This is a genomic window from Streptomyces sp. NPDC037273, from assembly GCF_055603625.1.
Map to the genome: position 1 here is coordinate 227,327 of NZ_JBVJVO010000006.1, position 51,984 is coordinate 279,310.

Below are 51,984 nucleotides of genomic sequence, written 5' to 3' on the forward strand. Positions count from 1 at the left end.
ATCATGAAGACCGGGATGAGCGGCAGGGTGACGACGATGATGGCGGCCGAGACCCAGTCCTCGGTGACGATCCGGGCCAGCACGGCCACCGGCACCACCACCGCGAGCCCCAGCTGCGGCAGATAGCGGGCGAAGTAGTCGTCGAGCGCGTCCACTCCGCGCGTCGCGAGCGCGATCAGCGAGCCGGTCTTCTGTCCGCTCAGCCATCCGGGGCCGAGCGCGGCGGCGCGGTCGAGGAGCCGGCCGCGGAGTTCGGACTTGACCGCCGCGCTCGCCCGGTGGGCGGCGAGCTCGGTCAGCCAGGAGACCAGCCCCCGTGCCACCGCGATGCCCGCGAGCAGCAGCAGAGGGGTGGTCAGGTCGGAAACCGAGAGGCCCTTCTGGAAGGCCCCCACCACGATCTCGGCGATGAACATCGCCTGGGCGACGACCAGCGCCGCCCCGATGAGGCCGAGGACGACCACCGCGATCAGGAAGAAGCGGGTGGCCCGGGCGTACCGGAGCAGGCGCGGATCGATCGGTTTCACGTGAAACATGCCCCTCTAGTGAGCGTCGGCGATGTGCTGCGTCCCAATGCGCTTACGGAACACCCAGTAGGTCCAGCTCTGGTAGAGCAGCACCAGCGGGGTCGCGATCGCCGCGCACCAGGTCATGATCTTGAGCGTGTAGGGGCTCGACGACGCGTTCGTCACGGTAAGGCTCCACTCGGGGTTGAGCGAAGACGGCATGACGTTCGGGAAGAGCGCCAGGAAGAGCATCGCCACGGCGGCGGCGATCGTCACGCCCGAGAGCGCGAAGGACCAGCCCTCCCGGCCCACCTTGATCGCGCCGATCGCGCCGACGAGCGCCACCACGGCCACCAGCATCGCCGCGAGGCTCCAGCCGTCGCCCGTGTCGACCTGGGTCCAGATCAGGAAGGCGAGCGCGAGCGCCGCCGTCACGAGACCCAGCTTGAGCGCGAGCGCCCTCGCCCGGACCCGGATGTCGCCCACCGTCTTCAGCGAGGCGAAGACCGCGCCGTGGAAGGTGAACAGGGTGAGCGTGACCAGGCCACCGAGGAGCGCGTACGGGTTGAGCAGGTCCCAGAAGTTGCCGACGTACTCCATGTCCGCGTCGATCTTCACGCCCCGGACGATGTTGCCGAAGGCCACGCCCCACAGGAGCGCCGGGATCAGCGAGGTCCAGAAGATGGCCTGCTCCCAGTTGCGCTGCCAGTTCTCCTCGGGCCGCTTCGCCCGGTACTCGAAGGCGACACCCCGGACGATCAGGCAGACCAGGATGATCAGCAGCGGCAGGTAGAAGCCGGAGAACAGCGTCGCGTACCACTCGGGGAACGCGGCGAAGGTCGCGCCGCCGGCGGTGAGCAGCCACACCTCGTTGCCGTCCCAGACGGGTCCGATGGTGTTGATGAGGACCCGCTTCTCGGCCCGGTCACGGGCGAGCAGCTTGGTCAGGATGCCGACCCCGAAGTCGAAGCCTTCGAGGAAGAAGTAGCCGATCCAGAGGACGGCGATGAGTACGAACCAGACGTCGTGGAGTTCCATGCCTCGATCTCCTCAGCCTCAGTACGAGAAGGCCATGGGGCGGTCGGGGTCACGAGAGTCCCCCCCGATCCTGGTGGGCGGGTTGAGGTCGTCCTCGGTGAGCTCGGGCGGTCCCGCCTTCACGTACTTGACGAGGAGCTTGACCTCGATGACGGCGAGAATCGCGTAGAGGGTGGTGAAGACGATCATCGAGGTGAGCACCTCGCCCTGGGAGACCCCGGGGGAGACCGCGTCCTTGGTGCGCAGCACGCCGTAGACGACCCAGGGCTGGCGGCCCATCTCGGTGAAGATCCAGCCCCAGGAGTTGGCGATCAGCGGGAACGCCATGGTCCAGAGGGCGATGAGCCAGTACCACTTGACCAGGCGGGGGCTCAGCGCCTTCCGCTTGAACAGGACCAGATTCGGCACTTCGTCCTCACCGGTCCGCATCCCGGGTGCCAGCATGAACTTCTTGCGGGTCAGCCAGAGGCCGAGCATTCCGATGCCCAGCGAGGCCATGCCGAAGCCGATCATCCAGCGGAAGCCCCAGTAGGCGACCGGGATGTTGGGCCGGTAGTCGCCGGGGCCGAACTTCTCCTGCTCGGACTTGTTGACGTCGTTGATGCCGGGGACGTACGAGCTGAAGTCGTCGTTCGCGAGGAAGGACAGCAGGCCGGGGATCTCGATGGCCACCGTGTTGTGGCCCTTCTCGACGTCGCCGTAGGCGAAGACCGAGAAGGGTGCGGGGGCCTCGCCGTCCCAGAGCGCCTCGGCGGCGGCCATCTTCATCGGCTGCTGCTTGAACATGACCTTGCCGAGCAGGTCGCCGCTGATGGCGGTGCCGAGGCCGGCGATGATCAGGGTGATCAGGCCGAGCCGCAGCGAGGTCCGCATCACCGGGATGTGCTTCTTGCGCGCCAGGTGGAAGGCGGAGATGCCGACCATGAACGCGCCGCCGACCAGGAAGGCCGCCGTCATGGTGTGGAAGAACTGGGTGAGGGCCGTGTTCTGGGTGAGCACGTGCCAGAAGTCGGTGAGCTCCGCCCGGCCGCGCTCGGCGTTGATGCGGTAGCCGACGGGGTGCTGCATCCAGGAGTTCGCCGCGAGGATGAAGTACGCGGAGAGGATCGTGCCGATCGACACCATCCAGATGCAGGCGAGGTGGATCTTCTTCGGCAGCTTGTCCCAGCCGAAGATCCACAGACCGATGAAGGTCGACTCGAAGAAGAACGCGATGAGCGCCTCGAAGGCGAGCGGGGCGCCGAAGATGTCGCCGACGAAGCGCGAGTAGTCGGACCAGTTCATGCCGAACTGGAACTCCTGCACGATGCCGGTGACGACGCCCATGGCGATGTTGATCAGGAAGAGCTTGCCCCAGAACTTCGTCGCCCTGAGGTACTTCTCCTTGCCCGACCGCACCCAGGCGGTCTGCAGGCCGGCGGTGAGCGCGGCGAGAGAGATCGTCAGGGGTACGAAGAGGAAGTGGTAGACGGTGGTGATGCCGAACTGCCAGCGCGCCAGCGTCTCTGGCGCAAGAGCGAGGTCCACGTCGTTTTCTCCTTACATCGCCGTGGTCACATCGGCAGTTTGCCCTGGTAATACCACTTATTACGGGATGAACCAGGACACGCTTGTGAACGCGTTCACATTCACAAGCATTATTGCTCATACGAAATCCGTACCTTCAGTCGGGGTCCCCCTACCGAAGGTCACCTCTTCCCAGGACCTTCAACATATTGTTGAATCCGGGGCATGACCCTTCGGATACGCATCGTCTGGCCGGCCGGACACACCACGGCCACCCTTCAGGAGACCCCCACGAGCACGGCGCTCGCGGGAGCCCTCCCGATCTCCTCCACCGCCCGGACCTGGGGCGAGGAGGTCTACTTCGACACCCCGGTCTCCGTCCCCGTCGAGGACGGCGCGCGCCAGGTCGTCGAGCCCGGCACCGTGGCCTTCTGGACGGACGGCGACGCGCTCGCCCTCCCCTACGGCCCGACCCCGATCTCCCGGGGCGAGGAATGCCGCCTCGCGAGCCCCTGCAACCTGCTGGGCTCGCTCGACGGCGACCCGCGGATCCTGGCCACCGTCAGGGACGGCGACCCGATCCGCGTGGAGCGCGCCGACGGCTGATCAGCTGATCAGCTCTCCTTGCGGAAGCTCTCCGCCACCTTCAGGAACAGGTCGTTCGCCTCGGTCTCGCCGATCGTGACGCGCACGCCCTCGCCCGCGAACGGCCGGACCACCACACCGTGCCGCTCGCACTCCGCCGCGAAGTCCATCGTGCGCTCGCCGAGACGCAGCCAGACGAAGTTCGCCTGGGTGTCCGCCACGGTCCAGCCCTGGGCCACAAGCCCCGCGTGGACCCGCTCGCGCTCGGCCACCAGGGAACCGACCCGGCCGAGCAGTTCGTCCTCGGCCCGCAGCGAGGCCACCGCCGCGTCCTGCGCCAGCTGGCTCACGCCGAACGGCACCGCCGTCTTGCGCAGCGCCGCCGCCACCGGCTCGTGGGCGACCGCGAAGCCGACCCGCAGCCCCGCCAGGCCGTACGCCTTGGAGAAGGTCCGCAGCACGGCGACGTTGGGCCGGTCACGGTAGAGCTCGATGCCGTCCGGGACGTCGGCGTCGCGGACGAACTCCCGGTACGCCTCGTCGATCACGACCAGGACGTCGGAGGGCACCCGGTCGAGGAAGCGCTCCAGCTCCGCCCGGCGGACCGCGGTGCCGGTGGGGTTGTTGGGGTTGCAGACGAAGATCAGCCGGGTCCGGTCGGTGATCGCCTCCGCCATCGCGTCGAGGTCGTGCACCTCGCCCTCGGTCAGCGGCACCTGCACCGAGGTGGCCCCGCTGATCTGCGTGATGATCGGGTACGCCTCGAAGGAGCGCCAGGCGTAGATGACCTCGTCGCCGGGGCCCGAGGTGGCCTGGAGCAGCGACTGCGCGACGCCGACCGAGCCGGTGCCGGTGGCCAGGTGGGAGACGGGCACGCCGAAGCGGTCGGCCAGCTCCTCCATCAGCGCCGTGCAGGCCATGTCCGGGTAGCGGTTGAAGTTCGCGGCGGCCGCCAGCGTGCTCTCCATGACCCCCGGCAGCGGCGGGTAGGGGTTCTCGTTGGAGGACAGCTTGAAGGCCACCGGACCGCCCGCGGCGGCCGGCTTGCCCGGCTTGTAGGTGGGGACGCCGTCCAGCTCGGCGCGCAGCTTCGGGCTGCCCGTACTCGTCCCGCTGGTCTCGCTCACTGTGTGGCCTCCTCGACCGTCCGTACCGCCAATACTCCTCACCTTAAGAGGATTCCCCTCCGCTGCGAATGGGCTGTGGACAACAGGAGGGACACGCTGTGGAAACGCGAGGGCCCAGGGGGGAGCGCACGCCCGGGTGGCGTGCGCCGGTGGCGGGCGCCGTGGCGCGCATCCCCCGTAGAGGTGAGTTGAGACCTCTTCGAGACCTCACCCCCTCACCAGGCGTACGCCGTTCGACAACCCCAGGTCTCATGGCGAACCCATGAACTGCCTTGGATTCCAAGCCTCTTGGTGGTTTTCGATCATGCAGAAACGTGCCTGTCAACGCTTGCATATGCGGCCGTCCCAACCGACCCTCATCGCCCTACTATCGGCTCGCCATGACAGCAGCAGGGAAGCACCAGGTGAGCCGGGCACAGACCCGGGGAAGCCGGCAGGGCCGGGCGGGCATCCGGGACGTCGCCGCCGCCGCCGGGGTCTCCATCACGACTGTCTCCGACGCGCTCAACGGCAAGGGACGGCTCCCGGACGCCACCCGCCGCCACGTGCGCGAGGTCGCCGACCGGCTGGGCTACCGCCCATCCGCGGCGGCCCGCACGCTCCGTACGGGCAAGTCGGGACTCATCGGCCTGACCGTGACGACGTACGGGGATGAACCTTTCACCTTCACCGAATTCGCGTACTTCGCGGAGATGGCCAGAGCCGCCACATCGGCAGCACTCGCCCGGGGCTACGCCCTGGTCATCCTCCCCGCCACCTCCCGCCATGACGTCTGGTCGAACGTCGCCCTCGACGGCACCGTCGTCATCGACCCCTCCGACCACGACCCGGTCGTCACCGAACTGGTCCGCCAGGGCCTGCCCGTCGTCTCCGACGGACGCCCCGCCGGCACCCTTCCGGTCACCGCCTGGGTCGACAACGACCACGAAGCCGCCGTCCTCGACCTCCTCGACCACCTCGCCGACGCCGGCGCCCGCCGCATCGGCCTCCTCACCGGAACCACCACCGACACGTACACCCGCCTGTCCACCACCGCGTACCTGAACTGGTGCGAGCGGGTCGGCCAGGACCCCGTCTACGAGGCCTATCCGGCGCACGACCCGTGCGCGGGCGCCGTCGCGGCCGACCGGCTGCTCGCCCGCCCGGACCGGCCCGACGCCGTGTACGGCCTCTTCGACCCCAACGGAACCGACCTCCTGGCGGCCGCCCGCCGCTACGGACTGCGCGTCCCCGACGACCTGCTGCTGGTCTGCTGCAGCGAGTCGACCGTCTACGCCACCACCGAACCGCCCATCACGACGCTCTCGCTCAAACCGCGCCGCATCGGCACGGCCGTCGTCCAGCTCCTCATCGACGCCATCGAGGGGATCGACACCGACGGACCGGTCGAGCAGGTGATACCGACCGAGCTCATCATCCGCACCTCGTCGCAGCGCCGTTCCCCGCGCACGACGGTCAGCCCGCCACGCTCACCCGCCAAGGACTGACCCCGCCAGGACCGGCCGACCCGGCTCCTCGCCGACGACGCCGTCCCCGCCCCTGCCCGTGGGCAGGGGCGGCGAAACCGGCCACCACACCGGCCCCAACCCTGGACTGGACCTTCCCAATTCGGGCGAAACAACCGGTGAACCCGGAGTGGACCCGGATTCATCACCCCTGGTGCGTCACACAGGAGGACCCTCATTCCTATGATGGGCGCACGACATCGCGGACCACCCCGACCAGGCAGGGACGCGATGTACAGGGCATCGCGACGGTGGTGGAGGGGTCGATGACTCAGGGGGCCGGGCAGGATCCCGTGGTGCGCACGGCGACATTGCGTGACTTCCGCGTACCGCCGTACGCCCAGGTGCCCGTACAGGGCCATGCCGTCGAACCACCGGCAACGGACCCGCCGCAGGCGCCCGCACCGGCCGAAGCGCCGCCCGTCGCACCCCCGCCCGTCGCCGCCGCGCCGGTCCGCGTCGTGCCGATCGAAGCCGTACCGCTCACCGCCGTACCGCTTCCCCCCACGGCCCCGGCCGCAGCGCCGCCCGCCGCTCCCAGCGCCCCCATGCCCGCCGCGCCGACGCTCCAGCTGGGCCGTCGCCTCGCGCCCGCGTACCCCGAGGCGAGCGGCTCCTCGATCGTCTCCGTCGCCACCGGCCACCCGGGCAACGCCTTCCCCGACGACGAACTGCCCGAGGGGTACACGCCGACCGAGCGCGACCTCCCGGTCATCCAGCGCGGCGACACCCTCCAGGTCCCGGTCGTCCCCGACACCGCACCCGCGGCCGACCCCGCCGCCGGCGAGGGACCGGGCCCGCTCTTCGTGGTGGGCGACGTCCACGGCTACCTCGACGAACTCGTCGCCGCCCTGCGCGCGCAGGGCCTCATCGACGAGAACGGCAGCTGGTCCGCGGGCAACGCCCGCCTCTGGTTCCTCGGCGACTTCACCGACCGCGGGCCCGACGGCATCGGCGTCATCGACCTCGTCATGCGGCTCTCCGCCGAGGCCGCCGCCGCCGGCGGCTACTGCAAGGCCCTCATGGGCAACCACGAGCTGCTCCTCATCGGCGCCAAGCGCTTCGGCGACACCCCCGTCAACTCCGGCGCGGGCACCGCCACCTTCCAGGCCGCCTGGCTGCTCAACGGCGGCCAGAAGCACGACATGGACCGCCTCCAGGACGTCCACCTCCAGTGGATGTCCCGCCTCGACGCCGTGGTGCGGCAGGACGACCACCTCCTGCTGCACTCCGACACCACCGCGTACCTCGAATACGGCGAGACCATCGAGGACGTCAACGACACGGTCCACGAGATCCTCACCCGGAACGACGCCGACGAGGTCTGGGACCTGTTCCGGAAGTTCACCAAGCGCTTCGCCTTCCGCGACGAAGGCGGTCCGCAGGCCGTCGAGGAGCTGCTCTCCACCTACGGCGGCCGCCGGATCGTGCACGGCCACAGCCCCATCCCGTACCTCCTCGGCCAGGTCGGCACGGAAGAGGGCGAGGGGAGCGGAGGCCCGATCGTCGACGGACCGCACGTGTACGCCGACGGCCTCGCGATCGCCATGGACGGCGGAGTGACCATGGCCGGAAAGCTACTGGTCGTCCAACTCCCCCTGAACGGCTGACGCATAACCCCGCGTATCCGGGGAAGTCGAATTCCGGAAACACCCTGTCAGGCCGTGGCGTCACCGCAATACCATCGGGTCCATCCGTAGCAGGCTCTCCTCCGTTTCCGTCCAGCCGACCGTTCCACCACGGCTGATCCGGGCCTACGGAGCATCGGGGGATGCACATGAACGTGGCTCCGCACCTGCTGACCGAGGATCGCGCCGAGTACGAGCGGGTCCTCGACGACGCACTGAGCACCGCCCACACACGTCCGGATCTCGCCGGAGTCGGCAGCCGGCTCACGGTCGCCCAGCTGCGCTCCATGACACTGAACGCGACAGCGCTGGTCACCACCGCGGCGGCCGGCGAGTACGACCACTTCGTCAAGGTCCGCGAACAGCAGCGCACGGCCGTCGGGACCCGCGTCCCCGGCGCCGACCCCGGCACCGGCCCGGGAGCGGGAGGCGGCGCGGTCGCCATCGTCACCGTGATGCTGCCCGTCCTCGCGGGCAGCACCGCCGCGATACTCCTGCTGGTCGGGGCGGCCCTGCACGCCCTCGCCCCCACCGTGCCGTTCGGCGAGACCCTGCTGACCGCCGGCCTCGTCTTCGCCATCCTGGCCGCCGCCGGCCTCCTCTGCGCGGGCGTCGGCCTCCTCCTGACCGCCCTGCGCAACAGACCGGCGGCGGACGGCGGCGACGCGGCCGACGACGAACTCGCCCTCGCCAGGGACGCCTGGCGCCACGCCCTCCTGGAGCGCGGTGTCCTCCCCTTCCTCCGCGACGCCCTCGCCGCCACCGACCCACCCGACCCGGCCGGGCCCTGAGACGACGGAACCGGCCCGCGACTCCCCCGGTGGGTCGCGGGCCGGTTCCGTACGGGCCTGAGGCCTCAGTCCGCCAGCGGCAGGTAGACGCGGTTGCCGCTCGCCGCGAACTCCTTCGACTTCTCCGCCATGCCGGCCTCGATCTCCTGCTGGGTGCCGCCGTGCTCACGACGGATGTCCTGGGAGATCTTCATCGAGCAGAACTTCGGACCGCACATCGAGCAGAAGTGCGCGGTCTTCGCGGGCTCCGCCGGCAGGGTCTCGTCGTGGAACTCACGAGCGGTGTCCGGGTCCATCGCCAGGTTGAACTGGTCCTCCCAGCGGAACTCGAACCGCGCGTCCGAGAGCGCGTCGTCCCACTCCTGCGCGCCCGGGTGCCCCTTGGCGAGGTCCGCCGCGTGCGCCGCGATCTTGTACGTGATGACGCCCGTCTTCACGTCGTCGCGGTTGGGCAGGCCCAGGTGCTCCTTGGGCGTGACGTAGCAGAGCATCGCGGTGCCCCACCAGGCGATCATGGCGGCGCCGATGCCCGAGGTGATGTGGTCGTAGGCGGGCGCGACGTCCGTGGTCAGCGGGCCGAGCGTGTAGAAGGGCGCCTCCTCGCAGATCTCCTGCTGGAGGTCGATGTTCTCCTTGATCTTGTGCATCGGGACGTGCCCGGGGCCCTCGATCATCGTCTGGACGTTGTGCCGCTTGGCGATCGTGTTGAGCTCGCCGAGCGTCTTCAGCTCCGCGAACTGCGCCTCGTCGTTGGCGTCCGCGATCGAGCCGGGGCGCAGGCCGTCGCCGAGCGAGTACGTGACGTCGTACGCCGCCAGGATCTCGCAGAGCTCCTCGAAGTTCGTGTAGAGGAAGTTCTCCCTGTGGTGCGCGAGGCACCAGGCGGCCATGATCGAGCCGCCGCGCGAGACGATGCCGGTCTTGCGGCGCGCGGTGAGCGGCACGTAGGGCAGGAGCACGCCGGCGTGGACCGTCATGTAGTCGACGCCCTGCTCGGCCTGCTCGATGACCGTGTCCTTGTAGATCTCCCAGGTCAGCTCCTCGGCCTTGCCGTCGACCTTCTCCAGGGCCTGGTAGAGCGGCACGGTGCCGATCGGCACGGGGGAGTTGCGCAGCACCCACTCGCGGGTGGTGTGGATGTTGCGGCCGGTGGAGAGGTCCATGACCGTGTCGGCGCCCCACTTGGTCGCCCAGGTCATCTTCTCCACCTCCTCCTCGATGGAGGAGGTGACGGCGGAGTTGCCGATGTTGGCGTTGACCTTCACCAGGAACCGCTTGCCGATGATCATCGGCTCGATCTCCGGGTGGTTCACGTTCGCCGGGAGCACCGCGCGGCCCGCGGCGATCTCCTCCCGGACGACCTCGGGGGAGACGTTCTCGCGGATCGCGACGTACTCCATCTCCGGGGTGATCTCGCCCCGGCGGGCGTACGCGAGCTGGGTCACCGCCTGGCCGTCGCGGCCGCGGCGCGGCAGGCGCGGGCGGCCGGGGAAGACGGCGTCGAGGTTCTTCAGCCCGCCGCCGCGCGGCGAGGTGTGCTTGATGCCGTCGTCCTCGGGGCGGACCGGGCGGCCCGCGTACTCCTCGGTGTCGCCGCGCGCGATGATCCAGTTCTCGCGCAGCGGCGGGAGGCCGCGGCGGACGTCGGTGTCGATGGTGGGGTCGGTGTACGGGCCCGACGTGTCGTACAGCGTCACGTCCTTGCCGTTGGTGAGGTGCACCTGACGGACCGGCACCCGGAGGTCGGGGCGAGAGCCCTGGACGTACCCCTTGTGCCAGCCCGGGGTGCGCTCCTGCGCCTCGGACGCGTTCTGGTCGGAGGCAGGCGTGCGTGCATCCTGAATGGTCATGAGACCGATCTCCCTACGCCGGCATTACCCGGTAACAGGTTCGGCGGTCGGCGCAGCCTCCTCCCGTACGTGTGTACGGTGATCAGCGCCCTCTCAGCCCGGTGCTCCGAGCTCCCGCGTGTGCAAAGGTGCCACCACGCTAGCGCCATCCCGGGCGTGCTGAACAGTGGGCCCCCGCCGTTCTTGCGATGATCGGCCGGTGACTTCCCCCCAGCAGACCCCCGAACCGCACGGACACGACCATGGTCCCGGGCACGGCCCCACCGCCTCCCACGGGCACGGACACAGCCACAGCCACGGCCCCGCCGCCCCCGTCTCACGGCATCTGCGCAAGGTCATCGCCGCCGTCCTGATCCCCTTCGCCACCGCCGTCGTGGTCGGTCTCGCGGTCCTGTGGCCCGGCGGCACACCGGCGCACGAGCGGACCGGCGTCGGTTTCGACCGGCAGACCGAGCAGGGCAAGGTCGTCGCCGTCGAACAGGTCGACTGCAAGTCCGTGAACGCCGGGCAGGTCCCGCCGACCGGGGACACCTCCACGCCGGAGGGCCGGGAGGCGGTCAACGCCCAGCAGGGGGAGTGCGAGAAGGCGACGATCGAGGTCACCAGCGGCCCGGAGAAGGGGCGCACCTTCGTCGAGATCGTGCAGCCCGACGCCCCTCGCCAACTGCACGAGGGGCAGGGCGTGGTGGTGGCGTACGCCCCCGACGCCCCGCGCGATCTCCAGTACTCGGTGACGGACGTGAACCGGAAGCTGCCCCTGGCGGTACTGGCCGGCATCTTCGCCCTCGCGGTCGTGCTGGTCGGCCGGATGCGGGGGCTGATGGCGCTGATCTCGCTGGCGGTGAGCTTCCTCGTGCTGACGTTCTTCATCCTGCCGGCGATCCTGCAGGGCTCGAACCCGCTGGTCGTGGCGGTGGTCGGGTCGAGCGCGATCATGCTGATCGCCCTCTACATGTGCCACGGCCTGTCGGCCCGCACCTCGGTCGCGGTCCTCGGCACGCTGATCTCACTACTGCTGATCGGACTGCTCGGGTCGCTCTTCATCGGCTGGGCCGCGCTGAGCGGCAACACCGACGACAACACCGGTCTGATCCACGGGCTGTACCCGGAGATCGACATGTCCGGCCTGCTGCTCGCCGGCGTCATCATCGGTTCGCTGGGTGTGCTCGACGACGTGACGGTGACCCAGACCTCGGCGGTCTGGGAGCTGCACCAGGCCGATCCGGGCATGGGGCCGCGCGCGCTGTACCGAGCCGGGATCCGGATCGGCCGCGACCACATCGCCTCGGTCGTGAACACACTGGTGCTCGCCTACGCGGGTGCCGCGCTCCCGCTGCTGCTGCTCTTCTCGATCGCGCAGAGCAGCATGGGTACGGTGGCCAACAGCGAGCTGGTCGCCGAGGAGATCGTCCGGACGCTGGTCGGGTCGATCGGACTGGTCGCCTCGGTGCCGGTCACCACCGCGCTGGCGGCGCTGGTGGTCTCCGCCGACCGCACGGACGCCGGTGACCGTAAGGCCACCGCGGTACGGGGCGGGCGACGACGTCGCGCCAAGTGAGCTCTAGGGCCTGTTCGACCCTGATCGGCAAGACACCCCCCTAGGCGGGGCCGGCGTTCTCCTCGGCCAGGATGCGGCCGAGGGCGGCCTCCAGGTTGTCCTCGAAGTCACCGAGCGTCCGTTCCTGACCGAGCGGGACGAGCTTGTCCGTACGGTCGAGGAAGGCGACCAGCGGCGGCGCGCTGGCCCGGAACAGGGCGCGGTCGCCGCCCACCTGGAGACGGATGGAGACGTCCGAGAGCCCCTCGGGCTCGGTCGGCGCGATGTGCACGTCGCCGTCCCCGCTCGGGCGGTTGATCCCGTCCAGCAGCAGCTCCCGGCCGAACGCCCAGGTCACGGGCGCGTCTCCGGGAAGGTGGAAGGTCATGCGCACCGCGTAAGGATCCCGAGCCTCGTATCGCAGCTCGACCGGGATCTTGAAGGAGAGCTCCTCGGAGACGAGGAAGCTCATCAGGACCTCGGCCTGAACCGACTCTCGCATCATGTACCCCGCAGTAGATGAAGCAGTTGTGTAAACACAGCTGCTGAAAGCTGTGACCGAAACGGCCAGGAATGATCCCCCATGGCCCTCTTGACGCAATCGTGCTGTAAGCGCTAGCAGATCACAAGGAGTGATTTTTCAGATACTGATAGAGAACGCGAGGGAGCTGAAGAGCCTTCCGATCTCCGTGCGTAGTCGCTCGACTGCCGGGAGCAACCGTTCTTGCTGGTGGAGGGGGAGGGAAATGGCCATGGCCCCGGCCGCGGAGCCCGCCGTAATGGGGATCGCGGCGCAGACCGTGCCGAGCGCATATTCCTGACGCTCTACCAGGGGTTCCATTCGCCCCAAACCACCCAAACGTTCCAAAAGGACGCGCCGGTTACGCACCGTGTACGGAGTGATGGCTTCCACCGGGTGGCGGTCAAGGTGGTCTTGACGAGATTTCAGATCGAGTTGACTCAGCAGACATTGGCCGATCGCGTGGGCATGTCCGGTCTCCCGGAAGTCGGCCCACTCCTCCACTGCGGGGGCGGAGGGGGTGTCGGCCACGGCGACGAGCTCGATCTCGCCCTCGCGGTAGAGGGCGAAGTAGACGGGCACACCGATCTCGTCCCGCCAGCGGGCAAGGGAGTCTTCGATCTTGATGCGACGATTCTGCACATCTCCGCCGCCGGCCAGTCGGACGGCGGCGTCGCCCAGGACGAACACACCCTTCTCACGGCGCAGATAGCCCTCGTGCGTCAGGGTGCGGAGCAGGTGGTACGTGGTGGGAAGCGGGAGGCCCGTCTCACGGGCGAGCTGTTTGGCCGGAGCGCCGTCGGCGTGGGAGGCGACGGCCTCCAGAAGTCTCAGCGCTCGCTGCACCGAACCGATCAGGGTAGGCGCAGCCGTCTGCGTAACCGTGGCCAAAGGTCACCCCCAGGCGTGACGACGGATGCACTGCATCCGCCCGCGGGGGCCGCCCCCGCGCGCCCGCCGGGCCAGGGGAACCGCTGGTCAGTACGGAGGTCTAGGCCCGTAGTCCCCAACACGGCGGAGAGATTCCACTGTAGTGGCAGCCCCTGGGCCCATGCCCTGATTCGACCAGCGCGTTCCCCCGCGCGGGCTAATACCCTCCGTCGGCTTCATACCGATGAGTAGCTTGTGCTACCAGTCCTCACGCGAGCCGCTGGAAGAACTGAACTTCCGTACGACGTAGATCAGTCCGGCGACCAGGGCGACGAACAGCAGCACCTTGAAGAGCAGTCCGACCACGAAGGCCAGGACGCTCGTGATCAGCCCGCCGAAGACGAGCAGGGCCAGCGCGGGTATCGCGACCCACTTCACCCACCAGGGCATCCCCGCGAAGATCTCCTGTACGGCCATCGTCCCTACCTCGCTCTCGAAGAACCGCTCCGCGCGCTCCGCGCCGAACATCCTCAAGGCTAGGTGCCGGGAAAGCGCCACGGGGGCCCCGCGGCCCCCGCTCTCCCCTGATCCGACCCCTAGGGGCTCCGGCCCCGGAACCCTCAGCTCCCGGGCTCCCGGGCTTCCGGGCTTCCGGGCTTCCGGGCTTCCGGGCTTCCGGGCTTCCCGGGGTGCTCTGTCCGCTGGACGCCCGGTGCCGCCAGGCCCGGGCTCCGGGGTCAGCCCTCCGGCGGGGAGAAGACCACCATCACCCGCAGGTCCTCGCTGATGTGGTGGAACTTGTGCTCCACCCCGGCCGGCACATAGACCACGCTGCCGCGCGCCACCTGGGTCGTCTCCGCCCCGACCGTGATCGACGCCCGGCCGCTCACCACGAAGTACACCTCGTCCTGGCCGTGCGGCTGCTGCGGATCGAGCGCCCCGGCATCCAGCGCGTACAGACCCACCGACATGTTCCGCTCACGCAGGAACTGGAGGTACGCACCGTCGTTCGCGGCGCGCTCCGCTTCCAGTTCGTCCAGTCGGAATGCCTTCATCGTCCGTCCTGCCCCTGCCCTCGGCCCGATCATCTCTGCCACGATCAGACACATGAAGAATTTCGTAGTCAAGACGCTCGCGAACGCGGGCGCCCTGGCAGTCGCCATCTGGCTGCTCCAGGACATCACCCTGACCGGTGACAGCACCGCCAAGAAGGCCTGGACCCTCATTCTCGTCGCCCTCGTCTTCGGGCTCGTGAACTTCGTGGTCAAGCCGATCGTGAAGCTGCTGACACTTCCCCTCTTCATCCTGACCCTCGGCCTGATCACCCTGGTGGTCAACGCCCTGATGCTGCTCCTCACGTCGTGGCTGGCCGACCAGTTCGACCTCAGCTTCCACGTGGAGGGCTTCTGGACGGCCGTCCTCGGCGGCCTGATCATCTCCGTCGTCTCGTGGGCGCTGAACGTCGTGCTCCCCGACGGTGACTGAGTGGGGACCGTGACCTACCGCGTCTGCTTCGTCTGCACCGGCAACATCTGCCGCTCGCCGATGGCCGAGCACGTCTTCCGCCGCCACGTGGAGGACGCCGGCCTCGGCGAGACCGTGGAGATCGACAGCGCGGGCACCGGAGGCTGGCACGAGGGCGACGACGCCGACCCGCGCACCGTCGCCGTCCTCCAGGACAACGGCTACACCTCGGCGCACACCGCCCGGCAGTTCCGGGCCTCCTGGTTCTCGGACCTCGACCTGGTGATCGCGCTCGACGAAGGCCACCTGCGAGAGCTCCGCGCCCTGGCCCGCACGACCGACGAAGCCGACCGGATACGGCTGCTGCGCTCCTACGACCCGGCCGCCGGCGCGGGCCTGGACGTCCCCGACCCCTACTACGGGGGCCGCCAGGGCTTCGAGGAATGCCTGGAGATGGTGGAGGCGGCGAGCGAAGGCCTGCTCGACGCCATCCGCGCGGAACTGGAGGACCGGACACCATGACCGACCACGCCCACGGCGACGGCACCCGCGCCGTACGGGCCGGGCTGCCCGAACCGGTGAAGTACGAACCGACCCTGCCGGGACCGGTCTTCGCCGCCCACTTCCACCTGCCGGGCGAGCCGACCGGCGGATACGCGTACGGCCGTGACGAGAACCCCACCTGGACCCATCTGGAGCGGGCGATCGGCGAGCTGGAGGCACCGGGGGAGGAGGGCGTCGAGACGCTGGTCTTCGCCTCCGGGATGGCCGCGATCTCGGCCGTCCTCTTCTCCCAGCTGAAGGCCGGCGACGCGGTGGTTCTGCCGTCCGACGGCTACCAGGCCCTGCCGCTGCTGCACGAGCAGCTGCGCGCCTACGGCGTCGAGGTCCGCACCGCGCCGACCGGCGGCGACGGCCAGCTCGCCGTACTCGAAGGGGCGCGGCTGCTGTGGATCGAGAGCCCGTCCAACCCCGGGCTCGACGTCTGCGACATCCGCCGCATGGTGGCCGAGGCGCGTGCCGCGGGGGCGCTCGTGGCCGTCGACAACACCCTCGCCACCCCGCTCGGGCAGCGCCCCCTCGAACTGGGCGCGGACTTCTCCGTCGCCAGTGACACCAAGGGCATGACCGGCCACGGCGACATCCTGCTCGGTCACGTCAGCTGCCGCGATCCCGGGCGGGCCGCGGAGGTACGGCGCTGGCGCAAGATCGTCGGTGCGATCCCGGGCCCCATGGAGGCCTGGCTCGCCCACCGTTCGCTCGCCACGCTCCAGCTGCGGATCGACCGGCAGTGCTCCACCGCCCTGCCCCTCGCGCGGGCACTCGCCGAGCGTGCGGACGTGACCGGACTGCGCTACCCGGGACTGCCCGGCGACCCCTCGCACGCGGTGGCCGCCCGGCAGATGCGGCGCTTCGGTCCGGTGGTCTCGTTCGAACTGGCGGACCGGAAGCGGGCGGAACGGTTCCTGGAGGAGCTGCGGCTCGTGGACGACGCCACCAGCTTCGGCGGCCTGCGCTCCACGGCGGAGCGGCGCGGACGCTGGGGCGGGGACGCGGTGGCGGAGGGCTTCATCCGGTTCTCGGTGGGAGCCGAGGATCCGGAGGACCTGATCGCCGACGTCCTGCGGGCCCTCGACGAGGCCGGCGCCGCCGGCTGAGAGCAGGGCGCGGACCGACGGAACGAGGCGCTCCGAGCCTCCCCCCTCGTGGCTCGGAACGCCTCGGTTCCACGCGCGGAGACCGCCTGAACAAGGCTAGTTGACTGTGCGTCAGTGTCCAATCACGGTAGCGACAGAGACCTATCGACTTATTTATAGTTGGACGTTCCTGAGGCGCAGTCAGCCGACCGCCTGAGTCGAACGGCCGCATGGCCGGGAGGGGGCGGACATGGATCTGGCCCTGCTGCGCACCTTCGTCGCGGTGCACCGGGCCGGCTCCTTCACCCGCGCCGCCGCCCTCCTCGGCCTCTCGCAGCCGGCCGTCACCAGTCAGATCCGGACACTCGAACGGCAACTGGGCCGGCCGCTCTTCCTGAGACAGGCACGGGGCGTCACCCCCACCACCGTCGGCGACGAGCTGGCCCACCGCGCCGCGCCCCACCTGGACGCCCTGGTCGAGATCGCCGAGACCGGGCTCGGCGAGCAGGGCGGCACCCGCACCCTCCACATCGCCGGGCCACCGGAGTTCACCTCGCTCCGCGTGCTGCCCGCCCTCACCCCGCTGGTCTCCCAGGGCCTCGCCGTGCGCACCTCGTTCCCCGGCAACACCGGGGAGGTCCTGGACGGGCTCGCCGCGGGCCACCACGATCTGGCCGTCACCACCGCCCGCCCCCGCGGCGGGCTCTTCGTCTCCACCCCGCTCTGCGACGAGGAACACGTCCTGGTCGCGGCGGAACGCTGGGCAGCCCGGCTCTCCCCCGACCTGCTGCTCGGCAAGGGCTCGCTGGTGCTCGAACAACTTCCGGTGGTGGAGGTCCACGAATCGCTGCCGTTCGTCTCCCGCTACTGGGCCACGGTCCTCGACACCAAACCGGCCGCCGCCGCGACCGTGATCGCCCCCGATCTGCGGGCGGTCAGGGACTCCGCCGTCTCCGGTGCCGGTCTGGCCGTCCTGCCGCGCTATCTGTGCGAGGAGGACCTGGCGCACGGGCGGCTCGTGGCACTGCTCGATCCGCCGGTCCCCCCGCTGCGGACCTACTTCCTGGTCGCGCGCACGGGCACGCTCGCACTGTCCCCCCTCGCCCGGGCCCACGAGGAACTGTTGCGGGCCGCGGCGGCGTGGTGAGTTTCAGGACACGCTGAACGGGCCATTTTCTTCCCATGAACGAACGGCCCGTGATCAAGCGCACCGCACGCGCCATCCTGCTCGACGGGGACGACCTCATCCTCATCAAGCGCACCAAGCCGGGGATGGATCCCTACTGGCTCACGCCCGGCGGTGGCGTGGAACCCTCCGACTCCACCGTCGTCGAGGCCCTGCACCGCGAGGTGCACGAGGAGCTCGGCGCCAAGATCACCGACGTGGTGCCCTGCTTCGTCGACACCGTCGAGCACATCGTCGACGGCGGGGTCTCCGGGGTGAAGGTCCAGCACTTCTTCGTCTGCCGCCTCGGCTCCATGGACACCGCCCTGCGGCACGGCCCCGAGATGGACGAGCCCGTCGGCGAGTACGAGATCGTCCGGGTGCCCTTCAGCCGGGTCGGCATCGCCGCCGTGCACCTCGTCCCGCTCTCCCTGCGCCACTACCTCGACGGGAACATCGAGGGCGTCCGCGCGATGCACGCCCCCGACCTGGGCTAGTCCGCGCGGGGGGGCTCAGCCGGTGGCCGCCGGGGCCAGCTCGGCCAGGAAGTCGTGGCGGATGCGTTCCGACGGGACGCCCGCCCCGCGCAGCACGTCCACGCCCTGTCTGACCATGCCGAGCGGTCCCGAGAGATAGGCGTCGCGTTCGTTCCAGGGGCCGTAGCGGCGGACGGCCTCCGGGAGCCGCCCCTGTTCCTCGGTGACCGGGTGGACGGAGAGCCAGGGGAAGGTCTTCTGGAGCCTCAGCATCGTGTCGATGTCGTAGAGGTCGTGGTCGTGGCGCGCCCCGTAGAAGACGTCGACCGGGCGCCGGTCGCCGTGCTCGGCCACGTCCTCGACGAGGGCCTTGATCGGCGCTATCCCGGTGCCGCCGCCGAGGCAGAGCAGACCGGTGTCGGTGGCGTGGTCGACCGTCATCGAGCCGGCGGGCGGGCCGAGACGCAGCACGTCCCCGGGCCGGGCCCGGTGGACCAGCGCGTTGGACACCCAGCCGGCCGGAACCGCCTTCACATGGAGGGACAGCAGTCCGTCGGGCCGGGGCGCCGAGGCGAAGGAGTAGTGCCGCCAGATCCGGGGCCACCACGGCGTCTCCAGCGTCGTGTACTGCCCCGCGAGGAACGGGTACGGCTGGTCGGGTCTGAGCGTCACGACGGCGACGTCCGGGGTGCGCAGATCGTGCGAGACCACCTCGGCGTGCCACCAGGCCGGTGCGGTCTGCTCGTTCTCCGCCGCCGCGTCGATCATGATCTGGGAGATCGTCGTGTACGTGCGGACCCAGGCCGCTTCCGTCTCCTCGTCCCAGCTCTCCGTCGCGTACCGGGTGAGCGCGCCGATGAGCGCCTCGCCGACGGCCGGGTAGTGCGCCGCGCGGGTGCCGTACTTACGGTGGCCCCGGCCGAGGTTCTGGAGGTACGCGGTGAGGATCGGTACGTCGTCCATGTGCTCGGCCGCGGTCAGGAGCGCCTTCAGGAGCCGGTCCCGCTGGGTGTCCATGGCTACCGGGAACATGTCCCGCACCTCGGGGTTCCGGACGAAGAGCAGGGCGTAGAAGTACGAGGTCACCTTGTCGGCGATCGGCGCGATCTCCGCCAGGGTGCGGCGGACCAGGACCGCGTCCCCGGAGCCTCCCGCCGGTATTCGCGGTTCCTTGCCTGCCGCCTCCGGTTCCTCCCCGGGTTCGTACGCCTCCCCGGGCTCCGTTCGGTCCGCGTGCTCTGCGGCCGTCGTGGTGGTCGGAGCATCCATCATGTGCCTCGCCCTCGCGCTGACCGGCTTCCGTGTCCGCAGCATGGCGCTTCGGTGCGGCGGCGCGGACGGAAAGCGGAGTTCTCGGGCCATAGAGCCGGGTTTCTGGCTAAGCTGCGCTGTTTCGGACCAGGGCGTAGGCCTCGCGCAGGTCCCCTCCCGTATAGCTGTGACGGGACAGGCCGGCGAGATGGTGGTCGGCGTTCACGGCCACGGTGTCCGGCACGAGCGCGAAGAGCTGCGCGTCGGACATCGAATCCCCGTACGCGACACAGTCGGCCGGCTCCATCCCGTACCCCGCGCAGAGCTCCCGTGCGATCCGCACCTTCGCCGCGGCGTCGAGGATGCCGGGCCGGTGAATGGGCTCGCGGAAGGGCACGGACGGCCAGGCCGATCCGTGCACCGTGTCGACCCCCCACCCCAGCAGCCGCTCGACGAAGAAGTCGGGCGACAGCGAGATGACCGCGCAGCGTTCACCCCGGGCCCTGATGTCCGCCCAGACCTCCCGGATCCCGGCCAGCCACGGAGCCCCCTCGAACGCCGACGTGACCTGCTCCGGTGTGAGCTCGGACCAGAGGGCCCGCGCCCGCACGGCGAACTCGTCCGGCGTGAGGCCCTGGAGGAAACCCCGCTCCAGAGCGTCGATCTCCTCGACGAGACCCAATTGGCGGGAGATCTCCACCGCGGCCGCCGACCCCCGGATCAGGGTGCCGTCGAGATCGAAGAGATGCAGGCGCGGTGCGGAGGGTTTCACGTGAAACATCGTCCGACGTGCCACGGGACGGAGGCAATGCCCCCTCCCGAGATCGGCCGGATCCGGTAAAGCAGTGGACGGAGGATCGACGCTTCGGACAGCCTGAAAGGCATGCCGATCGCCCCCACCCCCCTCGCACAGCTCCCCATCCGGCGCCTCACCGCGGACGACCTCCTCTCCTGCGCCGACCTCTCCGAGAACCGGGGATGGCCACGCGAGGAGCACAAGTGGGGATTCCTGCTCACCGCGGGCACCGGCTACGGCATCGACGACCCCTCCGGCACCGGACTCGTCGCCGGCTGCGTGGTCACCTCGTACGGCCCCGGTCTCGCGGCGATCGGCATGGTGCTGGTCGCCGAGCGGTACGCGCGCCAAGGCGTGGGCCGCCGGCTCATGCGGCACGTCCTGGCCGAGGCCGGCGACACCCCGCTCACCCTCCACGCCACGGCGAACGGACAGCCGCTGTACGAGGAGCTCGGCTTCGTGGAGACGGGCCGGGCGGAGATGGTCCGCGGGCGCTTCACGTTCAACACGCCCGCTCCCGACGTTCCGGTCCGTCCCGCGACGGCGGAGGACCTCCAGGCGATCCTGCGCCTGGACCGCGAGGTCTTCGGCCTGGACCGCACGGCCGTCATCACCCGGCTCCCCGCCTTCGCCGACCACCTCCGGGTCGCGGAGGAGGACGGTGAGATCACGGGCTTCGCGGCGGCCTGGCCCAACATGGACACCCATGTCGTCGGACCCCTGATCGCCCGCGATCCGGGCACGGCCCAGGCCCTGATCGCCTCGCTGGCCGCGGCCACCGACCGTCCGCTGCGCACCGACATCGACGTACGGCACACGGCCCTCCTGCGCTGGGTGAAGGAGAACGGCATCGACTCGATCGCCACGAACGCGGTGATGGTCCGGTCCCTGCCCGACCTCCCCGGCGACTGGCGTCGCCGCTTCGCACCGCTGACGGTCGCGGCCGGGTAGCCGCACAGCGCCGGCAGATTTACTTGCACGCGCGCATTATTGCGGCGCATCGACTACCCTGGTCAGGAGCCGCTCCGCCACCGAGGAGAGACCGAGGAGATCATGACCGCCACGGACCCCGCACTCACCGCACTCTCCCAGCGCTGGTGCGCCCTCTCCCTGTTGCACGGGCGGATCGAGTCCCACCTCGAGCGCGCGCTGGAGTCCGGGCACGGTCTGAGCGTGCGGGAGTACTCGCTCCTCGACGTCCTCAGCCGCCAGCACAGCGGCCCCGGCGGCCACCTCCAGATGAAGCAGGTGGCCGACGCCGTGGTGCTCAGCCAGAGCGCCACCACCCGGCTCGTCACCCGCCTCGAGGACCGCGGACTGCTGACCCGGTACCTCTGCGCCACCGACCGCCGCGGGATCTACACGGATGTCACCGAGGCCGGCCTGAAGCTCCTCGAAGAGGCCCGCCCCACCAACGACAGCGCGCTGCGCGAGGCGCTCGACGAGGCCGCCAAGAACCCGGAGCTCGCCCCGCTGGTCCAGGTCCTGGAGGGCGAGGGCGTCCCCGCCTGAACGGACGGCGGAGCCGAGGGGCCGCGCGTACGCTGCGGGACATGAGCGATCTTGCAATACGCCCCGCCACCGCGGAGGACCTCCCGGCCATCGTCGCGATGCTCGCCGACGACCCCCTGGGCGCGCAGCGGGAATCCCCCGACGACCTCGCCCCCTACCTCACGGCCTTCGAGCGCCTCGCGAACGACCCCCACCAGCATGTCGTCGTGGCCGTCCGGGGCGAGAAGGTCGTCGGGACCCTCCAGCTCACGGTGATCCCGGGGCTCTCCCGCCGGGGCACCACCCGCTCGGTGATCGAGGGCGTCCGCATCCACGCCGACGAGCGCGGCAGCGGCCTCGGGACGCAGCTCATCGAGTGGGCCGTCGAAGAATCCGGCCGTCAGGACTGCCGGCTGGTACAGCTGACCTCCGACGTCACCCGCACCGACGCCCACCGCTTCTACGAGCGGCTCGGCTTCGAGGCCTCCCACGTGGGCTTCAAGAAGAGCCTCTGAGGCAGACCGCACGTGGCGCACGGCGCCTGCCCGGAACGCGCCCGCAGGTGGCCTCACGCGACCGCCTTCCCGGGGCGCGCCGCAGGTGGCCCGGCCGGCTATTTCACGTGAAACAGCCGGCCGGAGGGCTCAGAGGCCGCGCCAGCCCGCCTCGTCGACACCGCCGGGCACCGCGTCCTCCGGTGCGTACGGCTCCCGCGTGAAGACGAACGAGCCGAGGTCGAGATGGCTCACGCTGCCGTCCTCGCGCCGTACCACCCGGAGCGTCTCCCCCTCGTAGTAGCCGTTCAGCCCGACCCAGCCGCCCTCGGGCAGCGCGCGGAAGCGGGCCCGCCGGCCGATGCCCCGCAGGGGTTCGAGCACCACGCTCCGCTCGGGACCGAGCCGCAGCCCATAGGAGTACGTCCCCCAGTACCAGGGCCCGGTGAGCGACAGGAGCTCCTGGTCGACCTCGGCCTCCGGCAGCGGGCGCCACGGCTGCGGGAACCTCGGCTCGGCCTCCGCCACGATCCGTACGAGATCGGCGGCCACGGCGGCGATCGGCACCCCCGAGGTGGCATTGGCGAGGGCGATACCGGCCAGGCCGTCCTCGACGCTCACCCAGAGACACGCGACGAAGCCGGGGAGCGAGCCGGTGTGGCCGATCAGGGTCCGGCCGTCCTTGTTCAGGAGCTGGAGTCCGAGCCCGTAGCTCCCCTCCCAGTCACCCTCGCCGACGGCCGCCGCGGGCGCGCGCATCTCCGCCACGGTGGCCGCACCGAGCACCCGCTCGTCGCCCGCCGCGAGGAACGCGGCGAACCGGCCCAGGTCCGCGGCGGTCGACCAGAGCTGACCGGCCGGAGCCATGAGCCCCAGGTCCTCGGACGGTTCGGGCAGCATCACGTCGGCCCAGGGGTGCACCGCCCAGCCACCCGCGTGCGGGGCGACGGGATCGAGCGTCGTCCGGTCCATCCCCAGCGGCTCCAGGATCTCGCGCCGCAGCGCCTCCTCCCAGGTCACTCCGCGCACCGCCTCGACGAGCGAACCGAGCAGCGTGTAACCGGGGTTGGAGTAGTGATGACGGCGCCCCGGGGCCCGGAGGAACGGCTTCTCCCCCAGCACGTCGGCGAGCTCCGGCCGCAGCTCCGCGGACGACCGCTCCCACCACGCTCCGGGCGTCTCGGCGGCGAGGCCGCTGCTGTGGCCGAGGAGTTGAGCGATCGTCACCTCGCCGGCGGCCGTCCCCTTGAGGTGCCGTTCCAGCGGATCATCGAGCCCGATGAGCCCCTCGTCCCGCAGCCGCAGCACCAGGACGGCCGTGAACACCTTGGTGATCGAGCCGATCCTGAACTGCGTGTCGGCGTCCGGCGCGTGCCCGTCCACGCAGCTGCGCGCCCCGCTCCAGACCACCGCGCCTTCGCGGACCACCGCCCCCACGAGGGCCGGCGCCCGCCCTTCCGCCTGGGCCACCGCCACACGGTGCAGCAGAGCGCGTTCGGTACCGGGCAGCAAAGCTTCGAAAGATGTCGTCACGGAACGATCCAACGCCCTGTCACATACGAAGCTTCCCGGGGCGCGGTGCTCCGATCAGGTCTGTGCCATGTCGACGAAGCGGGAGTAGTGGCCCTGGAAGGCCACCGTGATCGTGGCCGTCGGACCGTTACGGTGCTTGCCCACGATGATGTCAGCCTCGCCGGCGCGCGGAGACTCCTTCTCGTAGGCGTCCTCGCGGTGCAACAGGATGACCATGTCGGCGTCCTGCTCGATCGAGCCCGACTCTCGGAGGTCGGAGACCATCGGCTTCTTGTCGGTGCGCTGCTCGGGGCCACGGTTCAGCTGGGAGAGCGCGATGACCGGGAGCTCCAGCTCCTTGGCGAGGAGCTTGAGGTTTCGCGACATGTCGGAGACCTCTTGCTGGCGGCTCTCCTGCCGCTTGGAGCCACCGGACTGCATGAGCTGCAGGTAGTCGATGATGACGAGCTTGAGGCCGTTGCGCTGCTTGAGCCGGCGGCACTTGGCGCGGATCTCCATCATCGACAGGTTCGGCGAGTCGTCGATGTAGAGCGGGGCCTGGGAGACGTCGGGCATGCGGCGGGCGAGTCGCGTCCAGTCCTCGTCGGTCATCGTGCCGGAGCGCATGTGGTGGAGCGCGACGCGCGCCTCGGCCGAGAGCAGACGCATCGCGATCTCGTTGCGGCCCATTTCGAGGGAGAAGATGACGCTGGGCAGGTTGTGCTTGATGGACGCCGCCCGGGCGAAGTCCAGGGCGAGGGTCGACTTACCCATGGCGGGACGGGCCGCGATGATGATCATCTGGCCGGGGTGCAGACCGTTGGTGAGCGAGTCGAGGTCGGTGAAGCCGGTGGGCACACCGGTCATCTCGCCGCTGCGGGAGCCGATCGCCTCGATCTCGTCGAGCGCCCCCTCCATGATGTCGCCGAGCGGCAGGTAGTCCTCGGTGGTGCGCTGCTCGGTGACCGCGTAGATCTCGGCCTGCGCGGAGTTCACGATCTCGTCGACGTCGCCGTCGGCCGCGTAGCCCATCTGCGTGATCTTGGTGCCGGCCTCCACGAGGCGTCGCAGGACGGCGCGCTCGTGGACGATCTCCGCGTAGTACGAGGCGTTGGCCGCGGTCGGTACCGACTGGACCAGGGTGTGGAGGTAGGAGGCGCCGCCGACGCGGGTGATCTCGCCGCGCTTGGTGAGCTCGGCGCCGACCGTGATCGGGTCGGCGGGCTCGCCCTTGGCGTAGAGGTCGAGGATCGCCGCGTAGACGGTCTCGTGGGCGGGCTTGTAGAAGTCGTTGCCCTTGATGATCTCCACGACGTCCGCGATGGCGTCCTTGGAGAGCAGCATGCCGCCGAGCACGGACTGCTCGGCGTCGAGGTCCTGCGGGGGGACGCGCTCGAAGCCGTTGAGGCCGCCGTCCCAGGGTCCGTCGCTGCCGCGCTCGTGCTGGTCGTCCCGGCCGCGCCCGCGGCCACGTCCTTCGCCGCGTCCTTCACCGCGGGTACGGGTGGGCAGCCGGTCACTCGGTCCGCTGTCGGCCCAAGGGTCGTCCATGGGCTCGGTCATGCTCACCAAGCACCTCCTCCCGTCCGCTCCGCGGACCTCGCCCTGCCACTCTTTCTTACGCCACGGGCTTGATCAACGAGTGGCTTTGCGACCGCTTCTGGCGCGTCGGGCGCCGAACCACGGTAGGCCCGCGGGGAGCGTCAGCCAATCTGGTTATCCACAGGCCCTGTGGGTGAAGGCCCAGATGCTGTGGAGAACTCCCCGGATCCTGTGCACGGATCGGGGGACAGCCATGTGGACAAACTCATAGCCCCCTCCGGCTCACCCATCTGACCTGCAGTTTCTCCATCCACGGGCTGTGGGGGAGAAAAAGTTCTCGCCCTGGATCAAGATCAGAACAAACGGCCCACACCCGAAGCCCCACAGGCTCGCGAAGTAAGGACCCCAGATGCGTTGCGTCGCTTACCTGTGGAAGATTAGATTGAGCTCATGACCCAGGCCCCCGTGACCTCCAAGGCCGTCCGTCGACAGCACGACCGCGAGATCGTCTCCCTCGCCCTGCCGGCGTTCGGCGCACTGGTCGCCGAACCGCTCTTCCTCATGGTCGACAGCGCCATCGTCGGCCACCTCGGCACACCCCAGCTCGCGGGCCTGGCGATCGCCGCCGCCCTGCTCTCCACCGCCGTCAGCGTCTTCGTCTTCCTCGCCTACGCCACCACCGCCGCCGTTTCTCGGCGCGTCGGCGCGGGCGACCTCCCGGCCGCCATCCGGCAGGGCATGGACGGCATCTGGCTCGCGCTGCTGCTCGGCGCCGCCGTCGTCGCCCTGACCCTCCCCAGCGCGCCCTGGCTCGTCGACGTCTTCGGGGCCTCCGACACCGCCGCGCCCTACGCGATCACCTACCTCAGGATCTCCAGCCTCGGGATCCCCGCGATGCTGGTCGTCCTGGCGGCCACCGGCGTCCTGCGCGGCCTCCAGGACACCCGTACACCGCTCTACGTGGCCATCGGAGGCTTCGCGACCAACGCCGCGCTCAACCTCGGGCTGGTCTACGGAGCCGGTCTGGGCATCGCGGGCTCCGCCTGGGGCACGGTCATCGCCCAGTACGGCATGGCCGCCGTCTACCTCGTCGTGGTCGTGCGGGGCGCGCGCCGCCACGGAGCCTCCCTCCGCCCCGACGCGGCCGGCATCCGCGCCTCCGCGCAGGCCGGCGCCCCCCTGCTCGTCCGCACGCTCTCGCTCCGCGCCGTGCTGATGATCGCGACGGCCGTCGCCGCCCGGCTGGGCGATGCCGAGGTCGCCGCCCACCAGATCATCCTGTCCCTGTGGAGCCTCATGGCCTTCGCCCTCGACGCGATCGCCATCGCCGGCCAGGCCATCATCGGCCGCTATCTCGGCGCGGACGACGCCCAGGGCGCCCGCCAGGTCTGCCGCCGCATGGTCCAGTGGGGCGTGGTCTCCGGCGTGGTCCTCGGCGCACTGGTCATCATCGCGCGGCCCCTGTTCGTCCCGCTCTTCACCAGCGACACCACGGTCCAGGACACCCTGTTGCCTGCCTTGCTGGTGGTCGCGCTCTCCCAGCCGATCTCAGGAGTCGTCTTCGTCCTCGACGGCGTGCTGATGGGTGCGGGAGACGGCCCCTACCTGGCCTGGGCCATGCTGCTGACCCTGGCCGTCTTCGCCCCGGTCGCCCTGCTGATCCCGGCACTCGGCGGAGGCCTGACCGCCCTCTGGTGGGCGATGACGCTGATGATGACGGTGCGGATGCTGACGCTCTGGCTGCGCACCCGCTCCGGCCGCTGGATCGTCACGGGCGCCACGCGCTGAACGTTTCACGTGAAACAGCGGAAGGGCCGTACCCCGAGGGGTGCGGCCCTTCCTCACTGCTCAGCGCAATGCGCCGGCGGCAGCGTTACGCGGCGACGATCTCGACGCCGAGCTTCGCGGCAACGTCGGCGTGCAGTCGCACGGACACCTGGTGCGAGCCCAGGGTCTTGATCGGCGAACCGAGCTCGACGCGACGCTTGTCGACGTCGGGGCCACCCGCGGACTTGATCGCCGAGGCGATGTCGGCCGGGGTCACGGAGCCGAAGAGACGGCCGGCGTCGCCGGAGCGAACGGCCAGGCGCACCTTCGTGCCCTCGAGCTGGGCCTTGATCTCGTTGGCCTGCTCGATGGTCGCGATCTCGTGGATCTTGCGGGCGCGGCGGATCTGCGCCACGTCCTTCTCGCCACCCTTGGTCCAGCGGATCGCGAAACCACGCGGGACCAGGTAGTTGCGAGCGTAGCCGTCCTTGACGTCGACGACGTCGCCAGCGGCACCGAGGCCGGAGACCTCGTGGGTGAGGATGATCTTCATTTTTCGGTCACCCTTCCCTTATCGCGCGGTGGACGTGTAGGGCAGCAGCGCCATCTCACGGCTGTTCTTCACGGCCGTGGCGACGTCACGCTGGTGCTGCGTGCAGTTGCCGGTAACGCGGCGGGCACGGATCTTGCCGCGGTCGGAAATGAACTTCCGCAGCATGTTCGTGTCCTTGTAGTCCACGTAAGCGGTCTTGTCCTTGCAGAACGCGCAGACCTTCTTCTTAGGCTTGCGCACAGGCGGCTTCGCCATGGTGTTTCTCCTGTGTGATCAAGAAGTGGGGGTACGAGCTGCTTCCAGGCGAGGCCTAGAAGGGGGGCTCGTCCGAGTAGCCGCCGCCGGAGTTTCCACCCCAGCCGCCTCCGCCGCCCTGCTGCTGGCCGCCGGAGGGAGCACCGCCGCCGGTCGCCCACGGGTCGTCGGCGGGAGCACCGCCACCACCCTGCTGGGCTCCGCCGGAGTTGCCACCCCAGCCGCCACCGCCGCCGGCCTGCTGGCCGCCGCCGCCGTATCCACCCTGGCCACCGCGACCGGTGGTCTTGGTGACCTTGGCCGTGGCGTTCTTGAGGCTGGGGCCGACTTCCTCGACGTCCAGCTCGTAGACCGTGCGCTTGACGCCCTCACGGTCCTCGTAGGACCGCTGCTTCAGCCGGCCCTGCACGACGACGCGCATGCCTCGCTGAAGCGACTCGGCGACGTTCTCCGCCGCCTGACGCCAGACCGAGCAGGTCAGGAACAGGCTCTCGCCGTCCTTCCACTCATTGGTCTGACGGTCGAAGGTGCGGGGGGTGGACGCGATACGGAACTTCGCGACCGCCGCACCGGACGGGGTGAAGCGCAGCTCGGGGTCGTCGACAAGATTGCCGACGACCGTGATGACGGTCTCGCCTGCCATGGGGGAACCTCTCGGCGGGTTTGCTTCTGGCTGCTTTGTTGCTACTCGGACCCGATGACCTCTGAGCTAGAAGCTCAGTGGGTCTCGGGACGGAGGACCTTGGTCCGGAGGACCGACTCGTTCAGGTTCATCTGGCGGTCGAGCTCCTTGACGACCGCAGGCTCGGCCTGCAGGTCGATGACCGAGTAGATGCCCTCGGGCTTCTTCTTGATCTCGTACGAGAGACGACGACGGCCCCAGGTGTCGACCTTCTCGACCTTTCCGTTGCCCTCACGGACGACGGAGAGGAAGTTCTCGATCAGGGGGGCGACAGCGCGCTCCTCCAGATCGGGGTCGAGGATGACCATCACCTCGTAGTGACGCATGTGGAACCCACCTCCTTTGGACTCAGCGGCCACGGTCGTTCCGTGGCAGGAGGGTCGTGATGCGTAAGCAACGGTATCCGCCACCACTGACAGTCCCCCTCGTCGAGCGAGAAGGCCGTCGGGGATCCCGGAGGGACCTGGGCAGACACCGGCGCAGCTGTACAGAGTACCCGCACATCGGCCTGCGGTTGAAATTCTCCGGTGAGGGGACGCAATCTGTACACAACGGATGTCGGCGGCGCTACGATGCGCCGCCTTCCGGCAGCACGCCAGGAGGTGCCCCATGGCACAGGCAATGCGACCCGACCCCGGCCACTCCCTCTTCGCGACCGACGGCAAGCCCCACCCGCTCCAGGACACCCTGGTCGGCGTGACACTCGTCCTGGGTGTCCTCGCCTTCGTCACCGCGCAGTTCCACAACCTCCATCTGCTGAGTTCCTGGTCGGGCCTGATCGGCATCCTGACCGGTGCCTACGGACAGTTCATCTCCGTGACCACCCGCGAGCGCTTCGCCCTGATCGTCGGACTCGGCGCGTCGGCGGTGGGCTTCTTCCTCGGCATGGCCCACGGCGGGCTCTTCGGAGGCGTCATCGGCTGAGCCCGGCACCACGTCAGGGCACACACACCCATTCGGGGCGCTCCCCGGTCACAGTAGGCTTCGGCGCGAGAGCCGGAGCCCCTGACCGATGGGGACACACCTGCCGAGGAGCGCCCCGCATGAGCCTGACCCTGAGGACCATCAGCCGTGAGCAGCATCTGGCATTCATCCAGAGCCAGCCCGCGGCGAGCCACTGCCAGGTCCCGGCGTGGGCTGATGTGAAGACCGAGTGGCGCTCGGAGAACCTCGGCTGGTTCGACAAGTCCGGCGAGCTCGTCGGCGCCGGCCTGGTGCTCTACCGCCAGCTCCCGAAGATCAAGCGCTACCTCGCGTACCTGCCCGAGGGCCCGGTCATCAACTGGTACGCGCCCAACCTCGACGACTGGCTGCAGCCGATGCTGGCGCACCTCAAGCAGCAGGGCGCCTTCTCCGTGAAGATGGGCCCGCCGGTCGTCATCCGGCGCTGGGACTCGGCCGCCATCAAGGCCGGCATCCAGGACCCGGACGTCAAGCGCCTGAAGGACGTCGAGGCCACCCACATCGAGCCGCGGGCCTTCGAGGTCGCGGACCGGCTGCGGAAGATGGGCTGGCAGCAGGGCGAGGACGGCGGCGCCGGCTTCGGCGACGTCCAGCCCCGCTACGTCTTCCAGGTCCCGCTCGCCAACCGCTCGCTCGACGACGTCCTCAAGGGCTTCAACCAGCTGTGGCGCCGCAACATCAAGAAGGCCGAGAAGGCCGGCGTCGAGGTCGTCCAGGGCGGCTACGAGGACCTGGCCGAGTGGCAGCGGCTCTACGAGATCACGGCCGTCCGCGACCACTTCCGGCCGCGCCCGCTCTCGTACTTCCAGCGCATGTGGACCGTCCTCAACAGCGAGGACCCCAACCGCATGCGGCTCTACTTCGCCCGCCACAACGGCGTGAACCTCTCCGCGGCGACCATGCTCGTCGTCGGCGGCCACGTCTGGTACTCCTACGGCGCCTCGGACAACATCGGCCGTGAGGTCCGGCCCTCGAACGCGATGCAGTGGCGGATGCTGCGCGACGCGTACGCGATGGGCGCGACCGTCTACGACCTGCGCGGCATCTCGGACTCGCTGGACGAGACCGACCACCTCTTCGGTCTCATCCAGTTCAAGGTGGGCACCGGCGGCGAGGCCGTCGAGTACGTCGGCGAGTGGGACTTCCCGCTGAACAAGCTGCTCCACAAGGCTCTCGACATCTACATGTCGCGCCGCTGACCGTTCCGTAGGCTTTCGTAGTCTCGTACACATCTTTGATACACCGCTGCCACCAGAAAGGTTCCGGGCCGGCCATGGCGCTCTCCCTCTACGTCGACACCGCTCGCTGGCGCGCGCACCAGAAGAGCGTGATCGACCAGTTCCCCGGTCTCATCCCGGTCTGCAAGGGCAACGGATACGGCTTCGGACACGAGCGCCTCGCGGACGAGGCGGCCCGGTTCGGCTCCGACATGCTGGCCGTGGGCACCACGTACGAGGCCGCGAAGATCAAGGACTGGTTCGGCGGCGACCTGCTGGTCCTCACCCCCTTCCGGCGGGGTGAGGAACCGGTTCCGCTGCCCGACCGCGTGATCCGCTCGGTGTCGTCCGTGGACGGCGTCCGGGCCCTGGTGGGCGCCCGGGTCGTGATCGAGTGCATGAGCTCGATGAAGCGGCACGGCGTCCACGAGGAGGAGCTCCAGCAGCTCCACTCGGCCATCGAGGACGTCCGCCTCGAAGGCTTCGCCCTCCACCTGCCCCTGGACCGCCCCGACGGCACGGACGCGGTCGAGGAGGTCATCGCCTGGATGGACCGCCTGCGGGCCGCCCGGCTTCCGCTGCACACCATGTTCGTGAGCCACCTGCGGGCCGACGAGCAGGCCCGGCTCCAGCAGCAGTTCCCGCAGACCCGCTTCCGCGCCCGGATCGGCACCCGGCTCTGGCTGGGCGACCACGAGGCCACCGAGTACCGGGGCGCGGTCCTCGACGTGACCCGGGTGGCCAAGGGCGACCGGTTCGGCTACCGCCAGCAGAAGGCCGCGTCGGACGGCTGGCTCGTCGTCGTCGCCGGCGGCACCTCGCACGGCGTGGGTCTGGAGGCCCCCAAGGCGATGCACGGCGTCATGCCGCGCGCCAAGGGCGTCGCCCGGGCCGGTCTCGCCACCGTCAACCGGAACCTCTCGCCCTTCGTGTGGGCCGGGAAGCAGCGCTGGTTCGCCGAGCCCCCGCACATGCAGGTGTCGATCCTGTTCGTGCCCTCCGACGCCGAGGAGCCCCGCGTCGGCGACGAGCTCGTGGCCCATCTGCGCCACACCACGACGCAGTTCGACCGGCTCGTCGAGCGCTGAGCCGACCGGCCGTCACATGACTCACCCCCCGGGAGCGGTGCTCCCGGGGGGTGAGTCGTATGGCCGTCTACTCGGGGGCGCCCCACGGGTTGTTCGGGTCGTCGGAGGTGCCCCAGCGCACGCGCTGCCCCTCCTCGACGGCCGGGGCCGCGTGCCGGGCCGGATGCGCGGCCCGTCCCGTCACGAAGACGTCCTCAGCCCCGTCCAGGACACCCCCCGAGGGGTCGTCGGCCCCGTCCTGCCGTACGGGGTCCTTCTCGGGCGCCAGGATGTCCCGTACGACCATCGCGCACAGGTACAGGGTGCCGAGCAGGTGCAGGACGATGGCGAACTGGTAGCCGTCCACCGGGAGTCCCTGCTTGTTGCCGCTGCTGGTGAAGGCCAGGTACATCCAGATGCCGAGGAAGTACATGACCTCGCAGGCCTGCCAGACCAGGAAGTCGCGCCAGCGGGGCCGGGCGAGCACCGCGAGCGGCACCAGCCACAGGACGTACTGCGGGGAGTAGACCTTGTTGGTCAGCACGAACGCGGCGACGATCAGGAAGGCCAGCTGGGCGAAGCGGGGCCGGCGGGGGGCCGAGAAGGCCAGGAACGCGAGGCCGACCGCCGCCACCGCCAGCAGCAGCACCGCGTACAGGTTGGCCCGCTCCGGCGGGATCGACGTCCCCGTCCGCTGGCTGACCAGCAGCCAGACCGATCCGAAGTCGACGTTCCGGTCCCGGCTGAACAGGTAGAACTGCTTCCAGCCCTCGGGCGCGAGCAGCATCACGGGCAGGTTCACGGCCAGCCAAGCGCCGCACGCGCCGAGCACCGCGGTCCCGTACTCCCGCCATTTCCCGGCCCGTGCGCAGAGCAGCAGCAGGGGCAGGAGGAGCAGTATCGGGTAGAACTTGGCGGCGGTGGCCAGGCCGAGAAGGATGCCGAAGCCCAGCGGCCGGCCGCGCGACCACATCAGGACGGCGGCGGCGGTCAGCGCGACGGCCAGTATGTCCCAGTTGATCGTGGCGGTGAGCGCGACCGAGGGCGCCAGGGCCACCAGGAGCCCGTCCCACGGACGGCCGCGATGTGTCCGGGCCACACAGACCGCGAGGACGGCCGCGCAGACCATCAGCATGCCGGCGTTGGCCAGCCAGAACGCCCGCTCGTTCTCGGCCGCGTCGCCGCCGCCCGGCGCCAGCCAGGCGGCGACCTCCATGAACAGGCCCGTCAGGACCGGGTACTCCAGGAACGGTATGTCGCCGCCCAGCCGGTCGAAATAGGGCACGAGCCCGTCCGCGAAGCCCCGCCCCGAGAAGAGGTGGGGGATGTCGGAGTAACAGGCGTGGGTGTACTGGGAGGTCGTCCCGCGGAACCAGGCCCAGTTGTAGCAGGGCAGCTTCTGGACCATGCCGAGGGCGAACATGCCGATGGCCACGAGGGCGATCACCCGCACCGGCGTGAGCTGCCCGGTGCCGGACAGCGCCCGGCGCCCGTAGGGGCCGCCGATCAGTTCGCTGCCCGCTGCGGCCACCTTGTCCCGGTGGGTGGGGATGACCGTCCGCGGGCGGCCCGGAGGCCGGTCCTGCGGCGCGCTCGTCTTCTGGAGGCTCGGCATGGGGGACATCCTGCCGTACGTCCCCGTGAAAACGGCGAGGGCCGCCGCGGCCGTTCCGTACGGAAGGTACGGAGCGGACGCGACGGCCCTGGCCGGTGTGCCCGGCGGACGGATCAGGGGGTCCAGAACCCGCCGCCGGGTTTGCCGTTCCCGTTGCCGTTGTCGGTCGCGGGATCGGTCGGCGTCTCCGTGTCGGTGGGCGGAGTCGTCGTGGGCTGACCGGTGTTGCCTCCCGGATTCCCCGTGTTGTTGCAGTCCAGGTCCCAGACGCTGCAGGTCGTCTTGCCCGGCTTCGGGGTCCTGGTCGCCGGGGGAGTCGTGGTCGGGGTGGTCGGCGGGGTCGTCGAAGGCGACATCGAGTCGGTGGGAGTCGGCGAGTCCGTCGGCGTCGGCGTCGGGCTGGTGGCGCCACCGCCGAAGACGGGCTCGGCGTTCTCGATGTCCATCGGCTCCGGGAACTTCACGAGCGGCATGCCCTCGACGGCCTGCGACATGTAGTCCTGCCAGATCCGCGACGGGAACGACGAACCGTGGATCTTCTCCTGGCCGCCGGTGCCGTACATGTCCTCGAACTTGCGGTCCTTCTTCGTGTCGTCGTCGTCGTACCGGTACATGTCGATCGCGGTCGCCAGCTGCGCGGTGTAGCCCACGAACCAGGCCGACATGTTGTCGTCGGTCGTACCCGTCTTGCCGGCCACGGCGCGGCCCGGGATACGTGCCTTCGTACCGGTGCCCTGGGGGTCGTCCACGACGTCCCGGAGCACGTCGGTGACCTGGCTCGCGATCGCCGGCGTGAAGGGCTGCTTGGTCGCCATCTCGTGCTTCTTGATGACGACGCCCTCCTTCTTGACGGTCTCCACCGAGTAGGGGTCGTTCTGCTTGCCCCCGTTGGCGAAGGTCGAGTAGGCACCGGCCATGCGGATGGTGCTGGGGCTGGAGATACCGAGGGAGAACGAGGGCACCTCGCCCTGGACCAGCGAGTTCTCCAGCAGGCCGGCTTCCGTCGCGGCCTGGCGGACCTTGTCGATGCCGATGTCCATGCCGAGCTGCACGTACGGCGAGTTGGCGGAGCGGATCATGGCCTTGCGCAGCGAGATGCCGCCGTAGCTGGCGTCCTCGTCGTTGCTCTGCTTCCACTCCTTGCCGCTGCCGTCGAGCCAGATGTCACCGTTGTACTTCCGGATCACCAGCTCGTCCTTGCCGTTGTAACGGCTCTTGTCCGGGTCCAGGATCTTGCGGCTGGACTCGTCCTGGACGGGACCGAGCTTCGGGTCCCGGACGCCGTACTTCATCGCGGCGGCGAGCACGAAGGGCTTGAACGTCGATCCGACCATGGCGCCGGTGGCGTCGGCGTTGTTGGTGAAGTGCTTGGTGGCGTCGGGGCCACCGTAGAGAGCGACGATCTTGCCGGTCGTCGTGTCGACGGAGGCACCGCCGAACTGGACGTGGGTGTCGTCCTCGGGGCGCTTCTTCGGGTCGATCTTGTTGTCGAGGATCTTCTTGACCGACTTCTCGAGCGTGTTCACCTTGTCCTTCTCGAAGGTGGTGAAGATCTCGTAGCCGCCGCGGTCCAGGTCCTGCACGCTGATGCCGAACTGGGTCTTGATGTTGGCGTTGGCGGTCCTGACCAGGTAGCCGATCTGACCGCCCAGGTTGGCGCTCTGGCCGGGCTTCTTCACCTTGGGGAAGGTGGTGTACTTCGCCCGCTCGGCGGCCGTGAGATGCCCGTCCTTCTGCATCTCGTCGAGGATCCACTTCCACCGCTTGGTGGCGCGCTCGGTGTTCGCCTCGGCCGTGGCCCGGGGGTCGATCTCGGGGTAGCCGGCGGGGTCGTAGTACGTCGCGCCCTTCAGCACCGAGGCGAGCAGCGCGCACTCGCTGGGGTTGAGGTCCTTGGCGTCCTTGTTGAAGTACGCGCGGGCCGCGGCCTGGATGCCGTACGCGCCGCGTCCGTAGTACGACGTGTTCAGGTAGCCGGCCATGATGTCGGGCTTCTCGACCTCGTTGCCGACCTTCATGGAGATGAAGAGTTCCTTCACCTTCCGGGTCACCGTCTGCGACTGGTCGTCCAGGCGGTTGTTCTTCACGTACTGCTGGGTGATGGTCGAGCCACCCTGGGTCTCGCCGCCCTTGGCCATGTTCCACACGGCGCGGGCGATGCCCATCGGGTCGATTCCGGAGTCGGTCCGGAAGGTCTTGTTCTCCGCGGAGATCACGGCGTTCTGCATCGCCATGGGGATCTGCGCGATGGGAACGATCTGGCGGTTGGCGCCACTGCCCGTCGCGACCATCCGGGTCTTGTCGGCCCAGTAGTAGATGTTGTTCTGCGAGGTCGCCGTGTCCGCCTCGTTCGGAATCTCCACCTTCGAGTACGCGAACGCGGCCGCGCCCATCAGGCTGGCCACGAAGAAGAGGAACGTGCCCGACACGAGCTTCCACGAGGGCACCCAGCGCCGCCACCCGTACTTGCCGTAGCGCGGGTAGTCGATGATCCGCTTCTTGCCCGGCGGGCGACCGCCGGAGCCGCGCCCCGGACCGCTCCCGCGCCCGCCGCCACCGCCGCCTCCGCGCCGGCCGCCGCCGGGACCACCGGGGCCTCCGGGACCGTTGTCGGCGCCCTTGCGGCGGCTGCCGCGCTGGGCGGCTCTACGGGCCTCCGCGCGGCCGCCGTAGGGGCGCTCCTCCTCCCCGTGGGAAGAAGGTGGCCCGTACGAGGCCGAAGGGGCCCCCGTACCGACGTCATGGACCGGGGCCGGCCTGCGGCCCATCGGCTGCTGGGCAGCGCGCCGTGCCGCCGCGCGCCCACCCGTCGGCGGCTGCTGCGGCGGCATTTTGCGACGATGCTCGCTCATCGAACGACTACTCCTCGGGCAGGCGCGTACGCCTGGAAGCGGCAGTTGAGTTCCGGTCCCCCCGAAATGTGCACGTACGGCACCCCATCGGAGGCCCATCCGTACCGCAGCCGGTCACCCGCAGCACTGACGCCCCACGGCATCGCTCGGTTCCCGGTGGTCTGCATGCCGCACAGACTACGCACGGCCAAAACCCACGGAGAGCCGGACTTCCGCCCAAATCAGGCAAGTCGATCCCTGTGAATTGACGATGTGACGCCGGTCACGGCGGTCCCGCTTGTCGAGACAGGGTGGCCGTTCTATCGTGCTGATGTATCGAGTCGATACATCAGCACGGCATAAGGGCCGGGGAAGCGGAGGAGGCGACGGATGAGCAGGCGCTCAGGCATCCTCGAGTTCGCCGTTCTCGGCCTGCTCCGCGAGGCCCCCATGCACGGGTACGAACTGCGGAAGCGCCTCAACACCTCGCTGGGCGTCTTCCGGGCGTTCAGCTACGGGACGCTGTACCCCTGCCTCAAGACGCTGGTCGCCAACGGCTGGTTGATCGAGGAGCCGGGCAGCGCACCCGAGGAGGCCCTGGCCGCTTCACTCGCAGGACGCCGGGCCAAGATCGTCTACCGGTTGACGCCGGCAGGTAAGGACCACTTCGAGGAGCTCCTCTCCCACACGGGCCCGGACTCCTGGGAGGACGAGCACTTCGCCGCCCGCTTCGCCTTCTTCGGCCAGACCGAACGCGAAGTGCGGATGCGCGTCCTGGAGGGCCGCCGCAGCCGGCTGGAAGAGCGCCTGGAGAAGATGCGCGCTTCCCTGTCCCGGACCCGCGAGCGCCTCGACGACTACACGCTTGAGCTGCAGCGCCACGGTATGGAGTCCGTGGAGCGCGAAGTGCGCTGGCTGAACGAGCTCATCGAGAGCGAGCGGGCAGGGCGGGATCAGCGATCCGGCCCCGACGCCCCCGCTCTGCACGACAACGATTCTGGAGAAACGGGCGGCCTGCCCCGGCACGGGGGCAGTACCCGGCCGGATCCGTCCGACGACACCGCCAAGTGAAGCCCTGCGCACAGCAGGACTTCCAACCTCACAACAGGGAGCAACCGGAATGGGTTCGGTTCGCGTAGCCATCGTCGGCGTGGGCAACTGCGCCGCCTCGCTGGTGCAGGGCGTCGAGTACTACAAGGACGCCGACCCGGCGACCAAGGTGCCCGGCCTGATGCACGTCCAGTTCGGCGACTACCACGTCGGTGACGTCGAGTTCGTCGCCGCCTTCGACGTCGACGCGAAGAAGGTCGGCCTCGACCTCTCCGACGCCATCGGCGCCAGCGAGAACAACACCATCAAGATCTGCGACGTCCCGAACGCGGGCGTCACGGTCCAGCGCGGTCACACGCTCGACGGTCTCGGCAAGTACTACCGCCAGACCATCGAGGAGTCCGCCGAGGAGCCGGTGGACGTCGTCCAGATCCTCAAGGACCGCCAGGTCGACGTTCTCGTCTGCTACCTGCCCGTCGGTTCCGAGGCCGCCGCGAAGTTCTACGCGCAGTGCGCCATCGACGCCAAGGTCGCGTTCGTCAACGCCCTCCCGGTCTTCATCGCCGGCACCAAGGAGTGGGCCGACAAGTTCACCGAGGCCGGTGTCCCGATCGTCGGCGACGACATCAAGTCGCAGGTCGGCGCGACCATCACGCACCGCGTGATGGCCAAGCTGTTCGAGGACCGCGGTGTCCGTCTCGAGCGCACCATGCAGCTCAACGTCGGCGGCAACATGGACTTCAAGAACATGCTCGAGCGCGAGCGCCTCGAGTCCAAGAAGATCTCGAAGACGCAGGCCGTCACCTCGCAGATCCCCGACCGCGAGCTGGGCGAGAAGAACGTCCACATCGGCCCGTCGGACTACGTGGCGTGGCTGGACGACCGCAAGTGGGCGTACGTCCGCCTTGAGGGCCGCGCCTTCGGTGACGTTCCGCTGAACCTGGAGTACAAGCTCGAGGTCTGGGACTCCCCGAACTCCGCGGGTGTCATCATCGACGCCCTGCGCGCCGCGAAGATCGCCAAGGACCGCGGCATCGGCGGCCCGATCCTCTCCGCGTCCTCGTACTTCATGAAGTCCCCGCCGGTGCAGTACTTCGACGACGAGGCCCTGGCCAACGTCGAGAAGTTCATCAAGGGTGAGGTCGAGCGCTAAAGCGCCGCACGCTTGTCGAAGAGGGTCCCCGAGGCACTGCCCGGGGGCCCTCTTCGTATGTGAGTCTTGCTGCCATGTCCGTCGTACGTGATCTGCGCGTACTCCTGCGCCTGACGAACTTCCGCCGCCTGCTCGCCGTACGGCTGCTCTCCCAGTGCGCCGACGGCGTCTATCAGGTGGCCCTGGCCACGTACGTCGTCTTCTCCCCCGAGAAACAGACCTCCCCCGCCGCCATCGCCTCGGCCATGGCCGTGCTCCTGCTCCCGTACTCCCTCGTCGGGCCCTTCGCCGGCGTGCTCCTCGACCGCTGGCAGCGCCGCCAGGTCTTCCTGTACGGGAACCTGCTGCGCGCCCTGCTCGCCTGCGGGACCGCCGTGCTCGTCCTCGCCGCCGTGCCCGACTGGCTCTTCTACGCCTCGGCGCTCTCCGTCACGGCGGTCAACCGCTTCGTCCTCGCGGGCCTCTCGGCCTCGCTGCCCAGGGTCGTCGACGAGGAGCGCCTGGTCGTGGCGAACTCGCTCTCACCGACCGCGGGCACCCTCGCCGCCACGCTGGGAGGCGGTCTCGCGTTCGGGGTCCGGCTGATCGCCGACGACTCCGACGCGGTCGTGGTGGCCTTCGGCGCCCTGCTCTACCTCTGCTCCGCCCTGGCCTCCCTGCGGATGCCCCGGGAGCTCCTGGGGCCGGAGCCCGGCCTCGCCCCCCAGCGGCTCGGCTCCGCGCTGGTCTCGACGGCCCGCGGGCTGGTCCAGGGGCTCCGCCATCTCGCCGAGCGCCGGCCCGCCGCACGGGCGCTCCTCGCGGTGGGGCTCATGCGCTTCTGTTACGGCGCCCTGCTCGTCACCGTGCTCATGCTCTGCCGCTATTCCTGGAGCTCCACGGACGACGAGGGCCTCGGCCTCCTCGGTCTCGCCGTCGCCGCCTCGGGCGCGGGCTTCTTCGCGGCCGCCGTGCTCTCCCCCTGGGGGGTGGGCCGGCTCGGCCCCTTCGGCTGGATGACCCTCTGCACGGCGGTGGCCGCCGTCGTCGAACCGGCCCTCGGGCTGACCTTCGCCCCGGTGCCGTTCCTCGTCGCCGCCTTCGTCCTGGGGCTGATCACCCAGGGCGCCAAGATCGCGACGGACACGGTGGTGCAGACCGCCGTCGACGACGCCTACCGGGGACGGGTCTTCTCGCTCTACGACGTGCTCTTCAACGTCGCCTTCGTCAGCGCGGCCGGTGTCGCCGCCCTGATGCTGCCACCCGACGGCCGCTCCCCGCTCCTGGTCGGCCTGGTGGCCGTGATCTACGCGGCGATCTCCCTGACGCTGCGGGCGGAGCGCATGAAGGGGTGATGTTTCACGTGAAACACCACCCCTGCCGGGCGGGAGCGAGGCGCTGTTTCACGTGAAACAGCGGCCCGCCCACGCGGTACGGCTCAGCTCCGCGCCGCCCACCACTCCTTGAGCGCGGCGACCGCCTGGTCGTGCTCCATCGGTCCGTTCTCCAGGCGGAGCTCAAGCAGGAACTTGTAGGCCTGGCCGATGGCCGGGCCGGGTCCGATGTCGAGGATCTCCTGGATCTGGTTGCCGTCCAGGTCGGGACGGATCGCGTCCAGCTCCTCCTGCTCCTGGAGCTGGGCGATCCGCGTCTCCAGACCGTCGTACGTACGGGAGAGCGCCGCCGCCTTGCGCTTGTTGCGCGTGGTGCAGTCCGAGCGGGTCAGCTTGTGCAGGCGCGAGAGCAGCGGTCCCGCGTCGCGGACGTAGCGGCGCACCGCCGAGTCGGTCCACTCGCCGTCCCCGTAACCGTGGAACCGGAGGTGGAGCTCGACCAGCCGCGAGACGTCCTTGATCATCTCGTTGGAGTACTTGAGCGCGGTCATGCGCTTCTTGGTCATCTTCGCGCCGACCACCTCGTGGTGGTGGAAGGAGACGCGACCGTCCTTCTCGAAGCGGCGCGTACGCGGCTTCCCGATGTCGTGGAGCAGGGCCGCGAGGCGCAGCACCAGGTCGGGGCCGTCCTCCTCCAGATCGATCGCCTGGTCGAGCACGGTCAGCGAGTGCTCGTAGACGTCCTTGTGCCGGTGGTGCTCGTCGCTCTCCAGACGCAGCGCGGGCAGCTCGGGCAGCACGTGCTCGGCGAGACCCGTGTCCACGAGGAGACCGAGGCCCTTCCTGGGGTGCGCCGAGAGCAGCAGCTTGTTCAGCTCCTCACGGATCCGCTCGGCGGAGACGATCTCGAGCCGGCCGGACATCTCCTTCATCGCCGTGACGACCTCGGGGGCGACCTCGAAGTCCAGCTGCGCGGCGAAGCGCGCGGCCCGCATCATCCGCAGCGGGTCGTCGGAGAAGGACTCCTCCGGCGTGCCGGGAGTGCGCAGCACCCGGGCGGCGAGGTCCTCCAGGCCGCCGTACGGGTCGATGAAGGTCTTCTCCGGCAGGGCCACGGCCATCGCGTTGACGGTGAAGTCACGCCGGACGAGGTCCTCGTCGATGGAGTCGCCGTAGGAGACCTCGGGCTTGCGCGAGGTCCGGTCGTACGCCTCCGAGCGGTACGTGGTGACCTCGATGAGGTAGCCGTCCTTCTGGGAACCGACCGTCCCGAAGGCGATCCCGACCTCCCACACGGCGTCGGCCCACGGACGGACGATCTTCAGTACGTCCTCGGGGCGGGCGTCGGTGGTGAAGTCCAGGTCGTTGCCGAGCCGGCCGAGCAGGGCGTCCCGTACCGAGCCACCGACCAGCGCGAGGCTGAACCCGGCCTCCTGGAAACGGCGGGCGAGGTCGTCGGCGACAGGGGACACACGCAGCAGTTCGGTGACCGCGCGGCGTTGCACCTGGCTCAGTGCAGTCGGGGTGTCTTCGTTGGCGTTCGGCACAACAGAAAAGGGTACGTGCCCCGGCTCGCCCCGACGTCCCCGTTTTCGCCCGGGTGAAGATCGCCTGGAGCAGTCCCCGGCACTTGCCCCCAGCGTGCCTCGTTACCATGCCTGGACACAGCAACCGGGAATCATCGACACCACTGGCACCACTGACAACGACGAGGACGGGCGAACGCGTGGCCGAGGCGGCAGACATCCAGGGAACCGGTCCCTCACCTGCCCGCCGATGGCTGCGGCGCACGATCACCGTCGCCTTCGGGGCGCCGCTCCTCGCCGGACTGCTCCAGGCCCCCGCCGGTGCGTCCCCGGGGCTCGCCGCCGAGGACGGCACGGGCTCCCGGACCGTCGATGTGTCGCTCGACACCCTGACCCCGAGCGCCCCCGTCGAAGGGGACACCGTCACGGTCACCGGAACGGTGACCAACCGGGGGAAGAAGACCGTCACCGACGCGAGCGTGGACCTGCGGGTCGGCCCGCGGATGACGAGCCGCAGCGAGATCGAGCAGGTCACGGACCGCACCGGGTACCGCTACGACAGCGACCCCGCTCCTCTCGAGGACGCTCCCACCGTCAAGATCGCGCGCCTCGGCGCCGGCCTCAGCACGGAGTTCTCACTCTCCGTCCCGGTCTCCGAGCTCGGCCTCGACGAGGCGGGCGTCTACCAGCTGGGCGTCTCCCTCACCGGACACACCTCCGAGCAGGGCTCGGAGCGCGTGCTCGGCATCGAGCGGACCTTCCTGCCGTACCAGCCCGAGGCCACCAAGAAGAAGACCCAGCTGACCTACCTCTGGCCGCTGATCTCCTCTTCCCACGTCTCCGCCGAGACCGCCACGGACGACCAGCAGACCCCGGTCTTCGAGGACGACGCCCTGGCCGCCGAGCTGCGGCCGGGCGGGCGCCTGGACCAGCTGGTCTCGCTGGGCAAGGACCTCCCGGTCACCTGGGTGATCGATCCCGACCTGCTGGCCACCGTCGACGCCATGGCGAACGGCTACCGGGTCAAGGACGGCACCCTGCACGTCCCCGGGAAGAACAAGGACGTCGCCGAGCAGTGGCTGAACGCCCTGGAGAAGGCGGTCCAGGGGCGCAAGGTCGTCGCGCTGCCCTTCGCCGACCCCGACCTCGCCTCCCTCGCCCATCACGGCAAGGACGTCCCCGGCTCGCTCGGCCACCTCCAGTCGGCGACGGACCTCGCGGGGACGACCGTCGAGACCGTCCTCCACCTCCGGCCCTCCACCGACTTCGCCTGGCCCGTCGACGGCGCCGTCGACCCCTCCATCGTGGCGGTCGCGACCTCGGCCGGCGCCGACAAGGTGATCGCCCGCAGTGACAGCGTCCGCGACGACCTCTCCTACACGCCCACGGCGGCCCGCCCGCTGGGCAGCGGCAGCACCACGGCCGTGGTGAGCGACGCGCTCCTGTCCACGAACTTCGAGGGCGACATGGTCCGCGCGGAGAGCTCCACGCTCGCGGTCCAGGAGTTCCTCGCCCAGTCGCTCGCGATCACCCTGGAGCAGCCGGAGGACCAGCGCAGCGTCGTGGTCGCCCCGCAGCGGACGCCGACCGTCGCCCAGGCCCAGAGCATGGCCACGGCCCTGCGCGGCCTGTCCGCCAAGCGCTGGAGCCAGCCGCTCGATCTCGTCGCCGCCGCCGCGGCCAAGCCCGACCCGGACGCCTCGACCGCGGTGCCCAGCACCTCCCGGTACCCGAAGAAGCTGCGCGACCGGGAGCTGCCGGTCCAGGCCTTCCGTGACATGAAGACCACCCGGGACGAGCTGGACGACTTCAAGGTCGTCCTGGAGCAGCCCGAGCGCGTCGTGACGCCGTTCGGCAACGCGATCAACCGCGAGATGTCGGTCTCCTGGCGCGGCGAGGTCAGAGCGGCCCTGGTCTACCGCAGCAACGTCCTGGAGTACCTCCAGGGCCTCACCAAGAGCGTCCAGCTCGTCGACAAGTCGGACCTCACGCTCTCCGGCCGCAGCGCGACGATCCCCGTGACCGTCCAGAACAAGCTGCTGCAGGGCGTGGACCATCTGGTGCTGCGCCTCACCTCCGGCAACAAGAACCGGCTCGAGGTGAACGGAGAGGCGTTCGCCGAGCTCCCCGTGAAGATCAACGGCGGGCACAGCCAGTCGGTGAAGTTCACGGCCTCCGCCAACGTCAACGGCCAGGTCCCGATGACCGCCCAGCTCTACACCGAGGACGGCACTCCCTACGGGCAGCCGATGACCTTCACCGTGAAGGTCTCCGAGATGACCCCCACGGTGATGCTCGTGATCGCGGGCGGTGTCCTGCTCCTGGTGCTCGCGGGCGTGCGGATGTACACCCAGCGCAAGCGGATCGCCGCGCGGAACGCCGAGGCGGAAGCCGCGGAGGCCGCCGAGGGCGAGGCCGGAACGGCCGACGAGTCCGCCGGGGAGGGAGCCCCCGGCGACGAACCCGAGCAGCCGAGTGACCCGACACCGGACACCGGGCCCGAAAGCGGCGACCCGTCGGGCCCGGGTGAGAAAGTGGACCGTTGAGCGATGTCGTGGCCGGTCGGCCGGGGACGATGAGGTGGGGTAACCATGAACGCGCCGTACGACGGTGACCGCGGGCAGGGCGCGGGCGGCCCCGCGCCGCAGGCTGCCCCCGGCCCGCAGGGGCACGAGCCCTACGCGCAGCAGCCGCAGAACCAGGACCCGTACGTCCAGGACGTCTTCACGCACGACCCGTACCGGGCGCAGGACCTGGTCGCGCAGGACCCGGTGACCGAGGCCCTCTACGACCGCGCCGCGCACCCGCCGCCCCCGCCCGGGACCTACCAGGAGCCGCAGCCGCTCTACCAGCAGCCGGCCGCGCCCCAGCACGCCCCGGACCCCCGGGTGTGGGCCCAGACACCGCCGCCCGAGCCCGAGGGGACCTCCCGTCACCTGCCGTACGGCGACGACGCGCGCACGGTCCAGTTCACCGGGGTCGACGACCTGGTGACCCGGGCGGGCGAGGAAGAGCCCGAGCCGGACGCCTTCGCCCACCTGTACCGGGACCAGCAGATGCCCGGCCAGGTGCCGCCGCCCGCTCCGGAGCCCGACCCGCTGCCCGCGCCCGCCGCCAAGAAGACCGGCCGCGCCTCCGGGCTCCTCAAGTCGAGCGCCGTCATGGCGGCCGGCACCCTGGTCTCCCGGCTCACCGGATTCGTCCGCAGCCTGGTGATCACCGGTGCGCTCGGCGCGGCACTGCTCGGTGACACCTTCACCATCGCCTACACGCTGCCGACGATGATCTACATCCTCACCGTCGGCGGCGGCCTCAACTCGGTCTTCGTCCCGCAGCTCGTCCGCTCGATGAAGAACGACGAGGACGGCGGCGAGGCCTACGCCAACCGTCTGCTGACCCTGGTCATGGTGGCGCTCGGCCTGATCGTGGCCCTCGCGGTCTTCGCGGCGCCGCTGCTGATCCGGCTGATGTCGAACACCATCGCCGACGACGCCGCGGCCAACAGCGTGGCCGTGACCTTCGCCCGCTACTGCCTGCCCACGATCTTCTTCATGGGTGTGCACGTGGTGATGGGTCAGATCCTGAACGCCCGGGGCAAGTTCGGCGCGATGATGTGGACGCCGGTCCTCAACAACATCGTCATGATCGTCACCTTCGGCCTGTTCATCTGGGTCTACGGCACCTCCGCCGAGTCCCACATGGGCGTGCAGACCATCCCGGACGAGGGCATCCGCCTCCTCGGCATCGGCACCCTGCTCGGCCTCGTCGTCCAGGCCCTGGCGATGATCCCGTACCTCCGTGAGACAGGCTTCCGCTTCCGTCCGCGCTTCGACTGGAAGGGCCACGGGCTCGGCAAGACGGTCAAGCTGGCCAAGTGGACCGTGCTCTTCGTGCTCGCCAACCAGGCGGGCGTCCTGGTCGTCACCCAGCTCGCCACGGCGGCCGGTGAGGAGTCCGGGAAGAACGGCGCGGGCTTCCTCGCCTACTCCAACGCCCAGCTGATCTGGGGCATGCCGCAGGCCATCATCACCGTCTCCGTCATGGCGGCCCTGCTGCCGCGGATCTCCCGCGCCGCCCACGACAACGACCCCGGCGCCGTCCGGGACGACATCTCGCAGGGCCTGCGGAACTCGGCCGTCGCCATCGTCCCGGTCTCCTTCGCCTTCCTGGCGCTCGGCGTCCCGATGTGCACCCTGCTCTACGCCTCCAGCGGCATCGAGGCGGCCCAGGGCATGGGCTTCATCCTCATGGCCTTCGGCCTCGGCCTGATCCCGTACTCCGTCCAGTACGTCGTGCTGCGTGGCTTCTACGCCTACGAGGACACCCGGACGCCCTTCTACAACACGGTCATCGTCGCCGCCGTCAACGCGGCGGCCTCGGCCGTCTGCTACGTCGTCCTGCCGGCCCAGTGGGCCGTCGTCGGCATGGCCGCCTCGTACGGACTCGCCTACGCCGTCGGTGTCGGCATCGCCTGGCGCCGGCTGCGCAACCGGCTCGGCGGGGACCTGGACGGCACCCACGTCCTGCGGACCTACGCGCGGCTGTGCCTGGCCTCCGTACCGGCCGCGATCGTCTCCGGTGCCGTCGGTTTCGGCCTGTTGAGGCTCCTCGGCGAAGGCGCGCTCGGTTCGCTCGTCGCCCTGCTCGTCGGCGGAGCGGTACTCCTCGGGGTCTTCTTCGTCGCGGCAAAGCGCATGCGCATCGCGGAGTTGAACACCCTGGTCGGAATGGTGCGGGGACGCCTGGGACGCTGATGCGGCGGTCCCGCACAACCATCGGCGGGAACCGCGTGTCGTGCAGAGCGCCGGACTGTGGGCACAATTGGCATGGCTGTTGGATGTGGCGCAACGGATGGGGAGGCAGGAACGACGGTGGCGGAACGTAGCACGGCTGCCGTCGACGTGGCCGACAACAGCGGTGACGACCCGCTGACCGCCAAGGCGGACACGGCCGCGACCGACGGGGTGGCGGAAGAGCAGAAGACGGCGGACAAGCCCGCCGAAGCCACGGAGAACAAGGCGGTCGAACGAAAGAGCGGCGAACAGCCCTCCATCACGGCACCCGAACTGCACAGCGGGCACAAACTGGCCAGACGCTACCGGCTGGAGGAATGCGTCACCCGTTTGGACGGCTTCAGCAGTTGGCGTGCGGTCGACGAGAAACTGCGCCGCGCCGTCGGCGTCCACCTGCTGCCGGCCGACCACCCCAGGGCCCGCTCGGTCCTGGCCGCGGCCCGTTCCTCGGCCCTCCTCGGTGACCCTCGGTTCGTCCAGGTCCTCGACGCCGTCGAGGAGAACGACCTGGTGTACGTCGTGCACGAGTGGCTGCCCGACTCCACCGAGTTGACCACCCTGCTCGCGGCCGGGCCGCTGGAACCCCACGACGCCTATCAGCTCGTCAGCCAGGTCTCCCAGGCGATGGCCGCCGCCCACCGCGAAGGCCTCGCCCACCTCCGGCTCACCCCGAGCGCCGTCCTGCGCAGCTCCACCGGCCAGTACCGGATCCGCGGCCTGGCCGTGAACGCCGCCCTGCGCGGCATCACCGCCGACCGTCCGCAGCGCACCGACACCGAGGCCATCGGCGCCCTGCTCTACGCCGCGCTCACCCAGCGCTGGCCCTACGACAGCGACGCCCACGGCCTCTCCGGGCTCCCCAAGGGCGTCGGCCTGCTCCCGCCCGACCAGGTCCGCGCCGGCGTCCACCGCGGCCTCTCCGAGATCGCCATGCGCGCCCTCGCCAACGACGGGGCCACCGCCTCGCGCCAGGAACCGCCCTGCACGACCCCGGACGAACTGGCCAAGGCCGTGGCGGCGATGCCCCGCGTCAAGCCGCCGGAGCCGGAGTACACCGCCCCGCCCGAGTACCAGCGCACCACCTACCAGCAGGGCACCTACGGACGGCCGCAGCCGCGCCCGTCCGTGACCCAGCCGGTGGTCGTTCCGCCGCCCCCGCTGCAGAGCCGTACCGGCAGGGCCCTGAAGTGGGCCGTCTCGGCGCTGCTGATCGCAGCCCTGGGCCTCGGCAGCTGGCAGATCGCGGACCGGCTCCTCGACCACGACAACTCGTCCAAGAACCCGGTCACCACACCGACGGTCGACGACGAGAAGCCCGAGCCGCCGAAGCCGCTGACGATTCAGTCGGCCCAGGAGTACGCGCCCGACGGCAAGCCGCAGAACTCCGACGGGGTGGACGACACCTTCGACAGCGACAGCTCCACGTACTGGCGCACGAAGACCTTCGTCGCCGGACCGGTCCTGGCGCCGTACAAGCAGGGCGTGGGCATCGTCTACGACCTCGGCAGCGAGCAGAACGTCTCGTCCGCGTCCATAGCGTTCCGCTACAGCGGGCCGAAGACCGCGGTCACGCTGTACGCCGCGGACTCGCTGACCCCCTCCGCCGGACCCGACTCCATGAAGAGGATCGCCTCCGTCGAGACCTCGGACTCCACAGCGAAGCCGCAGACCACGACGCCGGTGAAAACCCGGTACGTGCTCCTCTGGGTGACCTCCGTGCCGTACTCCAGCGGCGACGAGTACTTCGGGGCCGGCTACAAGCAGGCCATCACGAACGTGTCCTTCGAGGGGACCGCCCCGTAGTCGCGGAGCCACCCCCTCCATGAGCGCCGAGCCCAGCTCGGCGCTCATTTACTTCCGGGCACGGACCGGATTGAATGCCTGCACGGCTGCCGAGCGAGGAGGGGAACCGTGGCGCCTGCGGCTGACGACCCCCGAACGGCGACGGACGAGGAACTCCTCGCACGTCACGTCGCCGGGGACCCGAACGCCTTCAACGAGCTCGTACGCCGGCACCGCGACCGGCTGTGGGCGGTGGCCCTGCGGACCCTGGGGGACCGCGAGGAGGCCGCTGACGCCGTCCAGGACGCCCTGCTCTCCGCCTTCCGGGCCGCCCATACCTTCCGCGGCCAGTCGGCCGTCACGACCTGGCTGCACCGCATCACGGTGAACGCCTGCCTCGACCGTGCCCGCAAGACCGCCTCGCGCCGCACGTCACCCGTCGACGACTCCGACCGCTTCGAGCAGCTCCTCGGCCCCCACGAGTCGGCGGAGGCCCCGGTGGAACGCCAGGACCTCCACCGCGAGGTGCTGGCCGCGCTCGCCGCGATCCCGGCCGACCAGCGCGCCGCGCTCGTCCTGGTCGACATGCAGGGATACCCCGTCGCCGAGGCCGCCCGCATCCTCGGCGTCCCCACCGGCACCGTGAAGAGCCGCTGTGCGCGCGGGCGGGCACGCCTGCTGCCGATGGTCACTCATCTGCGCGCCGACACCGTGGGTAACGAGGCCGCCGAAGGGGGAAGGAACCGGACGCCGGGGGCATCCGTCCCAACGGTGCCGGGGCCGACCGATACCGGACCGACTGATCCAGCTGCTGTGAAGGGCGGAGGTGGGCGCACGTGACTTCCACGGCCGGCAAGGCCGACACCACACAGCACCCGGACGTCTCGGAGATTTCCGATCTGGCCGAGGGGCTCCTTTCGCCGACCCGCTCCACCGCCGTGCGGCGGCACCTGGACGCCTGTCCCCTCTGCGCGGACGTCCGGACCTCGCTGGAGGAGATCCGCGGCCTCCTGGGCACCCTCCCCGGGCCTCCCCGGATGCCCGCCGAGATCGCGGGCCGGATCGACGCCGCTCTCGCGGCCGAGGCGCTTCTCGACTCCACCGCGCCCGAGGCCGAGGCCGCTGTTTCACGTGAAACATCGCGCCACCCGGTCGAGCCCGCACGCCCCGCCCGCGCACCCTCGCCGCCCTCCGACCGCCCCGCCGGGAGCCCCCGCGCCACCACGGGTCCCGGCCGCCCTGGCAAGCCCCGCAAGCGCCGCATCGGCCTTTTGTCGACGCTCGCGGCCGCCTTCGGTGCCGTGGTCCTGGGGACGAGCCTGTACCTCAGTCAGGCGGTGAATCCGATGGCCGACGGTGCGGCGGACACCAAGAAGGCCGACACCGCCGCGGGTGCGGCTCTGAGCGCCTTCTCCGGGAGCCCGGTCGAGGACCGCGTCCACGAGCTGCTCGCCGGGAGCGGCGCCGCCAAGACACCTCAGGGCGTCGGCCCGGAATCGATGGCCAGCGCGACCAGGTCCACGGCCCCCCAGCGCAACCGGGACGGGGCGGTCCCCTCCTGCGTCCTGGCCGGCACCGGCCGCACCGACCCGGTGCTCGGCCACGAGCGCGGCGAGTACGAGGGCAGGCCCGCCTATCTGCTGGTGCTGCCGGATCCCTCCGACAGCACCCGGGTGCGGGCCTACGTCGTCGACGCCTCCTGCTCCGGTCAGTCCGCGGACGCCTCGGAGCCGGCGGCCACGGTTCTCCTCAGCGAGACCTACCCCCGCGCCTGAGCTCTCTCCGAGGCGTCCACGGTGCCGTGCGGCGGTCTCGGGAATGCACGCCCCTTAGGATCCGTTGGGTGGGGTGAGAGCGACCGAGACAACCGCCCCCGTAGGCAGTGGCAAGTCTGCAGAGACGAGGAAGAAACCCGTGAGCGACGTCCGTAACGTGATCATCATCGGCTCCGGGCCCGCGGGTTACACCGCGGCGCTCTACACGGCCCGAGCGTCGCTGAAGCCCCTGGTCTTCGAAGGTGCCGTCACCGCAGGTGGCGCCCTGATGAACACGACCGAGGTCGAGAACTTCCCCGGCTTCCGTGACGGCATCATGGGCCCGGACCTGATGGACAACATGCGGGCCCAGGCGGAGCGCTTCGGCGCCGAGCTCGTCCCGGACGACGTCATCGCCGTGGACCTGACCGGTGACATCAAGACCGTCACCGACACCGCCGGCACCGTGCACCGCGCCAAGGCCGTCATCGTCACCACGGGCTCCCAGCACCGCAAGCTCGGCCTGCCCAACGAGGACACCCTGTCCGGCCGCGGTGTCTCCTGGTGCGCCACCTGCGACGGATTCTTCTTCAAGGACCAGGACATCGCCGTCGTCGGCGGCGGCGACACCGCGATCGAGGAGGCCACCTTCCTCTCGCGCTTCGCCAAGTCCGTCACGATCGTCCACCGCCGTGACACCCTGCGCGCCTCCAAGGCCATGCAGGAGCGCGCCTTCGCCGACCCGAAGATCTCCTTCGCGTGGGACAGCGAGGTCACCGAGATCCACGGCGAGCAGAAGCTCAGCGGCCTGACCCTGCGCGACACCAAGACCGGTGAGACCCGCGAGCTCGCCGTCACCGGCCTCTTCATCGCCGTGGGCCACGACCCGCGGACCGAGCTCTTCAAGGGCCAGCTGGACCTCGACGAGGAGGGCTACCTCAAGGTCGCCGCCCCGTCGACGCGCACCAACCTGACGGGTGTCTTCGGTGCGGGCGACGTCGTCGACCACACCTACCGCCAGGCGATCACCGCCGCCGGCACCGGCTGCTCCGCCGCTCTCGACGCCGAGCGCTTCCTGTCCGCCCTCGCCGACAGCGAGAAGCTGGCCGAGACCCCCGCGGTCTGATCCACCCTCGTCCCGCCCCACACCCCGAGAGATCAAGGAGGCCGTTGTGGCCCTCAAGAACGTGACCGACGCTTCCTTCGACGAGGACGTCCTCAAGAGCGACAAGCCCGTCCTGGTGGACTTCTGGGCCGAGTGGTGCGGCCCGTGCCGCCAGATCGCCCCGTCGCTGGAGGCCATCGCCGCCGAGCACGGCGAGATCGAGATCGTGAAGCTCAACATCGACCAGAACCCGGCCACGGCTGCCAAGTACGGCGTCATGTCCATCCCGACGCTGAACGTCTACCAGGGCGGCGAGGTCGTGAAGACCATCGTCGGCGCCAAGCCGAAGGCCGCGATCCTGCGCGACCTGGACGGCTTCATCGAGGCCTGATCCTCGCCCGCTGTTTCACGTGAAACAGCGAAGGCCCGTCCCCTCCCGGGGGCGGGCCTTTTCGTTTCCCGGAATGCTCACCGGATCTCAAAGGGGCCGCAGGGCGGGCTCCTTCTGCACGGCGCCGAGCAGCCGGTCCAGAGCCATCTCGACGTCCTCCTTCCAGGAGAGAGTCGTCCTGAGCTCCAGGCGCAGCCGGGGGAAGGCGTGATGCGGGCGGACGGTCTTGAAGCCCACGGCGAGCAGATGGTCGGCGGGCAGCACGCAGGCCGGCTCCTTCCAGCGGGCGTCCCCGAACGCCTCGATCGCCTTGAAGCCCCGCCGCATCACGTCCTTGGCCACGGTCTGCACCATCACCCGGCCCAGCCCCTGCCCCTGATAGCCCGGCATGATCCATGCCGTCATCAGCTGGACGGCATCCGCCGCCACCGGGCTCGTCGGGAAGGCCGTGGAGCGCGGCACATAGGCAGGGGGAGCGTAGAGCACATAGCCGACCGGCACCTCGTCCACGTAGACGACCCGTCCGCAGGAGCCCCACTCAAGCAGCACGGCCGAGATCCAGGCTTCCTTCTCCAGCTCGGGGCGCCCGGCCTTGACAGCCGCCTCCCCGCTGACCGGGTCCAGCTCCCAGAAGACGCAGGAGCGACATCGCTTGGGAAGATCCGGAAGGTTGTCCAGCGTGAGCGGTACGAGCCGACGCCCCACGGCCTCTCCTCGATTCCCTCGCCCTCGAGTACGGATACGCCTCTCGGAATCGTATCGATCGGGCGATCAGGGCGATACCGCTCACAGGCAAAGGGCGGGGGGGGGGGGGGGGGGGGGGGGGGAAAAAGGAGACCCGAGAAGAGAAAGAAAGAGAAGAAAAAAAGCCACCGC

General features: G+C 69.9%; 48 protein-coding genes (1 of these 48 running past the window's edge). 27 read left to right on the plus strand and 21 right to left on the minus strand.

Annotated elements, in window-relative coordinates; translation table 11 throughout:
- The 3 genes in view from cydD to ACZ7G1_RS18575 are tightly spaced (at most 18 nt apart) and all read right to left on the minus strand, a layout consistent with a single transcriptional unit that may run on beyond the window.
- Positions 1-527, minus strand: partial view of a thiol reductant ABC exporter subunit CydD gene (gene cydD / locus ACZ7G1_RS18565; RefSeq protein ID WP_470880806.1) — the 5' end (the start) only. 3,037 nt of this gene lie to the left of the window's left edge; 527 of the gene's 3,564 nt are visible here — the first part of the coding sequence; it begins with the start codon at positions 525-527; the stop codon falls past the left edge of the window.
- Between the two features lie 15 nt (positions 528-542).
- Entirely contained in the window at positions 543-1,544 is a 1,002-nt protein-coding gene (cydB, locus tag ACZ7G1_RS18570; RefSeq protein WP_470880804.1) for a cytochrome d ubiquinol oxidase subunit II, read from the minus strand.
- 18 nt (positions 1,545-1,562) lie between these two features.
- Positions 1,563-3,071, minus strand: a complete 1,509-nt coding sequence (locus ACZ7G1_RS18575) for a cytochrome ubiquinol oxidase subunit I (protein ID WP_470880802.1) — start codon at positions 3,069-3,071, stop codon at positions 1,563-1,565.
- A gap of 204 nt (positions 3,072-3,275) precedes the next feature.
- Between ACZ7G1_RS18575 and ACZ7G1_RS18580 the strand changes: the two genes are divergently transcribed.
- Positions 3,276-3,656, plus strand: a complete 381-nt coding sequence (locus ACZ7G1_RS18580) for a cyclophilin-like fold protein (RefSeq protein ID WP_470880801.1) — start codon at positions 3,276-3,278, stop codon at positions 3,654-3,656.
- An 8-nt stretch (positions 3,657-3,664) separates the two neighbouring features.
- Here the strand turns inward: ACZ7G1_RS18580 and hisC are convergent, their stop codons facing one another.
- The gene (gene hisC / locus ACZ7G1_RS18585; RefSeq protein WP_470880799.1) at positions 3,665-4,762 is read right to left on the minus strand and encodes a histidinol-phosphate transaminase; all 1,098 of its coding nucleotides are present in this window, start codon (positions 4,760-4,762) and stop codon (positions 3,665-3,667) included.
- 380 nt (positions 4,763-5,142) lie between these two features.
- Between hisC and ACZ7G1_RS18590 the strand changes: the two genes are divergently transcribed.
- From ACZ7G1_RS18590 to ACZ7G1_RS18600, 3 genes are all read left to right on the plus strand, one after another.
- Complete coding sequence (locus ACZ7G1_RS18590; protein ID WP_033201421.1) at positions 5,143-6,249, plus strand: LacI family DNA-binding transcriptional regulator; 1,107 nt, start codon at positions 5,143-5,145, stop codon at positions 6,247-6,249.
- A 284-nt stretch (positions 6,250-6,533) separates the two neighbouring features.
- The gene (locus ACZ7G1_RS18595) at positions 6,534-7,877 is read left to right on the plus strand and encodes a metallophosphoesterase (RefSeq protein ID WP_470880797.1); all 1,344 of its coding nucleotides are present in this window, start codon (positions 6,534-6,536) and stop codon (positions 7,875-7,877) included.
- A gap of 161 nt (positions 7,878-8,038) precedes the next feature.
- Complete coding sequence (locus ACZ7G1_RS18600) at positions 8,039-8,686, plus strand: hypothetical protein (RefSeq protein ID WP_470880795.1); 648 nt, start codon at positions 8,039-8,041, stop codon at positions 8,684-8,686.
- Positions 8,687-8,751: 65 nt separating this feature from the next.
- On the opposite strand, the gene thiC is transcribed toward ACZ7G1_RS18600, so the two are convergent.
- The gene (gene thiC, locus ACZ7G1_RS18605) at positions 8,752-10,536 is read right to left on the minus strand and encodes a phosphomethylpyrimidine synthase ThiC (protein ID WP_470880793.1); all 1,785 of its coding nucleotides are present in this window, start codon (positions 10,534-10,536) and stop codon (positions 8,752-8,754) included.
- Between the two features lie 199 nt (positions 10,537-10,735).
- Between thiC and ACZ7G1_RS18610 the strand changes: the two genes are divergently transcribed.
- On the plus strand, positions 10,736-12,094 hold the full coding sequence (locus ACZ7G1_RS18610; protein ID WP_470880791.1) for a YibE/F family protein: 1,359 nt from the start codon (positions 10,736-10,738) through the stop codon (positions 12,092-12,094).
- Positions 12,095-12,134: 40 nt separating this feature from the next.
- Here ACZ7G1_RS18610 and ACZ7G1_RS18615 read toward each other — a convergent pair whose 3' ends face one another.
- From ACZ7G1_RS18615 to ACZ7G1_RS18630, 4 genes are all read right to left on the minus strand, one after another.
- Positions 12,135-12,575, minus strand: coding sequence for an SsgA family sporulation/cell division regulator (locus ACZ7G1_RS18615; protein ID WP_367822402.1), 441 nt, complete (start codon positions 12,573-12,575; stop codon positions 12,135-12,137).
- Positions 12,576-12,713: 138 nt separating this feature from the next.
- The gene (locus ACZ7G1_RS18620; RefSeq protein ID WP_470880839.1) at positions 12,714-13,451 is read right to left on the minus strand and encodes an IclR family transcriptional regulator; all 738 of its coding nucleotides are present in this window, start codon (positions 13,449-13,451) and stop codon (positions 12,714-12,716) included.
- 270 nt (positions 13,452-13,721) lie between these two features.
- Positions 13,722-13,940, minus strand: a complete 219-nt coding sequence (locus ACZ7G1_RS18625) for a DUF5326 family protein (protein ID WP_470880838.1) — start codon at positions 13,938-13,940, stop codon at positions 13,722-13,724.
- 260 nt (positions 13,941-14,200) lie between these two features.
- Positions 14,201-14,518 (minus strand): cupin domain-containing protein, encoded by a 318-nt coding sequence (locus ACZ7G1_RS18630; protein WP_470880789.1) that lies wholly within the window; start codon positions 14,516-14,518, stop codon positions 14,201-14,203.
- Positions 14,519-14,570: 52 nt separating this feature from the next.
- Between ACZ7G1_RS18630 and ACZ7G1_RS18635 the strand changes: the two genes are divergently transcribed.
- The 5 genes from ACZ7G1_RS18635 to ACZ7G1_RS18655 all read left to right on the plus strand — a co-directional run bounded on the left by ACZ7G1_RS18635 (position 14,571) and on the right by ACZ7G1_RS18655 (position 18,226).
- On the plus strand, positions 14,571-14,948 hold the full coding sequence (locus tag ACZ7G1_RS18635) for a phage holin family protein (protein ID WP_470880787.1): 378 nt from the start codon (positions 14,571-14,573) through the stop codon (positions 14,946-14,948).
- A 9-nt stretch (positions 14,949-14,957) separates the two neighbouring features.
- Positions 14,958-15,449 (plus strand): low molecular weight protein-tyrosine-phosphatase, encoded by a 492-nt coding sequence (locus ACZ7G1_RS18640; protein WP_470880836.1) that lies wholly within the window; start codon positions 14,958-14,960, stop codon positions 15,447-15,449.
- Positions 15,446-16,585 (plus strand): cystathionine gamma-lyase, encoded by a 1,140-nt coding sequence (locus ACZ7G1_RS18645; protein ID WP_470880785.1) that lies wholly within the window; start codon positions 15,446-15,448, stop codon positions 16,583-16,585. The genes ACZ7G1_RS18640 and ACZ7G1_RS18645 overlap by 4 nt, the downstream gene beginning before the upstream one ends.
- A 229-nt stretch (positions 16,586-16,814) precedes the next feature.
- A complete protein-coding gene (locus tag ACZ7G1_RS18650) occupies positions 16,815-17,711 on the plus strand; it encodes a LysR family transcriptional regulator (RefSeq protein ID WP_470880783.1) in 897 nt (298 codons plus the stop codon).
- A 35-nt stretch (positions 17,712-17,746) separates the two neighbouring features.
- Entirely contained in the window at positions 17,747-18,226 is a 480-nt protein-coding gene (locus tag ACZ7G1_RS18655; protein ID WP_470880781.1) for an NUDIX domain-containing protein, read from the plus strand.
- A 15-nt stretch (positions 18,227-18,241) separates the two neighbouring features.
- Here the strand turns inward: ACZ7G1_RS18655 and ACZ7G1_RS18660 are convergent, their stop codons facing one another.
- Both ACZ7G1_RS18660 and ACZ7G1_RS18665 read right to left on the minus strand, forming a co-directional pair.
- On the minus strand, positions 18,242-19,477 hold the full coding sequence (locus ACZ7G1_RS18660) for a globin domain-containing protein (protein WP_470880780.1): 1,236 nt from the start codon (positions 19,475-19,477) through the stop codon (positions 18,242-18,244).
- A 106-nt stretch (positions 19,478-19,583) separates the two neighbouring features.
- Entirely contained in the window at positions 19,584-20,237 is a 654-nt protein-coding gene (locus ACZ7G1_RS18665; protein WP_470880834.1) for an HAD family hydrolase, read from the minus strand.
- A 102-nt stretch (positions 20,238-20,339) separates the two neighbouring features.
- On the opposite strand from ACZ7G1_RS18665, the gene ACZ7G1_RS18670 reads away from it, so the two are divergent.
- From ACZ7G1_RS18670 to ACZ7G1_RS18680, 3 genes are all read left to right on the plus strand, one after another.
- Entirely contained in the window at positions 20,340-21,203 is an 864-nt protein-coding gene (locus ACZ7G1_RS18670; protein WP_470880779.1) for a GNAT family N-acetyltransferase, read from the plus strand.
- 102 nt (positions 21,204-21,305) lie between these two features.
- The gene (locus ACZ7G1_RS18675; RefSeq protein ID WP_470880778.1) at positions 21,306-21,764 is read left to right on the plus strand and encodes a MarR family winged helix-turn-helix transcriptional regulator; all 459 of its coding nucleotides are present in this window, start codon (positions 21,306-21,308) and stop codon (positions 21,762-21,764) included.
- 41 nt (positions 21,765-21,805) lie between these two features.
- Entirely contained in the window at positions 21,806-22,258 is a 453-nt protein-coding gene (locus ACZ7G1_RS18680; RefSeq protein ID WP_470880776.1) for a GNAT family N-acetyltransferase, read from the plus strand.
- Positions 22,259-22,387: 129 nt separating this feature from the next.
- Here ACZ7G1_RS18680 and ACZ7G1_RS18685 read toward each other — a convergent pair whose 3' ends face one another.
- Both ACZ7G1_RS18685 and dnaB read right to left on the minus strand, forming a co-directional pair.
- Positions 22,388-23,770 carry a serine hydrolase domain-containing protein gene (locus ACZ7G1_RS18685; RefSeq protein ID WP_470880775.1) on the minus strand — a complete coding sequence of 461 codons (1,383 nt, stop codon included), beginning with the start codon at positions 23,768-23,770 and terminating at the stop codon, positions 22,388-22,390.
- 54 nt (positions 23,771-23,824) lie between these two features.
- Positions 23,825-25,318, minus strand: a complete 1,494-nt coding sequence (gene dnaB, locus ACZ7G1_RS18690; RefSeq protein WP_470880773.1) for a replicative DNA helicase — start codon at positions 25,316-25,318, stop codon at positions 23,825-23,827.
- 423 nt (positions 25,319-25,741) lie between these two features.
- On the opposite strand from dnaB, the gene ACZ7G1_RS18695 reads away from it, so the two are divergent.
- The gene (locus ACZ7G1_RS18695) at positions 25,742-27,079 is read left to right on the plus strand and encodes an MATE family efflux transporter (protein WP_470880771.1); all 1,338 of its coding nucleotides are present in this window, start codon (positions 25,742-25,744) and stop codon (positions 27,077-27,079) included.
- An 85-nt stretch (positions 27,080-27,164) separates the two neighbouring features.
- Here ACZ7G1_RS18695 and rplI read toward each other — a convergent pair whose 3' ends face one another.
- From rplI to rpsF, 4 genes are all read right to left on the minus strand, one after another.
- A complete protein-coding gene (rplI, locus tag ACZ7G1_RS18700) occupies positions 27,165-27,611 on the minus strand; it encodes a 50S ribosomal protein L9 (RefSeq protein ID WP_056565090.1) in 447 nt (148 codons plus the stop codon).
- An 18-nt stretch (positions 27,612-27,629) separates the two neighbouring features.
- A complete protein-coding gene (gene rpsR, locus ACZ7G1_RS18705; protein ID WP_005315025.1) occupies positions 27,630-27,866 on the minus strand; it encodes a 30S ribosomal protein S18 in 237 nt (78 codons plus the stop codon).
- 55 nt (positions 27,867-27,921) lie between these two features.
- A complete protein-coding gene (locus ACZ7G1_RS18710) occupies positions 27,922-28,509 on the minus strand; it encodes a single-stranded DNA-binding protein (protein WP_470880770.1) in 588 nt (195 codons plus the stop codon).
- Positions 28,510-28,583: 74 nt separating this feature from the next.
- Entirely contained in the window at positions 28,584-28,874 is a 291-nt protein-coding gene (gene rpsF, locus ACZ7G1_RS18715) for a 30S ribosomal protein S6 (protein ID WP_005482942.1), read from the minus strand.
- Between the two features lie 283 nt (positions 28,875-29,157).
- Here rpsF and ACZ7G1_RS18720 point away from each other — a divergent pair, with 283 nt between their 5' ends.
- From ACZ7G1_RS18720 to ACZ7G1_RS18730, 3 genes are all read left to right on the plus strand, one after another.
- Positions 29,158-29,472 carry a hypothetical protein gene (locus ACZ7G1_RS18720; protein ID WP_470880768.1) on the plus strand — a complete coding sequence of 105 codons (315 nt, stop codon included), beginning with the start codon at positions 29,158-29,160 and terminating at the stop codon, positions 29,470-29,472.
- Positions 29,473-29,591: 119 nt separating this feature from the next.
- Complete coding sequence (locus tag ACZ7G1_RS18725; RefSeq protein WP_389168595.1) at positions 29,592-30,710, plus strand: lipid II:glycine glycyltransferase FemX; 1,119 nt, start codon at positions 29,592-29,594, stop codon at positions 30,708-30,710.
- A 74-nt stretch (positions 30,711-30,784) separates the two neighbouring features.
- Positions 30,785-31,816: an alanine racemase gene (locus ACZ7G1_RS18730; protein ID WP_470880766.1), complete on the plus strand. Its 1,032-nt coding sequence runs from the start codon at positions 30,785-30,787 to the stop codon at positions 31,814-31,816.
- Positions 31,817-31,883: 67 nt separating this feature from the next.
- Here ACZ7G1_RS18730 and ACZ7G1_RS18735 read toward each other — a convergent pair whose 3' ends face one another.
- Together ACZ7G1_RS18735 and ACZ7G1_RS18740 are read right to left on the minus strand one after the other, a co-directional pair.
- Positions 31,884-33,410: a glycosyltransferase family 87 protein gene (locus tag ACZ7G1_RS18735; RefSeq protein ID WP_470880764.1), complete on the minus strand. Its 1,527-nt coding sequence runs from the start codon at positions 33,408-33,410 to the stop codon at positions 31,884-31,886.
- A 113-nt stretch (positions 33,411-33,523) separates the two neighbouring features.
- Positions 33,524-36,262 (minus strand): transglycosylase domain-containing protein, encoded by a 2,739-nt coding sequence (locus ACZ7G1_RS18740; RefSeq protein ID WP_470880762.1) that lies wholly within the window; start codon positions 36,260-36,262, stop codon positions 33,524-33,526.
- Positions 36,263-36,631: 369 nt separating this feature from the next.
- On the opposite strand from ACZ7G1_RS18740, the gene ACZ7G1_RS18745 reads away from it, so the two are divergent.
- The 3 genes from ACZ7G1_RS18745 to ACZ7G1_RS18755 all read left to right on the plus strand — a co-directional run bounded on the left by ACZ7G1_RS18745 (position 36,632) and on the right by ACZ7G1_RS18755 (position 39,778).
- Positions 36,632-37,312 carry a PadR family transcriptional regulator gene (locus ACZ7G1_RS18745; RefSeq protein WP_470880760.1) on the plus strand — a complete coding sequence of 227 codons (681 nt, stop codon included), beginning with the start codon at positions 36,632-36,634 and terminating at the stop codon, positions 37,310-37,312.
- A 49-nt stretch (positions 37,313-37,361) separates the two neighbouring features.
- On the plus strand, positions 37,362-38,444 hold the full coding sequence (locus ACZ7G1_RS18750; RefSeq protein WP_376439784.1) for an inositol-3-phosphate synthase: 1,083 nt from the start codon (positions 37,362-37,364) through the stop codon (positions 38,442-38,444).
- Between the two features lie 74 nt (positions 38,445-38,518).
- Complete coding sequence (locus tag ACZ7G1_RS18755; RefSeq protein WP_470880758.1) at positions 38,519-39,778, plus strand: MFS transporter; 1,260 nt, start codon at positions 38,519-38,521, stop codon at positions 39,776-39,778.
- Positions 39,779-39,861: 83 nt separating this feature from the next.
- Here ACZ7G1_RS18755 and ACZ7G1_RS18760 read toward each other — a convergent pair whose 3' ends face one another.
- Positions 39,862-41,304 carry a CCA tRNA nucleotidyltransferase gene (locus ACZ7G1_RS18760; protein ID WP_470880756.1) on the minus strand — a complete coding sequence of 481 codons (1,443 nt, stop codon included), beginning with the start codon at positions 41,302-41,304 and terminating at the stop codon, positions 39,862-39,864.
- 179 nt (positions 41,305-41,483) lie between these two features.
- Here ACZ7G1_RS18760 and ACZ7G1_RS18765 point away from each other — a divergent pair, with 179 nt between their 5' ends.
- The 7 genes from ACZ7G1_RS18765 to trxA all read left to right on the plus strand — a co-directional run bounded on the left by ACZ7G1_RS18765 (position 41,484) and on the right by trxA (position 51,108).
- Positions 41,484-43,829, plus strand: a complete 2,346-nt coding sequence (locus ACZ7G1_RS18765) for a DUF6049 family protein (RefSeq protein ID WP_470880754.1) — start codon at positions 41,484-41,486, stop codon at positions 43,827-43,829.
- A 45-nt stretch (positions 43,830-43,874) separates the two neighbouring features.
- Positions 43,875-46,037 carry a murein biosynthesis integral membrane protein MurJ gene (gene murJ / locus ACZ7G1_RS18770; protein ID WP_470880752.1) on the plus strand — a complete coding sequence of 721 codons (2,163 nt, stop codon included), beginning with the start codon at positions 43,875-43,877 and terminating at the stop codon, positions 46,035-46,037.
- Between the two features lie 117 nt (positions 46,038-46,154).
- Entirely contained in the window at positions 46,155-47,879 is a 1,725-nt protein-coding gene (locus tag ACZ7G1_RS18775; protein ID WP_470880750.1) for a protein kinase family protein, read from the plus strand.
- A 108-nt stretch (positions 47,880-47,987) separates the two neighbouring features.
- On the plus strand, positions 47,988-48,698 hold the full coding sequence (sigM, locus tag ACZ7G1_RS18780; RefSeq protein WP_470880749.1) for an RNA polymerase sigma factor SigM: 711 nt from the start codon (positions 47,988-47,990) through the stop codon (positions 48,696-48,698).
- A complete protein-coding gene (locus ACZ7G1_RS18785; protein WP_470880748.1) occupies positions 48,695-49,633 on the plus strand; it encodes an anti-sigma factor in 939 nt (312 codons plus the stop codon). The genes sigM and ACZ7G1_RS18785 overlap by 4 nt, the downstream gene beginning before the upstream one ends.
- A 139-nt stretch (positions 49,634-49,772) precedes the next feature.
- A complete protein-coding gene (gene trxB, locus ACZ7G1_RS18790) occupies positions 49,773-50,738 on the plus strand; it encodes a thioredoxin-disulfide reductase (protein WP_470880746.1) in 966 nt (321 codons plus the stop codon).
- A gap of 46 nt (positions 50,739-50,784) precedes the next feature.
- Positions 50,785-51,108 (plus strand): thioredoxin, encoded by a 324-nt coding sequence (gene trxA / locus ACZ7G1_RS18795; RefSeq protein ID WP_470880744.1) that lies wholly within the window; start codon positions 50,785-50,787, stop codon positions 51,106-51,108.
- Between the two features lie 87 nt (positions 51,109-51,195).
- Here trxA and ACZ7G1_RS18800 read toward each other — a convergent pair whose 3' ends face one another.
- Positions 51,196-51,813 (minus strand): GNAT family N-acetyltransferase, encoded by a 618-nt coding sequence (locus tag ACZ7G1_RS18800; RefSeq protein ID WP_041130177.1) that lies wholly within the window; start codon positions 51,811-51,813, stop codon positions 51,196-51,198.
- Positions 51,814-51,984: the final 171 nt, after the last annotated feature.

Bases quoted from the DNA above. Each gene is read 5' to 3' on its own strand.
- cydB (WP_470880804.1), bottom strand. From the start codon at position 1,544: ATGGAACTCCACGACGTCTGGTTCGTACTCATCGCCGTCCTCTGGATC.
- ACZ7G1_RS18580 (WP_470880801.1), top strand. From the start codon at position 3,276: ATGACCCTTCGGATACGCATCGTCTGGCCGGCCGGACACACCACGGCC.
- ACZ7G1_RS18590 (WP_033201421.1), top strand. From the start codon at position 5,143: ATGACAGCAGCAGGGAAGCACCAGGTGAGCCGGGCACAGACCCGGGGA.
- ACZ7G1_RS18595 (WP_470880797.1), top strand. From the start codon at position 6,534: ATGACTCAGGGGGCCGGGCAGGATCCCGTGGTGCGCACGGCGACATTG.
- ACZ7G1_RS18600 (WP_470880795.1), top strand. From the start codon at position 8,039: ATGCACATGAACGTGGCTCCGCACCTGCTGACCGAGGATCGCGCCGAG.
- thiC (WP_470880793.1), bottom strand. From the start codon at position 10,536: ATGACCATTCAGGATGCACGCACGCCTGCCTCCGACCAGAACGCGTCC.
- ACZ7G1_RS18615 (WP_367822402.1), bottom strand. From the start codon at position 12,575: ATGCGAGAGTCGGTTCAGGCCGAGGTCCTGATGAGCTTCCTCGTCTCC.
- ACZ7G1_RS18625 (WP_470880838.1), bottom strand. From the start codon at position 13,940: ATGGCCGTACAGGAGATCTTCGCGGGGATGCCCTGGTGGGTGAAGTGG.
- ACZ7G1_RS18630 (WP_470880789.1), bottom strand. From the start codon at position 14,518: ATGAAGGCATTCCGACTGGACGAACTGGAAGCGGAGCGCGCCGCGAAC.
- ACZ7G1_RS18635 (WP_470880787.1), top strand. From the start codon at position 14,571: ATGAAGAATTTCGTAGTCAAGACGCTCGCGAACGCGGGCGCCCTGGCA.
- ACZ7G1_RS18645 (WP_470880785.1), top strand. From the start codon at position 15,446: ATGACCGACCACGCCCACGGCGACGGCACCCGCGCCGTACGGGCCGGG.
- ACZ7G1_RS18650 (WP_470880783.1), top strand. From the start codon at position 16,815: ATGGATCTGGCCCTGCTGCGCACCTTCGTCGCGGTGCACCGGGCCGGC.
- ACZ7G1_RS18655 (WP_470880781.1), top strand. From the start codon at position 17,747: ATGAACGAACGGCCCGTGATCAAGCGCACCGCACGCGCCATCCTGCTC.
- ACZ7G1_RS18660 (WP_470880780.1), bottom strand. From the start codon at position 19,477: ATGATGGATGCTCCGACCACCACGACGGCCGCAGAGCACGCGGACCGA.
- ACZ7G1_RS18665 (WP_470880834.1), bottom strand. From the start codon at position 20,237: ATGTTTCACGTGAAACCCTCCGCACCGCGCCTGCATCTCTTCGATCTC.
- ACZ7G1_RS18670 (WP_470880779.1), top strand. From the start codon at position 20,340: ATGCCGATCGCCCCCACCCCCCTCGCACAGCTCCCCATCCGGCGCCTC.
- ACZ7G1_RS18675 (WP_470880778.1), top strand. From the start codon at position 21,306: ATGACCGCCACGGACCCCGCACTCACCGCACTCTCCCAGCGCTGGTGC.
- ACZ7G1_RS18680 (WP_470880776.1), top strand. From the start codon at position 21,806: ATGAGCGATCTTGCAATACGCCCCGCCACCGCGGAGGACCTCCCGGCC.
- ACZ7G1_RS18695 (WP_470880771.1), top strand. From the start codon at position 25,742: ATGACCCAGGCCCCCGTGACCTCCAAGGCCGTCCGTCGACAGCACGAC.
- rplI (WP_056565090.1), bottom strand. From the start codon at position 27,611: ATGAAGATCATCCTCACCCACGAGGTCTCCGGCCTCGGTGCCGCTGGC.
- rpsR (WP_005315025.1), bottom strand. From the start codon at position 27,866: ATGGCGAAGCCGCCTGTGCGCAAGCCTAAGAAGAAGGTCTGCGCGTTC.
- ACZ7G1_RS18710 (WP_470880770.1), bottom strand. From the start codon at position 28,509: ATGGCAGGCGAGACCGTCATCACGGTCGTCGGCAATCTTGTCGACGAC.
- rpsF (WP_005482942.1), bottom strand. From the start codon at position 28,874: ATGCGTCACTACGAGGTGATGGTCATCCTCGACCCCGATCTGGAGGAG.
- ACZ7G1_RS18720 (WP_470880768.1), top strand. From the start codon at position 29,158: ATGGCACAGGCAATGCGACCCGACCCCGGCCACTCCCTCTTCGCGACC.
- ACZ7G1_RS18725 (WP_389168595.1), top strand. From the start codon at position 29,592: ATGAGCCTGACCCTGAGGACCATCAGCCGTGAGCAGCATCTGGCATTC.
- ACZ7G1_RS18730 (WP_470880766.1), top strand. From the start codon at position 30,785: ATGGCGCTCTCCCTCTACGTCGACACCGCTCGCTGGCGCGCGCACCAG.
- ACZ7G1_RS18735 (WP_470880764.1), bottom strand. From the start codon at position 33,410: ATGCCGAGCCTCCAGAAGACGAGCGCGCCGCAGGACCGGCCTCCGGGC.
- ACZ7G1_RS18740 (WP_470880762.1), bottom strand. From the start codon at position 36,262: ATGAGCGAGCATCGTCGCAAAATGCCGCCGCAGCAGCCGCCGACGGGT.
- ACZ7G1_RS18745 (WP_470880760.1), top strand. From the start codon at position 36,632: ATGAGCAGGCGCTCAGGCATCCTCGAGTTCGCCGTTCTCGGCCTGCTC.
- ACZ7G1_RS18750 (WP_376439784.1), top strand. From the start codon at position 37,362: ATGGGTTCGGTTCGCGTAGCCATCGTCGGCGTGGGCAACTGCGCCGCC.
- ACZ7G1_RS18755 (WP_470880758.1), top strand. From the start codon at position 38,519: ATGTCCGTCGTACGTGATCTGCGCGTACTCCTGCGCCTGACGAACTTC.
- murJ (WP_470880752.1), top strand. From the start codon at position 43,875: ATGAACGCGCCGTACGACGGTGACCGCGGGCAGGGCGCGGGCGGCCCC.